This window comes from Leptospira gomenensis (genome assembly GCF_004770155.1).
GTDB lineage: Bacteria > Spirochaetota > Leptospiria > Leptospirales > Leptospiraceae > Leptospira > Leptospira gomenensis.
Window position 1 is genome coordinate 57,672 of sequence record NZ_RQFA01000048.1, and the last position, 57,671, is coordinate 115,342.

Annotated in this window: 57 protein-coding genes, 2 tRNA genes and 2 pseudogenes (2 of these 61 cut by a window edge); 24 read left to right on the forward strand and 37 right to left on the reverse strand. The window is 45.6% G+C overall.

Going from position 1 to position 57,671, the window contains the following annotated elements; all coding sequences use genetic code 11:
- From EHQ17_RS11905 to EHQ17_RS20175, 9 genes and pseudogenes are all read right to left on the reverse strand, one after another.
- Positions 1 to 1,191: the 5' portion of an Lcl C-terminal domain-containing protein gene (locus tag EHQ17_RS11905; protein WP_135594276.1), read on the reverse strand. 219 nt of this gene lie to the left of the window's left edge; only the first 1,191 of its 1,410 coding nucleotides appear in the window; the start codon lies at positions 1,189 to 1,191; the stop codon falls past the left edge of the window.
- Positions 1,192 to 1,327: 136 nt separating this feature from the next.
- Entirely contained in the window at positions 1,328 to 1,834 is a 507-nt protein-coding gene (locus tag EHQ17_RS11910) for a TlpA family protein disulfide reductase (protein ID WP_135594278.1), read from the reverse strand.
- Between the two features lie 215 nt (positions 1,835 to 2,049).
- Complete coding sequence (locus tag EHQ17_RS11915; protein ID WP_135594280.1) at positions 2,050 to 2,949, reverse strand: decaprenyl-phosphate phosphoribosyltransferase; 900 nt, start codon at positions 2,947 to 2,949, stop codon at positions 2,050 to 2,052.
- Positions 2,950 to 3,047: 98 nt separating this feature from the next.
- A complete protein-coding gene (eutC, locus tag EHQ17_RS11920) occupies positions 3,048 to 3,830 on the reverse strand; it encodes an ethanolamine ammonia-lyase subunit EutC (protein WP_135594282.1) in 783 nt (260 codons plus the stop codon).
- A gap of 1 nt (position 3,831) precedes the next feature.
- Positions 3,832 to 5,220 carry an ethanolamine ammonia-lyase subunit EutB gene (locus tag EHQ17_RS11925; RefSeq protein WP_135594284.1) on the reverse strand — a complete coding sequence of 463 codons (1,389 nt, stop codon included), beginning with the start codon at positions 5,218 to 5,220 and terminating at the stop codon, positions 3,832 to 3,834.
- Positions 5,221 to 5,262: 42 nt separating this feature from the next.
- A complete protein-coding gene (locus EHQ17_RS11930) occupies positions 5,263 to 5,655 on the reverse strand; it encodes a type II toxin-antitoxin system VapC family toxin (RefSeq protein ID WP_210414542.1) in 393 nt (130 codons plus the stop codon).
- Positions 5,656 to 5,657: 2 nt separating this feature from the next.
- Complete coding sequence (locus EHQ17_RS11935; protein WP_135594288.1) at positions 5,658 to 5,915, reverse strand: type II toxin-antitoxin system VapB family antitoxin; 258 nt, start codon at positions 5,913 to 5,915, stop codon at positions 5,658 to 5,660.
- A gap of 257 nt (positions 5,916 to 6,172) precedes the next feature.
- Positions 6,173 to 7,789 carry a TrkH family potassium uptake protein gene (locus EHQ17_RS11940; protein ID WP_135594290.1) on the reverse strand — a complete coding sequence of 539 codons (1,617 nt, stop codon included), beginning with the start codon at positions 7,787 to 7,789 and terminating at the stop codon, positions 6,173 to 6,175.
- Positions 7,790 to 7,824: 35 nt separating this feature from the next.
- A pseudogene (locus EHQ17_RS20175) lies at positions 7,825 to 8,015 on the reverse strand (hypothetical protein).
- A gap of 19 nt (positions 8,016 to 8,034) precedes the next feature.
- Here EHQ17_RS20175 and fusA point away from each other — a divergent pair.
- The 7 genes from fusA (at position 8,035) to prmC (ending at position 14,924) form a co-directional block, all read left to right on the forward strand.
- A complete protein-coding gene (fusA, locus tag EHQ17_RS11945) occupies positions 8,035 to 10,155 on the forward strand; it encodes an elongation factor G (protein ID WP_135594292.1) in 2,121 nt (706 codons plus the stop codon).
- A gap of 145 nt (positions 10,156 to 10,300) precedes the next feature.
- Positions 10,301 to 10,972, forward strand: coding sequence for an LIC_10271 family cell wall hydrolase (locus EHQ17_RS11950; protein ID WP_135594294.1), 672 nt, complete (start codon positions 10,301 to 10,303; stop codon positions 10,970 to 10,972).
- 20 nt (positions 10,973 to 10,992) lie between these two features.
- Positions 10,993 to 12,243 carry an amidohydrolase family protein gene (locus EHQ17_RS11955; protein ID WP_135594296.1) on the forward strand — a complete coding sequence of 417 codons (1,251 nt, stop codon included), beginning with the start codon at positions 10,993 to 10,995 and terminating at the stop codon, positions 12,241 to 12,243.
- Positions 12,244 to 12,251: 8 nt separating this feature from the next.
- Positions 12,252 to 13,304, forward strand: a complete 1,053-nt coding sequence (locus EHQ17_RS11960; RefSeq protein ID WP_135594298.1) for a tetratricopeptide repeat protein — start codon at positions 12,252 to 12,254, stop codon at positions 13,302 to 13,304.
- A gap of 1 nt (position 13,305) precedes the next feature.
- Positions 13,306 to 13,971, forward strand: coding sequence for a Crp/Fnr family transcriptional regulator (locus EHQ17_RS11965; protein WP_135594300.1), 666 nt, complete (start codon positions 13,306 to 13,308; stop codon positions 13,969 to 13,971).
- A 2-nt stretch (positions 13,972 to 13,973) separates the two neighbouring features.
- Positions 13,974 to 14,050, forward strand: a tRNA-Arg gene (locus EHQ17_RS11970).
- Positions 14,051 to 14,063: 13 nt separating this feature from the next.
- Positions 14,064 to 14,924, forward strand: a complete 861-nt coding sequence (gene prmC / locus EHQ17_RS11975) for a peptide chain release factor N(5)-glutamine methyltransferase (RefSeq protein WP_135594302.1) — start codon at positions 14,064 to 14,066, stop codon at positions 14,922 to 14,924.
- A gap of 296 nt (positions 14,925 to 15,220) precedes the next feature.
- Here prmC and EHQ17_RS11980 read toward each other — a convergent pair whose 3' ends face one another.
- The 9 genes from EHQ17_RS11980 to rpsT form a co-directional block, all read right to left on the reverse strand.
- Complete coding sequence (locus tag EHQ17_RS11980; protein WP_002619748.1) at positions 15,221 to 15,565, reverse strand: P-II family nitrogen regulator; 345 nt, start codon at positions 15,563 to 15,565, stop codon at positions 15,221 to 15,223.
- 36 nt (positions 15,566 to 15,601) lie between these two features.
- A complete protein-coding gene (locus EHQ17_RS11985) occupies positions 15,602 to 16,900 on the reverse strand; it encodes an ammonium transporter (protein ID WP_135594304.1) in 1,299 nt (432 codons plus the stop codon).
- A 315-nt stretch (positions 16,901 to 17,215) separates the two neighbouring features.
- Entirely contained in the window at positions 17,216 to 18,154 is a 939-nt protein-coding gene (locus tag EHQ17_RS11990) for an LA_0442/LA_0875 N-terminal domain-containing protein (protein ID WP_135594306.1), read from the reverse strand.
- A gap of 58 nt (positions 18,155 to 18,212) precedes the next feature.
- Positions 18,213 to 19,823, reverse strand: a complete 1,611-nt coding sequence (locus EHQ17_RS20180; RefSeq protein ID WP_246057539.1) for a carboxyl transferase domain-containing protein — start codon at positions 19,821 to 19,823, stop codon at positions 18,213 to 18,215.
- A gap of 18 nt (positions 19,824 to 19,841) precedes the next feature.
- A complete protein-coding gene (locus EHQ17_RS20185; RefSeq protein WP_246057540.1) occupies positions 19,842 to 20,888 on the reverse strand; it encodes a GlmU family protein in 1,047 nt (348 codons plus the stop codon).
- Positions 20,889 to 20,892: 4 nt separating this feature from the next.
- The gene (glmS, locus tag EHQ17_RS12000) at positions 20,893 to 22,725 is read right to left on the reverse strand and encodes a glutamine--fructose-6-phosphate transaminase (isomerizing) (protein WP_135594308.1); all 1,833 of its coding nucleotides are present in this window, start codon (positions 22,723 to 22,725) and stop codon (positions 20,893 to 20,895) included.
- Position 22,726: 1 nt separating this feature from the next.
- Positions 22,727 to 24,109 (reverse strand): phosphoglucosamine mutase, encoded by a 1,383-nt coding sequence (gene glmM, locus EHQ17_RS12005; RefSeq protein WP_135594310.1) that lies wholly within the window; start codon positions 24,107 to 24,109, stop codon positions 22,727 to 22,729.
- Positions 24,110 to 24,135: 26 nt separating this feature from the next.
- Positions 24,136 to 24,208, reverse strand: a tRNA-Val gene (locus tag EHQ17_RS12010).
- A 15-nt stretch (positions 24,209 to 24,223) separates the two neighbouring features.
- On the reverse strand, positions 24,224 to 24,496 hold the full coding sequence (gene rpsT / locus EHQ17_RS12015; protein ID WP_135594312.1) for a 30S ribosomal protein S20: 273 nt from the start codon (positions 24,494 to 24,496) through the stop codon (positions 24,224 to 24,226).
- Between the two features lie 145 nt (positions 24,497 to 24,641).
- On the opposite strand from rpsT, the gene EHQ17_RS12020 reads away from it, so the two are divergent.
- Genes EHQ17_RS12020 through EHQ17_RS12030 form a run of 3 tightly spaced genes read left to right on the forward strand, consistent with a single transcriptional unit; the run spans position 24,642 to position 26,869 of the window.
- The gene (locus EHQ17_RS12020) at positions 24,642 to 24,950 is read left to right on the forward strand and encodes a hypothetical protein (RefSeq protein WP_135594314.1); all 309 of its coding nucleotides are present in this window, start codon (positions 24,642 to 24,644) and stop codon (positions 24,948 to 24,950) included.
- Positions 24,950 to 26,059: an LIC_10450 family protein gene (locus EHQ17_RS12025; RefSeq protein WP_425460709.1), complete on the forward strand. Its 1,110-nt coding sequence runs from the start codon at positions 24,950 to 24,952 to the stop codon at positions 26,057 to 26,059. The genes EHQ17_RS12020 and EHQ17_RS12025 overlap by 1 nt, the downstream gene beginning before the upstream one ends.
- Before the next feature lie 12 nt (positions 26,060 to 26,071).
- The gene (locus tag EHQ17_RS12030) at positions 26,072 to 26,869 is read left to right on the forward strand and encodes a hypothetical protein (RefSeq protein ID WP_135594318.1); all 798 of its coding nucleotides are present in this window, start codon (positions 26,072 to 26,074) and stop codon (positions 26,867 to 26,869) included.
- 44 nt (positions 26,870 to 26,913) lie between these two features.
- On the opposite strand, the gene EHQ17_RS12035 is transcribed toward EHQ17_RS12030, so the two are convergent.
- The 12 genes from EHQ17_RS12035 to EHQ17_RS12090 all read right to left on the reverse strand — a co-directional run bounded on the left by EHQ17_RS12035 (position 26,914) and on the right by EHQ17_RS12090 (position 39,289).
- On the reverse strand, positions 26,914 to 27,576 hold the full coding sequence (locus tag EHQ17_RS12035; RefSeq protein ID WP_135594320.1) for an acyltransferase: 663 nt from the start codon (positions 27,574 to 27,576) through the stop codon (positions 26,914 to 26,916).
- Positions 27,577 to 27,591: 15 nt separating this feature from the next.
- Complete coding sequence (locus EHQ17_RS12040; RefSeq protein WP_135594322.1) at positions 27,592 to 28,683, reverse strand: hypothetical protein; 1,092 nt, start codon at positions 28,681 to 28,683, stop codon at positions 27,592 to 27,594.
- 91 nt (positions 28,684 to 28,774) lie between these two features.
- Positions 28,775 to 29,554 (reverse strand): GNAT family N-acetyltransferase, encoded by a 780-nt coding sequence (locus tag EHQ17_RS12045; RefSeq protein ID WP_135594363.1) that lies wholly within the window; start codon positions 29,552 to 29,554, stop codon positions 28,775 to 28,777.
- Between the two features lie 239 nt (positions 29,555 to 29,793).
- Positions 29,794 to 30,138: a PilZ domain-containing protein gene (locus EHQ17_RS12050; RefSeq protein WP_135594324.1), complete on the reverse strand. Its 345-nt coding sequence runs from the start codon at positions 30,136 to 30,138 to the stop codon at positions 29,794 to 29,796.
- Between the two features lie 201 nt (positions 30,139 to 30,339).
- On the reverse strand, positions 30,340 to 31,137 hold the full coding sequence (locus EHQ17_RS12055; protein ID WP_135594326.1) for a histone deacetylase: 798 nt from the start codon (positions 31,135 to 31,137) through the stop codon (positions 30,340 to 30,342).
- A 250-nt stretch (positions 31,138 to 31,387) separates the two neighbouring features.
- Positions 31,388 to 32,239, reverse strand: coding sequence for an alpha/beta fold hydrolase (locus EHQ17_RS12060; protein ID WP_135594330.1), 852 nt, complete (start codon positions 32,237 to 32,239; stop codon positions 31,388 to 31,390).
- A gap of 35 nt (positions 32,240 to 32,274) precedes the next feature.
- Complete coding sequence (locus EHQ17_RS12065; RefSeq protein ID WP_135594332.1) at positions 32,275 to 33,219, reverse strand: aldo/keto reductase; 945 nt, start codon at positions 33,217 to 33,219, stop codon at positions 32,275 to 32,277.
- A gap of 97 nt (positions 33,220 to 33,316) precedes the next feature.
- Positions 33,317 to 34,207 (reverse strand): OmpA family protein, encoded by an 891-nt coding sequence (locus EHQ17_RS12070; RefSeq protein WP_135594334.1) that lies wholly within the window; start codon positions 34,205 to 34,207, stop codon positions 33,317 to 33,319.
- Positions 34,198 to 34,533, reverse strand: a complete 336-nt coding sequence (locus EHQ17_RS12075) for a Bor/Iss family lipoprotein (RefSeq protein ID WP_135594336.1) — start codon at positions 34,531 to 34,533, stop codon at positions 34,198 to 34,200. Before EHQ17_RS12075 ends, EHQ17_RS12070 begins: the two co-directional genes overlap by 10 nt.
- Before the next feature lie 7 nt (positions 34,534 to 34,540).
- Positions 34,541 to 35,311 carry a DUF1554 domain-containing protein gene (locus EHQ17_RS12080; RefSeq protein WP_135594338.1) on the reverse strand — a complete coding sequence of 257 codons (771 nt, stop codon included), beginning with the start codon at positions 35,309 to 35,311 and terminating at the stop codon, positions 34,541 to 34,543.
- 124 nt (positions 35,312 to 35,435) lie between these two features.
- Positions 35,436 to 38,186: a DNA polymerase I gene (polA, locus tag EHQ17_RS12085; RefSeq protein WP_135594340.1), complete on the reverse strand. Its 2,751-nt coding sequence runs from the start codon at positions 38,184 to 38,186 to the stop codon at positions 35,436 to 35,438.
- Positions 38,183 to 39,289: a glycosyltransferase gene (locus EHQ17_RS12090; protein WP_135594365.1), complete on the reverse strand. Its 1,107-nt coding sequence runs from the start codon at positions 39,287 to 39,289 to the stop codon at positions 38,183 to 38,185. The genes polA and EHQ17_RS12090 overlap by 4 nt, the downstream gene beginning before the upstream one ends.
- 170 nt (positions 39,290 to 39,459) lie before the next feature.
- On the opposite strand from EHQ17_RS12090, the pseudogene EHQ17_RS12095 reads away from it, so the two are divergent.
- The 9 genes and pseudogenes from EHQ17_RS12095 to EHQ17_RS12130 form a co-directional block, all read left to right on the forward strand.
- Positions 39,460 to 39,968, forward strand: a pseudogene (locus tag EHQ17_RS12095) (class II glutamine amidotransferase); the annotation flags it as partial.
- A 121-nt stretch (positions 39,969 to 40,089) separates the two neighbouring features.
- Complete coding sequence (locus EHQ17_RS20420; protein WP_425460710.1) at positions 40,090 to 40,161, forward strand: hypothetical protein; 72 nt, start codon at positions 40,090 to 40,092, stop codon at positions 40,159 to 40,161.
- Between the two features lie 110 nt (positions 40,162 to 40,271).
- Positions 40,272 to 41,693: an MDR/zinc-dependent alcohol dehydrogenase-like family protein gene (locus EHQ17_RS12100; RefSeq protein ID WP_135594342.1), complete on the forward strand. Its 1,422-nt coding sequence runs from the start codon at positions 40,272 to 40,274 to the stop codon at positions 41,691 to 41,693.
- Positions 41,686 to 44,145 carry a hypothetical protein gene (locus EHQ17_RS12105; protein WP_135594344.1) on the forward strand — a complete coding sequence of 820 codons (2,460 nt, stop codon included), beginning with the start codon at positions 41,686 to 41,688 and terminating at the stop codon, positions 44,143 to 44,145. Before EHQ17_RS12100 ends, EHQ17_RS12105 begins: the two co-directional genes overlap by 8 nt.
- A gap of 2 nt (positions 44,146 to 44,147) precedes the next feature.
- Positions 44,148 to 44,762 carry a hypothetical protein gene (locus EHQ17_RS12110; RefSeq protein WP_135594346.1) on the forward strand — a complete coding sequence of 205 codons (615 nt, stop codon included), beginning with the start codon at positions 44,148 to 44,150 and terminating at the stop codon, positions 44,760 to 44,762.
- Positions 44,759 to 45,283, forward strand: a complete 525-nt coding sequence (locus tag EHQ17_RS12115) for a hypothetical protein (RefSeq protein WP_135594348.1) — start codon at positions 44,759 to 44,761, stop codon at positions 45,281 to 45,283. The genes EHQ17_RS12110 and EHQ17_RS12115 overlap by 4 nt, the downstream gene beginning before the upstream one ends.
- A complete protein-coding gene (locus EHQ17_RS12120) occupies positions 45,280 to 46,227 on the forward strand; it encodes a CE1 family esterase (protein ID WP_135594351.1) in 948 nt (315 codons plus the stop codon). Before EHQ17_RS12115 ends, EHQ17_RS12120 begins: the two co-directional genes overlap by 4 nt.
- A gap of 81 nt (positions 46,228 to 46,308) precedes the next feature.
- Entirely contained in the window at positions 46,309 to 46,707 is a 399-nt protein-coding gene (locus tag EHQ17_RS12125; RefSeq protein ID WP_135594353.1) for a YfeK family protein, read from the forward strand.
- A 137-nt stretch (positions 46,708 to 46,844) separates the two neighbouring features.
- Positions 46,845 to 48,089, forward strand: coding sequence for a glycosyltransferase family 4 protein (locus tag EHQ17_RS12130; RefSeq protein WP_135594355.1), 1,245 nt, complete (start codon positions 46,845 to 46,847; stop codon positions 48,087 to 48,089).
- Positions 48,090 to 48,092: 3 nt separating this feature from the next.
- On the opposite strand, the gene EHQ17_RS12135 is transcribed toward EHQ17_RS12130, so the two are convergent.
- Entirely contained in the window at positions 48,093 to 48,524 is a 432-nt protein-coding gene (locus EHQ17_RS12135) for a CBS domain-containing protein (protein ID WP_135594357.1), read from the reverse strand.
- 388 nt (positions 48,525 to 48,912) lie between these two features.
- Here EHQ17_RS12135 and EHQ17_RS12140 point away from each other — a divergent pair, with 388 nt between their 5' ends.
- Positions 48,913 to 49,269 (forward strand): DoxX family protein, encoded by a 357-nt coding sequence (locus EHQ17_RS12140; protein WP_135594359.1) that lies wholly within the window; start codon positions 48,913 to 48,915, stop codon positions 49,267 to 49,269.
- A 32-nt stretch (positions 49,270 to 49,301) separates the two neighbouring features.
- On the opposite strand, the gene EHQ17_RS12145 is transcribed toward EHQ17_RS12140, so the two are convergent.
- On the reverse strand, positions 49,302 to 49,979 hold the full coding sequence (locus tag EHQ17_RS12145; protein WP_135736186.1) for an OmpA/MotB family protein: 678 nt from the start codon (positions 49,977 to 49,979) through the stop codon (positions 49,302 to 49,304).
- A gap of 140 nt (positions 49,980 to 50,119) precedes the next feature.
- On the opposite strand from EHQ17_RS12145, the gene EHQ17_RS12150 reads away from it, so the two are divergent.
- The 4 genes from EHQ17_RS12150 (at position 50,120) to EHQ17_RS12165 (ending at position 53,209) form a co-directional block, all read left to right on the forward strand.
- Positions 50,120 to 50,788: a hypothetical protein gene (locus EHQ17_RS12150; protein ID WP_425460711.1), complete on the forward strand. Its 669-nt coding sequence runs from the start codon at positions 50,120 to 50,122 to the stop codon at positions 50,786 to 50,788.
- 92 nt (positions 50,789 to 50,880) lie between these two features.
- Positions 50,881 to 51,474 carry a TetR/AcrR family transcriptional regulator gene (locus EHQ17_RS12155; protein ID WP_135593966.1) on the forward strand — a complete coding sequence of 198 codons (594 nt, stop codon included), beginning with the start codon at positions 50,881 to 50,883 and terminating at the stop codon, positions 51,472 to 51,474.
- Between the two features lie 166 nt (positions 51,475 to 51,640).
- Positions 51,641 to 52,117, forward strand: coding sequence for a DUF1564 family protein (locus EHQ17_RS20425; protein WP_135593968.1), 477 nt, complete (start codon positions 51,641 to 51,643; stop codon positions 52,115 to 52,117).
- 108 nt (positions 52,118 to 52,225) lie between these two features.
- Positions 52,226 to 53,209, forward strand: coding sequence for a sensor domain-containing diguanylate cyclase (locus EHQ17_RS12165; protein ID WP_135593970.1), 984 nt, complete (start codon positions 52,226 to 52,228; stop codon positions 53,207 to 53,209).
- Positions 53,210 to 53,249: 40 nt separating this feature from the next.
- On the opposite strand, the gene murB is transcribed toward EHQ17_RS12165, so the two are convergent.
- The 5 genes from murB to EHQ17_RS12190 form a co-directional block, all read right to left on the reverse strand.
- Complete coding sequence (gene murB / locus EHQ17_RS12170) at positions 53,250 to 54,206, reverse strand: UDP-N-acetylmuramate dehydrogenase (RefSeq protein WP_135593972.1); 957 nt, start codon at positions 54,204 to 54,206, stop codon at positions 53,250 to 53,252.
- A gap of 257 nt (positions 54,207 to 54,463) precedes the next feature.
- Positions 54,464 to 55,147 carry a phosphopantothenoylcysteine decarboxylase domain-containing protein gene (locus EHQ17_RS12175; RefSeq protein ID WP_135593974.1) on the reverse strand — a complete coding sequence of 228 codons (684 nt, stop codon included), beginning with the start codon at positions 55,145 to 55,147 and terminating at the stop codon, positions 54,464 to 54,466.
- Between the two features lie 13 nt (positions 55,148 to 55,160).
- Positions 55,161 to 55,703: a phosphopantothenoylcysteine decarboxylase gene (locus tag EHQ17_RS12180; RefSeq protein WP_135593976.1), complete on the reverse strand. Its 543-nt coding sequence runs from the start codon at positions 55,701 to 55,703 to the stop codon at positions 55,161 to 55,163.
- Positions 55,704 to 55,718: 15 nt separating this feature from the next.
- Complete coding sequence (locus EHQ17_RS12185) at positions 55,719 to 57,050, reverse strand: hemolysin family protein (protein ID WP_135593978.1); 1,332 nt, start codon at positions 57,048 to 57,050, stop codon at positions 55,719 to 55,721.
- A gap of 257 nt (positions 57,051 to 57,307) precedes the next feature.
- Positions 57,308 to 57,671: the final stretch of a tetratricopeptide repeat protein gene (locus EHQ17_RS12190; protein ID WP_167881191.1), read on the reverse strand. It continues 2,234 nt past the right edge of the window; 364 of the gene's 2,598 nt are visible here — the last part of the coding sequence; its start codon lies beyond the right edge, outside the window; the stop codon is at positions 57,308 to 57,310.

The window sequence follows — 57,671 nt, forward strand, 5'->3', positions numbered from 1 at the left end:
TATGGAAGGCAAACGCCAAACTCTTCCGGATTGATTGAGGGAATTACAAGCCAACAAAGCGTTCTGCCAATCCGTAACGGTCGCGGCACCGGTCGTACAACCCGCTCCGCTCAAACCCGCGGGACATTTTACCCAGACCAAACCGGTATTTACGTCCGTTACGGTGGAATCTCCGTTATCCCGAAACAACGGCGTCGGCAATGTAGGACCTCCCACACAACGGGAAGGATTGGGACCGACCGGGCCGGATTTCCCGTTTACCCCTTCCGTAAAAGAATCATACCAATAATCACCCGGAGCTCCAGCGACCGGTGTGGACGTCCAATGACCCACACCGCTTGTATTCGGAAAAAAGGCGGCAAACGTAGCCGGATTCGTACCGTCATACAAAAGAATCGAACCCAATTCCTGCACCGTAGGCAATCTCCAATCGGTTCGATTGGCGTAGGAAATCGTATTCAAATTCGCGCAAGCCGCGCTTCCCGTAGCCCAATCGGTGGAATTCGGGGCGCCGACGCAGGTCGCTCCCGCTTGCCCTTCCGCACAACTTTTCCAAACCAATCCGGTGCGATTGTCTGTCGTCGTATAATCGGTTCCGCTTACCAAAGTCGGTCCCGTAAAACTTCGAATCGATCCGTTTTGCAACTGTCCGTCTTGCCCGGTTCCCGTACAACCGATCGGATTTCCGGCAGGGTCGAAACAAGTCGTTTGTCCTGTCTTCAACGGCAAAGGACCGAGAAAAACCAATTCGACGGAGGCGGAAACGAAACCGGAGGAATTTACCGCAGTTACGGTATAAACCGTATCCGAACCGGCAAAGCCGATGTACGAACCCGAAAGAACTCCCGTGAGAGCGTCGATCGTCGCGCCTGCGGGAAGCGAAGGAAAAACGGAATATCGAAGCCCGCTTCCGATTACGGACGGAGTGATCGAAAAGGGAAGCCCGTTGCCGACGATCGTCGGAGTGGAATACGTTAAATTACGGGGGGCGTCCGGATTTCCCGCGCAATACGGAATCGTGTTTCCGGAACCTAAACTGACAAACACCGATTCCCAATAGGATTTGGATTCCGGATTACACGCGTTATCTAAGGATTTATTCTTACAACCGGCAGAAGCCGTCCAAACGTATAAGAACGAAAACGCACTCACAAGACGAACAACGTGGAAAAAAAAAGGCCGCAGTTTCATAAATAATTTTTCCGTTCCGGACAGATTCCTCAACACTTATATAGATGGAAAAAATCCCGTTTTACAATCAAGATCGGAAATCGCAAAAGGAAAATTTCGAAATTTATTTACCGAAACGAAAAATCGGATCGGGGTTTTAAAGGAAAAGGGACGTGATCCAAATTCTGAAAAAGAAACTGATCGGATTCATCATTCCGGAATCGGCAAAGCGGATTTTTCCGGTACGATCCAAAACGAAAAAAGAAGGATATCCCCCGACTTTCCATTCCCGAAGTAAAGACGCATCGGCGACCAAAACGTCGAACCGAAGATTGCGCTCCTGAACATACCGTTTGAGTTCCTCCGGATTTTCCCCTTCTTCGACGGAAACGAAACGAAAGCGTTGGCTGTCCTCCAGCAAATCCGCATACCACTTCACCAAAGGAAGATTGGTCGAACAAACTCCGCACCAGGTCGCCCAAAAATACACGATCGAAACCTTGTTTTCCGATTCGAATTTTTCTCCCTGATACGGACGCAAAGTTTCCAAGGATAAACCCGGCCGTAAATCCGAAGCCTTAAAGATCGAAAGCGAAATCGTAATTCCCAAAAAAAGAAGAATCCAAACCAGAACACTTCCCGTCTTTTTTAAGATTTCTTGCATATACTTTTCTTCGGATTCGTTCCGAAAACGTTACGCGAAACCGCGTTTCCAATCCGAAAACGTTCCGTTTTTAGAACTCCGCCGTTTCCAGGAAACGGACGACTTTGTAAAACCGAACGATCCTTGCAGGTGAAACAACCGTTTCAACCCGGGAGATTTTGCAAAGCCGAACGATCCTTTCGAAGTCAGCGGACGTCTCGCCGGACGCAAACGAATCACAGATCGAATCGAATTCCCTTACCGAAATCGGAATACATAATTACGATCACCAAAATCACCCAAATCACTCCGGAGACCAATACGTATCCGTCGGAAAGGATCGCTTTGGTGGGATTGTGTCCCATATTTTTGATATAGATGATGTACAAAGAACGAAAGATCGCGTAGACCACGACCGGAATCGTATAAATCATCCGATCGGTTCCCAAGTTGGCGATCGTCGTGGAACTCGTTACGTACAGGACGTAACTCATCAAGGTCATCGTCGCGACGATTCCGAGCATCATATCCAGAAAACTCGTGGAGTATTCGTCGAGGATTTTCCGATGACCTTTCGCGTTTCCTTCCAAAATGATAAGCTCCCCTCTTCGTTTGGAGAATCCCCAAAACAAGGCGAGCATAAACGTACACAACAACATCCAGGAGGAAAACGTCACGTGGATGACGACCGCTCCCGCGATGGCGCGGATCACGAATCCGATACTGATGCTCATTACGTCCAGGATCACCATATGTTTGAGAAACTTACTGTATAAAACGTTAAAGACCAGATAAAACGTCACCAATCCGAAAAAGGAAGGATGTAACAGATAGGATAAAATCAAGGACAAAGGAAGAATGATCGCGGTGATGAATAACGCAAAGGAAGGATCCAGTTTTCCGGACGCGAGAGGTCTGTGTTTTTTTTCGGGATGAAGCGCGTCCTCTTTGCGATCCAGATAATCGTTCACCACATACTGACAACTCGCCACGAGTGAAAAAAGAAAAAACGCGGCCATTACCCTTTGCACGGATTCGAAGTCGGTCAATTTTTTTGCGAAGATAATTCCAGCAAAGAGGATCACGTTTTTGATCCACTGATGAAGCCGGAGCAATTTCAGATACTGGAGGAGCATACTCGGTTACAATCGCCGCCGACCCTCAAATCATCAAGGAAAATCCAAGAGCCCAGTCGAATCCGGAGTAACATCCGGACGCAGACCGAAACGCGACCTTATTCTTCTTTTATAAGATCGAATCGGGAACCGTCCGAAAGCGAGGAAGTTTCCTCGTCCTTCAGATGGATTCCGGAAAGTCGTTTTTGAAGGGCGAGATTCAAAAGATAGGATGCCTTGCGGGAAGCGTCGGCGAACGACATTCCGCCCGGGCGAATATTGGAAATACAATTCCTACGTTCGTCGGTAAGACCGGGAGAAGGTCGATACGTCAGATACAAACCCAGACTATTTTCCGTGGAAAGCCCCGGACGCTCCCCGATCAAAACGATCGAAGTTTTGGCCTTCCAAAAAGCGCCCACCTCGTCGCCGATCGCGACCCTTCCGTTTTTCACGACTGTGATCGGGGCCGTTTTGATCCGCAAACGTTGGAGGGATTTCAAAAAAAATTCCAAAAACGGAAGAAGAGAATCTCGGATCGCACTCGCGGAAAGCCCGTCCGTCACTACGAGACTCAGATCGAATTCCTCCGAAAACTTAGGATCGGATTCCTTGAATTTTTCGAGGGTTTGAAACCCCTGTGCGGAAATTTTTTTCCCGAGATCCGGCCGTGCCAGATATTCCTCCCGAGAAGAAACCTTGGATCGGATTTCTACGAAGCTCAGATTCCGATCCGACAAAAAATCGAATACGTCCCGAAAATCGACCGAGGCCCAAACCGCGTCCCGAGCCCGCGCGTGATCCAAACGAAACCGCAAAACTTCCCGCGTGGGAATCGAAACCCCGCAACGTCCGAGTCCGATGCGAGCCGTGGTCCAACGTTTCCATTCTTCCCAATCCATATCAACCCGCCAAAGTTTCCAAGTCCGGTAGAAGAGCCGTGCGATTTTTCTGATCCGACGGAATCAAACGGGAATCCAGGATTCCCCTTTGCAAAAGCCACGTTTCGAACTCGGGAGCCGGTCGAAGACCGAGCGTTTGACGCAGATACAAAGCGTCGTGGAACGAAGTGCTTTGATAAGAGAGCATAACGTCGTCCGCTCCGGGAATTCCCATGATATAATTACAACCCGCCACACCGAGAAGAGTGAGTAACGTGTCCATATCGTCCCCATCCGCTTCCGCGTGATTGGTGTAACAAACGTCCACTCCCATAGGAAGACCGAGAAGTTTTCCGCAGAAATGATCCTCCAATCCGGCCCGAAGAATTTGTTTTCCGTTGTAAAGATATTCCGGTCCGATAAAACCCACGACCGTATTTACGAGCAACGGGGAAAATTCCCGCGCCACCGCGTAAGCCCTCGTTTCAAGGGTTTGTTGATCCACGTTCCAGTGGGCGTCCGCGGAAAGACCCGCGCCTTGACCGGTTTCGAAATACATCACGTTGTCGCCTAACGTGCCCCGATTCAGGGAAAGCGCGGCTTGTCTCGCTTCGTTTAACAATTTCAAGTCGATTCCGAAACTTTCGTTGAGTTTCTGACTTCCGCCGATGGATTGAAAGACCAGATCCACCGGCGCGCCGCGATCGATCAGTTTCATCGTGGTGGTCACGTGGCTCAAGACGCAACTCTGAGTGGGAATTTCGTATTTCCGAATCAGGGCATCCAAAAGATTCAAAAGAGAATGTACCGAAGGAAGATTATCCGTCGCGGGATTGATTCCGATCACCGCATCCCCGCTTCCTAAAAGAAGACCGTCCAAAATTCCCGCGGAAATCCCTTTGAGATCGTCGGTGGGATGGTTGGGTTGAAGACGAGTCGCCAATCTTCCGGGAAGGCCGATCGTATTTCGAAATTTGGTGACCACGCTACATTTTTTGGAAATCGCGATCATGTCTTGGATCGAACAAAGTTTGGAAACCGCGGCGGCCATTTCCGGAGTGATCCCGGGAGCGATCTTTCGCAAAACCTCGGAATCCGTTTTCTCATTCAATAAGAATTCTCTGAATTCTCCTACGCTCAGTGAAGAAATCGGCGCAAAAGCGATCGGATCGTGACCGTCTAGGATCAAACGAGTGATCTCGTCCTCCTCGTAAGGAATCAATAGTTCTTCTAAAAATAAGGATAAGGGAAGCTCGGCAAGAATCATCTGAGCCGCAACTCGTTCTTCATAACTCAACGCGGCAATACCTGCTAAGATATCTCCGGAGCGAAACGGAGTTGCCTTTGCGAGAACGCCTTTCAGATCCGAAAACTGATAGTGTCGGTTTTGAATTCGAATTTGATAATCCACGGCCAGACGTTCTTCTTTTTAAATCGAACTGCAACCAGAATTTCAATAAGCCTTCGCTCGTTCCACATCCGTATGAAGAAAATCTTCTCCTTTGAATAACAAAGGAGCTTTTTGATCCTTCGCAAGAGCGTAAGCAAAACAATCTCCAAAGTTTAAACCCGCCGGATGTCCGCTTCCTTTTCCAAAATCCTTATAGGCTTCTCGCGCCAATCGAATTTGCTCGACCGTCACCGGCTCTAAGCTGATCTTTAATTTAGCCAGAGCATCGTCCAATAAACGGGAAAGAACCGGATCCTTAAGTCGATCCGTTCGAACCGCGGCTTCCAAATAATTCGCAACGGACATTCGAGAATTCGAGTTAGAAATGATGGCTAAGACGAATTTCTCTTGCTCTTCCTCTTGGAGGAGAATCGCCAGCAAAGCCGAAGTATCCACTATCAATCCGGCAACCCTTCTTCATTGTAGAGTTCGTCCCCATGATCTAAAGAAGAAATCGGTTGTCGGATCCGCTCACGAAAACGACGAGAAATCTCGTTTATCTCATCCAAGGAATAATGTACGTTCAGATTATGTTCCATACGTTCCAACCTCTCCCGCAGTGAATTTGTAATTGCCTCAGTCAAAGTTTCGCCGGTCAAACTGGCCAACTTTCTCGCCAATGAATCGGTTTCCGGATCTTTGATGCTCAATGCCATATATACTTCTTCTCTCTTTGTATATACTTATATACCCCATTCCCCTCTCGTCAACTTTTTTTTCGTCTTTTGCTCCCTTCTTCCAAACCCCGGACCGGAAATCGGATTCTCATTTTGTGAAACGCGAGGGCAAGAACCGTTCTTCAAGATACGTTCTCGGAAAACGAATTCGAATTCGGATGGCGGAAAATTTTCTTCGAAAAAACGAAACTGAAAAGTTGTATTTTGAATTTGAAAAAGGGATTCGTGAAGAATTCTTAACCGACTTGAATCTTAAGACCGTCGTCCTTACTTCCGAGATCACCCAAACCGGAATGTCCCGTAAAAGCGATCAACAACGTGAACGCTCCGATTCTTCCCATAAACATCAACGCGATGTAGAGCAATTTTTCCACGTCGTTGGTATAAGGCGTAAGTCCTAAAGTAAGACCTACGGTACCGAAAGCGGACATCACTTCAAAAAAGACGGATTCAATTCCGTGTTTGTTTCCGTTGGCAAGTCCGATCAAAAACATAAAGATGACGAGCGAAATGGTCGCGAGAAAGTAAATTCGAGTGGAAATTGCGACGGAGTTTTTGGAAACTTCTTCTCCCCAAATCTGAACCCTTGCCTGAGGACTGATTACGTTTTTCAAATATAAGATTAATATAAAGAAGGTTGTGATTTTGATTCCACCCGCGGCGCCCTGAGGACCTCCTCCGATGAACATCAACGAACACAAAAGAACGTACGTCGCACTTCTGATTTCGGTGATATCGAAGGTGTTGAATCCGGCCGTCCTAGAAGAAACCGAAAGAAAAAACGAATTAAAGAGTTTTTCCGTAAAACCCATCTTTCCGATCGTTTCCACGTTGTTGTACTCGATCAGAAGAATCGCAATTCCTCCGATATGGATCAAAAGCAACGATCCCAAAACGATGATCGTCATCTGCATCCTGTTCGCGTCCCCGAACAATTCCTTACGATATACTTCGAGTCTTTCTTCCAGACGTACGGAAGTGGCGATCACGAATATGTACCAAGCGGGAGGATCCTCTCCCAACAACACGGTTCTCCTCATCATAAAGGTTTCGGTCACGGTTTCGATCTTACCCATAAACTTCTGAAAAATTTCCAAAAGGGATTTTTCGATGAAGATGATCACCGGAAATCCGATCCCGCCCATAACGATCAAAAACTGGATCACCAAAAGACAAATCGGATCCTTGGAAAGAAAACTGAGATCGTCCACGATGGAAAAACCAGCGTTGTTGAACGCGGAAACGGAAGTGAACAAACTCAAAAACAGACGGTTCGGAGTTCCCGGCAATCGATCCGTTTCCGGCATCAAAAAATAAAGAAGAGTAGCTCCTACAAATTCGATCGTAAGAGAAATATTAAACAACGAAAGCAACATTCGTCGTACATACGACGCTTCCGCCTCCGTCTTTTTTTTTCCGGAAGGAACCGCTCCCGAATGATTGGAATTCTTTTCCATCATTCTCCTAGCGAAATGAGCGTCCGTGACCTCGTAGACGAAAGAAGCCAATCGAGTGCTCCGGGACAAACCTCGCACGACCAACACTCCGATCAAAACGGTAAAGGTGATGATTCCCAATCCTCCGATCTGGATCAGAAACATCATGATCCACTGTGTGGACCGGTGGAGTTCCGACAATAAAACCGGGGAAAGTCCGGTGACACAAATCGAAGAGGTGGCGAGATACAAGGAAACGGTGTAGGACAAACGACCGGATTCGGAGATATAAATGGCGAAAGAGCCGATCACGATAGCGACCGCAAAACCCAAGCAGAGGGTCCGCGCCACCGATAACAAAAGAAACGCCTTCGCAATCCTATTAACGTTTCGTTTGATGAGTTTGAGCGGATGCATTCGATTTCCACTCGAAAGCGACGTTTACCAACTTCCTAAAAAACGCCGACTTCGAGACGCAAAAGATCATAATTTTTCAAAATCATTCCCGGGCAAATGAAAAATGCTGCCTTACTCGGCTGAATGGCCGATTTGAGTTTACAAAACCGCTCTTTTTTGGAATCTGGTAAATTGAGGGACTTTCTCCAAAGCTCCCCGTCGGTGATTTCACCGGAAAATTTGCAATCTTTTATAAGAGGATGGCCATGAGCACTGCTGTAGCCGAATTCAAACCGAGCGAAAAACTTCTGAAAACCAGAAACATCGGGATTTCCGCCCATATCGATTCTGGAAAAACGACCCTTACCGAAAGAATTCTGTTTTATACAAACCGAATTCACGCCATTCACGAAGTTCGTGGAAAGGACGGAGTCGGTGCGAAGATGGACAGCATGGACCTCGAAAGAGAAAGAGGAATCACCATCCAGTCCGCTGCGACCTATTGCCAGTGGAAAGATCATACGATCAACATCATCGATACTCCAGGTCACGTTGACTTCACGGTAGAAGTGGAACGTTCCCTCCGCGTATTGGATTCTGCGATTCTCGTTCTTTGCGGGGTTGCGGGAGTTCAATCTCAATCGATCACGGTTGACCGTCAGATGAGACGGTACAACGTTCCTCGCGTTGCTTTTATCAACAAACTCGACAGAACGGGCGCAAACCCTTTCCGCGTGATCGATCAGCTCAAAGAAAAGCTGAAACACAACGCGGTTCCGGTTCAAATTCCGATCGGTTTGGAAAACGACCTAAAAGGGATCGTGGATCTCGTCAAAATGAAAGCCTTCTACTTTGAAGGAAAAGACGGAATGGACATCCAGGAAAGAGAAATTCCGGATGATCTCAAAGAACTCGCACAAAAGAAACACGAAGAACTTTTGGACGCGGCTTCCATGTTCTCCGACGAATTGACCGAAGCCCTTCTCGAAGGAACTCCTACCGAAGAGATGATCAAAAAGGCGATCCGTACCGGTACGATCGAACTCAAAATGACTCCGGTTTTCATGGGTTCTGCCTTCAAAAACAAAGGAGTTCAAAAACTTCTGGACGGAGTTTTGGATTACCTCGCCAGCCCTGTGGACGTTAAGAACAAGGCGCTGGATCAAGCAAACAACGAAGAAATGATCGTTCTCGAATCCAATTTCGAGAAACCACTCGTTTGCCTCGCGTTCAAACTCGAAGACGGACGTTACGGTCAGCTCACTTACGTGCGCGTCTACCAAGGAAAACTTTCCAAAGGTATGACCATCTACAACATGTCGAATAATAAGAAGCACAACGTAGGCCGACTCTGTCGAATGCACTCCGATGAAATGGAAGATATCGACTACGCGGAAGCGGGGGATATCATCGCTCTTTTCGGAATCGATTGCGCTTCCGGGGACACGTTCACCGACGGAAAACTCAAGGTTTCTATGGAATCCATGTTCGTTCCCGCTCCGGTAATTTCCCTTACCATCGAAGCCAAAGAATCGAAACACTTAAACAACCTCGCGAAAGCGTTGAACCGTTTTACCAAGGAAGACCCGACGTTCCAAACCCACGTGGATCCGGAATCCGGACAAACCATCATCAAAGGGATGGGAGAACTTCACCTCGAAGTATATATCGAGCGTATGAAACGCGAATACGGAGTGGAACTGATCACGGGGGCTCCTCAGGTCGCCTACCGTGAAACGATCACTTCCAAAGCGGATTTCGATTATACCCACAAAAAGCAAACCGGTGGTCAGGGACAGTTCGGTCGTGTTGCGGGTTATATGGAACCGATCCCGCTCGAAGAAACCCTAAATTACGATTTCGTAAACAAGGTCGTGGGTGGAGCGATTCCGAGGGAATACATACAGTCCGTGGACAAAGGATTCAAAAGCTGTTTGGAGCGGGGATCTCTCATCGGCTTCCCGATCATCGGAGTTCGTTGTGTGATCAACGACGGTGCGTACCATGACGTGGATTCTTCCGATATGGCGTTCCAAATCGCGGGTCGTTACGCGTTCCGCCAAGGATTCAATAAGGCGAATCCTCAGATTCTCGAGCCGATCATGAAAGTGGAAGTGGACGGACCTTCCGAGTTTCAAGGAGCGATCCTCGGATCTCTGAACCAAAGACGCGGTATGATTCTGAACACGACCGAAGAGGACGCTTACTGTAAAACGGAAGCGGAAGTTCCTCTCGCGGACATGTTCGGATACTCCACCGTGTTACGTTCTTCAACACAAGGAAAGGCGGAATTCTCGATGGAATTCTCCCGATACGCTCCGGTTCCAAGAAACGTAGCGGAAGAGTTGATGAAAAAATACAAGGTCAACAACAAAGACGAAGATTGAGTTTCAAACGAAAATTCTTTCCTCGAACAAAGGAGCCGAAAGGCTCCTTTGTTATTTTTGGACCGTCTCCGAATCCGATTCTTTTTTTTATTTTCAAATCGTTCCGAACTTCCCGTTTTCCCTGTTGTTGCCGATATTCAAAGAGATGGACCGCCTACTGATCCGGATCCCGATCCTACTATTTTTTTTCCTGTTTCCGTTTCGAATCTTCGGCGCGGGTTCGCAGAATCCTTCGATTTACTCCGTCCAAAAGGGGGATACGTATTATTCCTTGGGGAAAAAATTCGGCGTGGATTATCGAAAGATCATGGAATGGAGCGGTAAAAAAAACGGAGAACCTTTGATACCCGGAGAAAATTTGAAAATTTTTAAAAAGACAAAGGAGAATCCGGCCAAACTCTCGAATACGAACTTCTCGAAACGAACCCAAATTTCGGAGGGAAACTCGGATCCGAATCGACCGCGTCTTCGATTTCCCTTAAAAACCAGAGCCCCTCTCGAAACGCCCTACAACCGACTCAGTTTCGCTCCCCACAAAGGAATTCTTTTTAAAGCGACAAGACACAACCAAGTCAGGCCGGCCTCCGCGGGAAAGGTCGCGGTGATCGATCAAATGGACGGATATAAAAAATATGTCATCGTGGAACATAAGGACGGTTATTCGAGCGTCTACGCCAACCTCAAAAGTGTATCGGTGACGGAAGGGGAAACCGTCGATTCGGAGAAAATCATCGGCGTATTGGAATCCGGAAAAGGATTGTATTTCCAACTCAACCGGGGTTCGACGGCGGTAGAACCCGAACTAAATATCCGGTAAAATCAAAACATAAGAATATTATGGAATACGAAATCGTAAACGCCTGTATCGTCGCGGAAAACCGCACGATTCCCAACGGAAGTATCGTCGTAAAAGACGGAATCATATCCTCGGTAAACGCGGGCGGACCTCCTCCGGGAAAAAGGATCCGTCTGAATCTCAACGGGCTTTACGTATATCCCGGCCTCATCAACGGACACGATCACCTTTTGAGTTCCTATCTGCCTAGGGTGGCTCCGAACAAACCGTATCTAAATTGGCTTCCTTGGGACAACGACCTAAAATCATCGATCGTCTTTTCCGAACGGCAACAACTCGACCCCGAACAACTGTATCTTCTCGGCGCCTACAAGAACATCGTATCCGGCGCCACTTCCGTACAGGACCATATACCTCACTTCGTGCAGGATCCTTTCGTCGCGTCGTCTCCCGTACGAATCCTAAACCGTTACTCTCTTTCCCACAGCATCTGCACGTATTCCTTAAATTGGGGAGAAGGCCCGAAGGAAGAATATGCCAAAGCACTTCAGGAAAACATTCCGTACATCACGCGTATCGCGGAAGGATTCGATTCCGAATCCAGGAATTCTCTCAAAATTCTCGATCAAATGGGGTGTTTGGGCGAACATACCGTTCTCGTACACGGAGTCGTTTTGTCCGAATCCGACATCGAATTGATCGCCCGGAAACGCGCGCATTTGGTCTGGTGTCCGGAAGCGAATTTGTATTTGTACGAACGAACGGTGGACATTCGGGACGTTTTAAAAAAAGGAATCAACGTCAGCCTCGGAACGGATTCGAACATCTGCGGATCTCTCAATCTTTTGGAGGAAATTCGAGCCGCGAGAAATTTTTACCAAAGTGAATACGGAGAGGATCTTTCTCCGAGAACCCTTTTCGAAATGGTTACGTCCAATCCCGCAAAGGCCTTTCGAGTGAATGAGGAATTGGGTTCCATCGCGGAAGGAAAAAAGGCCGATTTGGTCGTGATCAGCCGCAATTCCGAAGAGCCGTTCCTCAACCTTTGCGAATCGGATTGGAATAGCATCCGTTTGGTTGTAAAGGACGGCGTTCCCGTATACGGAGACGCTGGCTTACAATCCTTTTTCGAAGAGTCCGGAGCTCCCGTGGAAGAAATTAAAATCGACGGAATCGACAAATATCTGATCGGAACTCCCGCCGCACTTTTGGAATCGCTCGTCTTATCGCTTGGCTATAAAAAGGATTTGGCATTTTTCCCCGCGCAGAAAGAATTTGATAACTTTGAGTAGGTATTCCATTGGCCGGTCCGATCATCAGAAATTATAAAGGCGGATCCATCATTTATTTCGAAAAGGACAAAGCCGAGGATATCTACGTCCTCAGAAACGGCAGGGTCATTCTTACGTTTCCGGCCGTCGATACGGGACAAGAAGTCAAAGAAGACGTTCGGATCGGAGAATTTTTCGGAGTAAAATCCGCGTTAGGAAAGTATCCTCGGGAAGAGACCGCTCAAGTGATCGGAAGCGCTACGGTTCTTGTCTTTAAACCCAACGAATTCGAACAATTCGTCGCGGAAAAAACACATCTCATTCTCAAGATGATGAAGGTGTTTTCCAGCCAACTCCGCCAGGTTCATAAGAAGTTAAAGGAAATCCTAGGACAATCGGACACGAGAAATCCGGCCTTCGAACTCATGAACGTCGCGGAAGTTTTTTATAAAAACAACAACCTTCCGCACGCAGTCTATGCGTTCGAAAAATATCTCCAACACTATCCCGGAAGCACGTACACGGGCCGAGCCACGGAACTTCTCGAATTGGCGAGAAGGGGAAGTCCGTATCCTCTCAACATGCCCCCTCTCGTCTACGAAGGCGGCAACAGAGTATCGCAGGAGACCCTGCAAAATATCATGAAACCTGCGGTGGAAAAATCCGCGATCACTCAAGGCGTGGATAACTCGATCACTTCGCTTTACAATCGTGCGCACACATTGGTCAACGTCGGAAAACACAACGAGGCAATGGTCATCTACAAGGATCTTCTCAATCGCACCGACTTTAAATTCGACTCCGAAAAAAAGTTGGTGGAAAACGCTCTGTTTCAGCTCGGAGGTTGTTTTCTAAAACAGAACGAATTGGACAATGCGAACTCCTCGTTTTCGACCTACATCAAAAAATATCCTTCGGGAGAATCGATCAAAGAATCCCTCTTTCATCTCGCGGAAATCGCGGAATTGCAGGGCGATCGTCAAAGGGCGAGAATGTTGTACGGAAAAGTCGCTTTGTTACCTCCCGAAAAGGACAGCATTTCCCAAAAATCCAGGCTAAAAGCGAAGGAGATGAGCACCTAATATGGATATGATGCTCGAATCCATGTTCTCCAAATTCGGTCAGACATACGAACCGAATCAGATCGTCTTCTGCGAAAACGAACCCGGAAATAATTTTTATCTGATTCAATCGGGAAAGGTAAAGATCGTAAAGACGGTTCCGAATCCGACAAAAAAAGAGGACTATCTCATCAAAACCCTCGATATCCTCGAACAGGGGGATATCTTCGGCGAAATGGCGATCTTAGAAGAACAACCGCGATCCGCCACGGCCATCGCAATCTCCGAAGTGAAGGTTCTCAACTTCAACCGCGCCAACTTCGAATTATTGATGACCAAAAATCCTATGCTCGCTTTGAAAATTCTCACGATCTTTTCCGTAAGAATCAACGATGCAAAACGAAGATTGTTGATCCTATTGATGGACGATATTCAGGGCAAGGTTGCGGACGTGTTCCTGATGCTCTATGAAAAGATGCACGCTCATTCCGACTTTAAGGAAATAGTTCTCAACGTATCGCAACACGACGTCGCGGAATGGTGCGCTCAACCGGTCGGCGAGGTGCAAAAGGTTCTCAATACCCTTTCCAAAAGCGGAAAAATCGAACTCTACGAAGATAAAATTGTTATACACAATATCGCCGACTTCCAGAGAATAGTCTCACAAAAAAGGAAACCGAATTCTTAAAAGCTCCCGTAGCTCAGGTGGACAGAGCAGAAGTTTCCTAAACTTTTGGTCGGAGGTTCGAATCCTCTCGGGGGCACCAACTCCGAACTTCAATGCAGCATCCAGATTCCATTCTTACACTGTTAAAAAAATCGGAGGAATTTCTCAAAAAGAAGGAAATACCGAGCGCGCGTCTGGACGCGGAACTTCTCTTAGCGGATCTACTCGGATTACAAAGAGTCAAACTCTACGTCAATTTCGAGAGGTTGCTCACCGAAACCGAAAAGAACGCGTATCGCGAACGGATCGTGGAACGCTCTAAAAATAAACCGACCGCTTACATTACCGGACAAAAATCGTTTTACAATTCCGTGTTTTTCGTAAATGAGAAAGTTCTAATACCGAGACCGGAAACCGAAGAACTCGTGGAAAAAGTTTTGAACGATTTAAAGGAAAATTCCGAAACGATCGAGGTTTTAGATCTTTGTTCCGGAAGCGGGTGCATCGGAATCAGCCTCAAACTCGCCAAAAAAAATTGGAACGTTTTGTTAAGCGACATCTCGGAGGATGCACTTTCCGTGGCGCGGGAAAACGCCTCTAAAATTTTGGGGAAGGAACTCGCGGTCGAATTTCTGCAAAGCGATCTCCTTACTTCGTTTCCTCCTCAATCGAAATTTGATCTGATCGTGACTAATCCGCCGTATATCCCCGTATCGGATAAACCGGAGATGATGAAGGACGTGGTCGATTACGAACCGCATCTGGCTCTTTTTCGGGAAAATCCGGAAACCTTTTCGATCGAGTTGATCTCTCAGTGTTACGAACGTCTCATCGACGGAGGAAGATTGTATATGGAAACCCTTCCTTCCATCTCGGAATCCTTGGTTTCTAAGTCTTTAAAGGAAGGCTGGAAAGAGGGAACGGTGGGAAAGGATCTTTCCGGAAAGGAACGTTTCGTCGTTTTGACTAAGTAAAATCGAAACGATCGAAATCAAAAACTCGTTTAATACGAAATCGGCAAAACATATATGCCAACTTAGATCGGAAACCGTCGGAAAACGGAACTCCAACGACGACCGAAGTGAGTCAAAAAACTCAAAGTTAAAGGTGCGGACGCCTCGAGCCGAACGCCGATAAAAACTCCGAAATCTTTAAAACCGTCGAAGCCGAAGTTCTACCGGGCGAATTGCGAAATTTAAGAAACTACAAAAAATAAAGCCGGGCGCAAACGGCCCGGCCTCATTTTTCCCAACCACAAAAAGGAGAACCTTTAAATCGCGGAACTTCCTCTTTCTCCGGTTCTGATCCGGATCACGTCTTCGAGAGGTGTTATAAAAATCTTTCCGTCTCCGATCTTTCCGTCGCCGGTTTTCGCCGCTTTGAGAATCGCGTCCACCGTCGGTTTAACGAACTCGTCGTTGACGGCGATTTCGAGACGGACCTTTCTCAAGAGGTTCACCTGGTATTCGTGACCCCGGAAAACTTCGGTTTTCCCTTTTTGTTGACCGTATCCCTGAACATCGCTCACGGTAAGTCTGTAAATTTCATTCTTTGTCAATTCCGCCTTTACCTCTTCCAGTTTATGCGGTTGAATGATGGCAACGATTAATTTCATATAATCTCCTTATTAAAATTCTTCAGCTAACGTAAATTAAAGGATATATCCTTTTTCCCCGTGGATTTCGGAATCCAAACCGGTGATTTCCTTTTCCTCCGAGATACGGAATCCGATCGTTTTGTCGATCAGGAACACGAGGATCACGGAAACGACGAAGGAATACGCTCCGGTCGCGACGACGCTGATCACCTGAACGAGAATCTGATCGCCTTTGGTGGCCACTCCGGCTCCGAGGGAAAGAGTGAACACGCCCGTAAGAACGGCGCCTAACGCACCTCCTACGCCGTGGATCCCGAACGCGTCCAAACTGTCGTCGTAACCGAGTTTACCTTTTAGAAGAATCGCTCCGTAACAAACCGGACTTACGAGAAGACCCATGATGATCGCCCCCTGAACTCCCACGAAACCGGACGCGGGGGTGATGACGACCAGACCCGCGACGATACCGGAAGCCGCTCCGAGTGCGGTCGCTTTTTTTGTGTGAACGTACTCGATCACGAGCCACGCGACGCCTGCCGCTGCGGGAGCGATCAAAGTAACGAGAAACGCTCTGGCTGCGAGACCGTTGATGGCCAAACCGGAGCCCGCGTTAAAACCGAACCAACCGAACCAAAGTAAACCGGCACCGATCAAAGTATAAGTAAGATTGTTCGGAGCGATCAACGCAGGACCTTCTCCTTTTCTTTTACCGAGAACGATCGCGGCCGCAAGACCTGCAATACCGGAAAGCAAGTGAACCACGGTTCCGCCTGCAAAATCTAAAGCGCTCATTTTAAAGAGCCAACCGTCTGCGGCCCAAACCCAGTGAGCGACGGGATCATACACGAGCGTAGACCAAAGGAAGATAAAAACGACGTAACCGCCGAGTTTCACACGTTCCGCGATCGCTCCGGAAATCAGAGCGGGGGTGATCAACGCGAACATTCCTTGAAATAAAAAGTGCACGTATTTCGGGATCGTGGCTTCCAACGTGTTTTCATCGATTCCGTTCAAAAAAGCGAGATCGAAATTCCCGAAATACGGATTGGTTCCGGAAAACGCAAAACTGTACCCGAAAATCGTCCACTGAAGCGTCAAAACGAGGATTGCCACAAAACTATGCATCATCGTAGACAGAACGTTTTTGGATCTGACAAGACCGCCGTAAAACAACGCCAGTCCGGGAATCATAAAAAACACGAGCGCAGAGGCGACAACCATCCACACAGTGTCCGCTTTATCCGCAACCGGCGCTGCGGGAGCCGCTTCAGCAGGAGCGGTAGCTTCTTGTCCAAATAAAACCATTGGAAGAAGCAGAGTGAGCAATAAGAGTAATCTCTTGGTCCAATTCATAAACATTCTCATCCCAAATCAATTTGATTACCTTATTGCAAAATTGGTACCAGACCTAAAAATATTTACGAATTCTAAACTTGAAAGAAAGAACCCAAGGATCCCCCCGCAAAGGATAAGAAAATCGCCTTTAAATCCGGGATTTTTCCGTTTCAAACAAAAATTTTACGAAAAAGTGGAAACAAGAAGAATGTTACGAAGCCAAACTCCGAAAACGAAACAGAAAAAAGTACTCCAACTTGCCCAGAAAATAAGCAGATTCGAGCATTTTGCTTTTTCTCTACATTAGTTGCCCTGAAAATCCAAAAACTGCTGCTATTCTAAAGAGAAGCGAAGTCCGAGTTTCCACTGTCCTTCGACGGAAGCGGACGGGGAACCGAAAGCGGTGCCGGATTCGAGCCGTGCCATTGGATTGTAATCAAAGATCAAGGAGGAAGAGGCGGTTTTCGCAAACCTCGGATGAAACCAATACGCGTCCAAGAGATTGAGCAGATAAATCGTCAAAGCGGCCCCGATGGACAACTGAAGATTTTGATAATTCTGATTCACCTTTTCCCTTTGTTCTTCGAAAGGTTTACTGTAAAGATACAAGGCGATCGGGTCCGAAAACGAGGGAATCGGAAGATACGTTTCATACGGATTATTTTTATGATTGAGGTCGCGCACCGAATTGATATAAATCTGATTCTCCCGATATACGAGATACAAGGAACTTACGAACAACGCGGAATAAACTACTGCGGGAATTTTCCGTTCGTCGGTCCATTGTCCCCAGCCGGGAAGCACCGCGGATCTCCAGGTCACACTCCAAGGACCCAAACCTCTTTGTTGAATGCGGGCCAAACGTTCCTTTTCATTCAGAGCTGCTTCCGCCTTTTTCGTTTCGGCGTCGATGAGGTCCTGTTTTTGTTTTTCCGCTTTGGCTTTTTGAGCGGCTTCTTCTTCGTTTTTTTTCTGCTCTGCCTGCTCTTTTCTTTTTAACTCTTGTTCGGCGAGTTTGGTCTCTTCTTCTTTTTTAATCCGAAGCGCCTCTTCGTTGGAAACGTCCTTATAAACGATTTTAAGAATTCTGAGCTTGCTGATTTCCTGAACTTTTCCGTCTTGCCCGCGTACGGTTACGGTATGCGCGTTTTGTGAAGAAACCCTCCCCTTAAAAACGGTGCCGTCCTTAAAAATGATCGACTCGGAAAAAAGAAGAGAAGGAAACAAGAACAGAAATGGAATAAAAACGCGGAAATAATTTTTTGAAAACATGCATCTCTCGTGTAACCAAACAGATAACTATCAATATATAATTTGAAAGCAATTTTTTCTACATCCTGAAAATTCCATACTTCGGAGATTCCGGTCTTTGTGAATGATCGGCGTACATCGTAATTCCTAAAATCTCCCTCGTCTTAGCGGGATCGATCACGCCGTCGTCCCAAAGTCTCGCGGAAGAATAAATGCAGGAAGAACGAGTTTCGTAATCTTCCAAAATGGGTTTGCGAAAGTTGAATTGTTCGGTTTCGGACAAGGCCTTTCCTTCTTTTTCCAACTGTTCCATCTTAACGGTCAGAAGCACGTTAGCGGCTTGTTCCCCTCCCATCACGGAAATCCTGGAATTCGGCCACATCCATAAGAAACGCGGGTTAAAGGCCCGTCCGCACATTCCGTAATTTCCGGCTCCGTAGGATCCTCCGATCACGACGGAATATTTGGGGACGATAGAAGTGGAAACCGCGTTGACCATCTTGGCTCCGTCCTTTGCGATTCCGGAATTCTCGTATTTTTTCCCGACCATAAATCCGGTGATGTTTTGTAAAAACAAAAGAGGAACTCCTCGTTGATTACACAACTCGATAAAATGCGCCGCCTTCAAAGCGCTTTCTCCGAAAAGAACTCCGTTGTTTGCGATAACGCCGGCAATCTTTCCGTAAATTTTCGCGAAACCGGTTACGAGCGTGGTTCCATAATACTTTTTGAATTCTTGAAAACGGGAACCGTCCACGATACGCGCGATGATCTCCCGAACGTCATACGTCTTCCGTATGTCTTTTTGAATGATTCCGTAAATTTCTTCCGCGGGATACAAAGGTTCTTCCCAGGAAATTCCGGCGCGTCGATTTCCGTTTCCGGCTTCGTGCAACGTGCTTACGATATTTCTCGTAATCTCGATCGCGTGCGCGTCGTCCTCCGCATAATGATCGGTGACACCGGAGATCGTACTGTGAACGAGGGCTCCGCCCAATTCTTCCGGAGTAACGATTTCACCCGTGGCCGCCTTAACGAGAGGAGGTCCTCCCAAAAAGATGGTTCCGTTTCCTTTTACGATCACCGATTCGTCGGACATCGCAGGAATATAAGCGCCTCCCGCCGTACAACTTCCCATCACGACCGAAATCTGAGGAATCTTTAACGCGGATAAGTTGGCTTGATTGTAAAATATTTTCCCGAAGTGATCCTTATCCGGAAAAACCTCGTCCTGCATCGGAAGAAAAGCCCCTCCGGAATCCACGAGATAAATACAAGGAAGATGATTTTGCAGCCCGATTTCCTGCGCGCGAAGATGTTTTTTCACCGTAAGAGGATAATACGTTCCTCCTTTTACGGTGGCGTCGTTGGCAACGATGACACAGTCGGTACCGCAGATCCTTCCGATGCCGGTTAAAATTCCCGCAGAAGGAACGACGTCGGGATAAACTCCCTCCGCAGCCAAAGGAGAAAATTCCAAAAAGGAAGTTCCCGGATCGATCAACGCGATAATTCTCTCTCTCGCCGTCAACTTCCCTCTTCCCTTATGACGTTGAATCGCCTTTTCTCCTCCGCCTAACTCGATTTTACGAACGAGTCCGCGGATCGATTCCACTTTCGATTTTAGATCTTCAAAATTCTCTTTATACTCCGCTGAGGACGTACGTATTTTGGATTCTATAATTTCCATAGAGAACCCTCCGGATTTTTATTTTTTTACTTTTGATTCGTATAGAATTCGGATCAATTCGGTTTCGGATAACGTGAGTTCTCGGTTTCGCCTCGCCATTATCTTGCGTGCATCCCGCAAAAATAAATCGAGAATATACGGTTGCCCGGATTCCGCCCAAGTAAAAGGAGCCAGATATCCGCTCACTCTCGAAGAAACCACGTTACATCCGAAGTCCACGACGGTTCCGGTATTCAGCATAACCCCGATCGCAACTTTGGAATAATCCGCGATCAAGGAACCGAACTTGATGGAACCGGTGATACATTCGTCGTTTTCTTCCCGGATCTTAACAACCCCATAATTGTTTTTCAGATCCGAAGTCGTCGCAAGAGCTCCGATATTGACCCAACTTCCTAAAATCGAATGTCCTATAAAACCTTCGTGGTGTTTGTTCGTAAAGTCTCCGACGAGGGAAGTTCCGACTTCTCCGCCGATTCTACAAGTGGAACCGATCGTAGTCGCGCCGGTGATTCTCGCGTTATCGATATGGGAATTCGGTCCTATATAAACCGGACCTTCTACAAAGGAAAACGAAGTGATCTTAACGTCCTTATCGATCACGATCGGACCCGAGGTTGTGTCGAACACGACTCCCGGATATACGTTCGCAGTAGGATGAACGTGCAGATGTTTGGACTTACCGACCACGTGAAAACTTTTGGATTTCACTTTGAGTTTTCGAATCCACTTGTGCAGTTCTCCGCTGAGTTCCAGATCCGACTCGATATTCTTTGCAGTACCGTTGATCAGATTCCACGGAAGACAGGATTCCGGTTGGAGAACTAGATCCACGTCCTTATCGTCGTACGGAAGAAGTTTAGGATTTCGTTCCAAAAAAGCCTGCTGAAACGCGGGATTGGAATGCACGTAATAAATCTTAGCTTCGGAATGTTGTCCTTTGATCCTTTCGATCGAATTGAAAATTCCGTTTCGAATTTCCGAAAAGGAACGGATCCGCGTTAGGGAACGTAAACCGGCAGGAACCTCTCTTTCATCGATGAGAATTCTCTGAACCTTCGGCATAGGATTACTCTACGGTTACGGACTTGGCGAGGTTTCTCGGTTGATCCGGAGGACAACCTCTTGCGATCGCGGAATAATAAGCGAGCAATTGCAAAGGGATCACGTTCAGGATCGGACTCAATATTTCGGAACATTCGGGAATTTCAAAACAATAATCGGAAAGCGATTTCGCTTCCACGTCGCCTTCCGTAACGATGGAAATGATGATTCCCTTTCTCGCTTTGATCTCCTGAATGTTGGAAACCATTTTGGTATAAATCTCCGATTTAGGAGCGATACAAACCACCGGAACTTCGTTCGTAATCAAAGCGATCGGTCCGTGTTTGAATTCTCCGCCCGCATAACCGGACGCGTGGATGTAGGAAATTTCCTTCAGCTTCAACGCGCCTTCCATCGCCACCGGGTGATTGTAGGTTCTTCCTAAAAATACGAAATCTTTCGTGTTCGTAAAATGAGAAGACAACTCTTCGATTTGCGAAGCCTGCGCGAGAATACGATCGATCTTAGCGGGAAGAAGACGGATTTCCTCTATTAGGATTTTCTTATCCTCTTCGCTGATCAGCCATTTGAGGTTGGCCATATAAATGGAAAACAAAAGAAGGTTGAGAACCTGGGCGGTGAACGCCTTCGTACTCGCGACTCCGATCTCCGGACCTGCGTCGGTTCTGATATAAGAATCCGATTCCCTTGCGATGGTGGAATTTACGTTGTTAACGAGGGAAATTACTTTGATGAATTTCGCTTTCGCTTCATGAATGGAAGCTAACGTGTCGGCGGTTTCTCCGGATTGGGAAATTCCCATAATGAGCGTGTCGCCTTCGACCACGGGATTACGGTATCGAAATTCGGAGGAAGCCTCGGTATCGGTTTGAATCTTTGCAAAATTTTCGAGATAATGTTTGCCGATCATTCCGGCGTAGTAACTCGTTCCGGCCGCTTGGATGATGATCCGATTGACCCTGGAAAGAACGTCCTTGTTGAGTTTAATTTCCGGAAAAACAATATCGCCGTTTTCTAATATTCTTTCCTGAATGATCTTGCGGAAAATACCGGCTTGTTCGTGGATTTCCTTGATCATGTAGTGCGGATAACCGCCCTTATCGAGATCTTCCCAGCGTAATTCCTGTTTTTTGAATACTGGAGTCAGTTCCTTTCCGGAAAAATCGAAGAGTTTGAATTCGTTCTGAGAGAAATAACCCCATTCACCGGCGTTCACGTAATAAACTTCGTCGCAGTTGCGGGTCAAAGGGGAAATATCGGAAGCGAGAAAATATTCCGCTTTTCCTTTTCCGATCAATAGAGGCGCTCCGTCCTGCGCGAAGTAAACCCGATCCGGTTCGGTTTCAAAAACGGAGGAAACCGCCCATTTACCGTGGATCTTTCCGAAGAGTTCCAAAAACGCGTCCCGATTGGATTTCCCGCTTTTTTTACTTTCTTCCAAAAGATGAGGAATCACTTCCGTGTCGGTTAAACTCTGAAAGACGTGCCCTTTTTTCTTCAGTTCGTTTTTGAGTTCGAGATAATTTTCGATGATTCCGTTGTGAACGACGGCCACGGTGGAATTCGTGTCCGTATGAGGATGCGCGTTGATTTGATTGGGTTCGCCGTGAGTCGCCCAACGAGTATGTCCGATTCCTACGTTTCCGGGAGCCGGAAATTCCCGAAGATGCGCTTCCAGATCCTTGATTTTTCCTTTTGCTTTGCGAACCAAGATGTCGCCTTGATCCAAAACAGCGATTCCCGCAGAATCGTAACCTCTGTATTCGAGGCAAATCAAACCGACTACGAGAACGGATTCCGCGTTTTTTCTACCGGCATAACCGACAATTCCACACATATCAGACATTCTCCATGAGGCTCGCCGCACGGTCGAGCAGAGAATTGAGGTCTTTTTTGGACTTTGCCTCGCCTATGACACGAACGATCGGTTCCGTATTGGAAGGACGAATGTGAACCCAAGCGCTTTCCGAAGATAAACGAAGACCGTCCCGAGTATCTTCCGCAAAGGAGGAAAATTCGCCGCGAAACTGAGAATAAATTTCCTGAAGATTTTTTCCGGCGATCCGGAAGCTGGTTTTTTTCATATGAATCGGAGGAAGTTCGTCCACGATCGAATCGATCTTTTGTCCGCCGGCCGCCATATAATTCAAAATGTGAGCGATTCCGGAAAGGGAATCCCTTCCAAAGGAAGCCACCGCCGGATCGATCACTCCCCCGTTTCCCTCACCGCCAAACACCGATTTGAGTCGGAGCATTTCCGAAACCACGTTCGCTTCTCCGACTTTTGCGCGTGAAACGGCAACTCCGTAACGATCCCCTACGTGTTCGTTGATAAAACTTGTGGAAAGATTTACGACTTGATTGGCTTTTTTAGGAAGTGAATCGAGAGTTAAAGAAAGAAAACTAAGCGGAAGCGTGTATTCTTCCGAAATCGCGCCTTTTTTTGGAGTAAGAACCACAAGCCGATCCGCATCCGGATCTAAAGCGAACCCGATATCCGCACCGGAAGATTTCATCTTGCGCGAAGTTTGTTTGAGGGCTTCCGGAGTCGGTTCCGGAGGTCGAGGAAAGGTTCCGTCCGGACTACAATGAAGTAGGATGGGTTTACAACCCAAACGTTCCAGAAGTTCGGGAACGATAGAACTTCCCGCTCCGTTGACCGCATCCAAAAGAACCTTATATTTTTTCTTTCGAATCGCGGGAACATCGACCCTCTTGAGCACGGATTCGATATGACGTTCAGACCATTCCTTTCCGGAAACGATCTTTGCGGAAGGTTTGTATTGAATCGGTCGAAAAGAATGATTGCGAACGATTTCTAAAATCTGTTCCAGATCCGCAGCGCCCGTAAAAAAACCGCCCGGGCCTACGAACTTAAATGCGTTCCAAACGATAGGATTGTGGGAGGCGCTAATCATAATTCCACCACCCGCTTTGGAAAGTTGAACCACTGCTTTTACCGTCGGAGTGGGAACGATTCCCAAAGGAAGCACGTCTTTTCCCATTGCCTGCATCAAACCCAAAGCGATATTTTCGATAAACGGTCCGGAAGGACGGGAATCCCTACCAAGCACGATTTTAGAACCCGAAACCCAAGTTCCAAAAGCACGAAGCGCATCAAAGATCACTTCCGGAGAAAGACCCGTGGGTATGATTCCCCGAATTCCGGAAACAGAAACCATCAGATCTGGATGATTGAATACCGGAGTGTTTGTATTCATGGTGTTGTTTTGGAAAGAAAAAGGATTGGGCGATGACAGGATCGAACTGCCGACATCCTGCTTGTAAGGCAGGCGCTCTACCAGCTGAGCTAATCGCCCTTTATGATTCCGTTCTTATGCTGTAGCAGTTACCGCATTCAGGCGTTTTGCCATTCTGCTTTTTTTTCTATCTGCGTTTTTAGAGTGGATCAGGTTTGTTTTTGCGGCTTTGTCCAGAAGAGAGGTATACTCTACGAATAGAGCAGACGCTGCCTGCTGATTTTTTTCTTTGATGGCTTTCAGAACTTTTTTCGCCTGAGTTCTGAGCCTGGACCGATTCTGAGAATTCGCAGCATTTCTGCGTTTTGTTCTCCGAATGTCCTTTTCTGAAGACTTAATATTAGCCAAGGCTTACACTTCCTATCGAATCAGTGTTTCCAGAGTTTCCGTACCCTTCCCCCTGTCAAATGAATTCTCAGAAAATTCCTTCCTTTCCTTCTTCTTTTACGATCTTCGAAGACGACAGGGAACCGTCGTTTTCGGAGGCAAGGATATGAGACAGAATCGGTTCGACAGAAGGTTTCTTACGGTTCCGGTGGAATCTTCTTTTTTGTTTCGACTTAGGGAAGAGAGGGTGAATCTTTCCGAACTCGCGGAATTGGGGATTCATCTTTTGTTACATTTCGAGGACGAAAGAAGTTGTTTTTTGAGCGCCGAAACGGAAAGAATTTCCGTATCTTTTTTCATTCAGGAAACTTCTTATTTACAAATCTGTAGTTATTGCCTACGTTACTCTCGTCCAATTTATTCCGTAATGGAAGAAGTTTTACAAAACGCATACCTGGAATCGTATCATTTATGATCCACAAACGTTCCGAATACATCGTAGTCGATTCCATTTCCTCCGTGGATCCGAACGCTCTTTCTTTGGATCAACTGGATCAGAAGTTCATCGACAAACAGGGAAACCGTTTCGGACTTCGATTCAACCGCACCACGAGAAGAGCGGAAATCGTTCGTATCACTCTCGAATCTCCGACCAAAGGTGCGACACAGATTCACAAACAACATCCTCCTCTTCCTTCCCCGCATCCTGCCCCTCAGATTTCCAAAAAAAAGACGGCTCAGTCCGGAGTTCCGACCACGACCAAACTAACGCTTCAGGAAATCATCGCTAAAACGCAGGCTTCTGCCGCCTCTTCGAAAGTTCCGCAACAAACCGATTCTTTGAACGTCAACGAAGGCGCCGTACAACAAAACATATTTCAGGAACCCGCGTGGGATCGAAAATCCAAGGACAATTCCGCATTGGATTTGGGAAGAATGGATCTGAACATCATGGATTCCTCCGTGTCCACACCCAGACGGGAACGAGATATGAGCGATGTTACCGGTAGAATGGACTACGGTTCCGGTCCTTCTTCGTCCGGCGAATCCAACCTCATCGAAAAAAGGATTTCCGAACTTACAAAGATCAAGGACCGGATTCATTCCGTGTTGAACAATCTTTCGAATTCTAAAATTTTCGAGATCACGGGCGATCCTTCCGAAAATAAAAACATCATCGGAAATTTGAACCGTGAGTTCGACATCGAGTTCTTTCAAAAGCTGGATAAAATCCTAAACTACCACAAGGAACTCACGACCTATCCTCGATCGGTCAACTATTACACCGCTAAATACGAATCGTCCAGAAAACAGATTCTGCAATCGAAAACTTCAGATTCGGAAAAGTTGAAACTGGTCACACTTTGGGAAATGCAGGAGATGTCGTTGGGTTTGGTTCAAAAACTAAAAAAGATGGTTTTGAATACGCTGAACGTCCTAAACACCAAAAACGACAACCATATCAAACAACTTCCTTACAACCAACAGCAGATGTTCCGGGATTCCAGAACCGCACTTCTTTACTGTTCCGAAGACATATCTTCTTTGCTCATTTCTTTGGAACGATGGGTCGATACTGAATAGGAGAGATCTCCTATGGAACCCTTACAAAGCACCGAAATCAACGCCGTCCTCGAAAAACTCAGGGCGGAATATTCCGAAAACGCCAAAAAAAATCCGAAACTTTTCGATCTGAAAGCCTTCGAGTCGAGACTGATGTTGGTCCTCCAACAAAAGGGAAGTCTGACCAATTTTCTCAAGGAAGAAATAAAATTCATAGACGCACTCAAAGCCAAACACAAAGAGTTGGAGGACAAAAAGCAGGCCGCCAAAGGGGACACGATCAACAAAATCCTGGAAGAACAGGAAGCGAGACTGAAAAAATACCAAAGAATCGATTTTCATCCCCTGGCAAAACCCGAAATCCGATATTTTTACGGCGCCATTCTTTCCTTTGCGGAAACGGAACTTCCTGCGTTGATCTACGTGTTCAAGGGAACACCGGAATATTCCGCGTTCAAAGATACGATTCCCATCCTAGAAAGAATGGGGATCAGCCGAAGGGGATTACCCTCCATCCGAATCAACGAACACGTCAAAGCGTTGTTAGACGCCAATGGAAATCAAAGCGCGATGGAAAAGGACGGACAAGCCGTATTAAAAGAGGTTTGTATCGCGCTTAAGGGAATCGTCACATCCGTGCGGGAATGTATGGAGAAAAACAGGGTTTCGCAGACCCTTTCGGTCAAACTCGACGAAAGGGAATTCCCGAAAGCCGCGGAATCGTATCAAAACCTCGTATTCGGAGTCGCCCTGGAAAAGATCGTACTCCGTGCGGAAACGATTATACGCGATTTCAGAATGGCGGAGATCACCGGATTGGGACAAGGTTAAAATTAAAACATAAAAATAGAATATTCAAATATTCTAAAAATCTTTCAAGGCTCCCAAATCACGTTCGACTTTATTTTTTTCGCCGGATTTCCCGCGTAAACGGAACGTTCGTCTTCCAATTTGGAAACGACCGTAGAACCCGCGCCGATGATCGCACCGGCCGGGACCGAAGCGCCCTTTAGGATCGTACTTCTGCAACCGACCCAAACACGATCTCCGAAAACGATCGGCCTCGGGAAATTTACGATTTCTCCGCGTTCGTTTTTGATCTTATGGATGTCGTCGTCCATCACCAAAACTTCCCAGGAAAGCAGGCAATCGTCCCCGAACTCCACGCGATTGGAGACGAAAATCGAAGTTTCCGCGGAAATTCCGAAATTTTTCCCGAAACGCAAAACTCCGTTCGCCCCTACGACGATTTTAGATCCGTGTCCTATGTGAACGTTTCCCCGGAATATTACGGTTCCGTAAACTTCCCAAATGGTTTTGGAGACGTCCCGATCGAAAAGACCGATGTCGCCGAATCCGATCCGAACCAGCCCGGATCGTATCGGACATTCGAATATTACGTTTCCGGAAAGTTTGCGGAGTTTCGTTTTTCCGGAAACCAAAACCGGAAACAACAACGCCTGTTTCCAAGGAAGATATCGGAAATTAAAATACAACGTATTGAAGTTGATTCTTCGTAAAAGACCGAAAATTCTCATCGCAAAAACCGGGGTTTATCTCGTAAATCCGGAGGCGTTTTCCGGATAAATCTGGGAAGCCAAAATGAAGATAAAAATACTCACCGCGATTCCGATGGAAGCGAGCAGTACGTCCTTCCCCACTTTCCGGAACGTTTCCAAATACGGTAAATCGCGATACGTCATAAAGTTGAGAATGATTTCGCGCCCGGCCAACATTCCCAAAAAAACCCAAGTTGTGGACATGGGCATCCTGCTCCATTGATGGAATACGATCAAAATGGTTCCGTAGACCAGATCCACGATCGTGGCGGCCTTGGACCATTGTATGTCCGATTTTTCAGTAACGATTTCCTGGATGGTTCCCCCGTTCGTATAAAGGATGATACCCAAAGCGAGAACGAGCATACCGACGGCCAGAACGAATTCCAAAGCGGATAATTGTCTCGGAAGATAAACCACGATATTCGCCGCGTCCTGACGAAGCCATGCGATCCATAGATAAATCGTGGAGATCCATTGAAAGAATGCCCAACGTTTTTCGCTTCTCGGATCGGGTACGTGATCTTCGGTGTATTCTTTCGGATCGAGTTTGACGAGAATTCCCCAAACCAAAATCGCCACGCCGAAAGCGATCCCGTAACCGAAGAAGGATTTGGTGAGCATCTTTTCGATATTACTTCCTCCGAAAAGACCGAGGATCAAAAACGTGGTGGAGATCGGAGACTTTAAACGAGTAATCACCACTAAAATCAACGGGGCCAATAGTTGAATCAGATTGAATTCCCGCGTTTCCGGAAAACTTTCCAGACGTCCGAAGTGAACCTCGGAACCCCCGGTGAACCACGCGAAAAGAAAAACGAGAACGACCGCACCGCCCAAAACGGCGAGTTTGGGAATCCAGTGAATCGTCTTTTTACTTTCGATGAACGTTCCCACGGTTTGCACCGCGTCGTTGCCCGCGACGGAAAACGCGCTGATCAAAAACGCGAACCAACCCAGATAATAGGAAGGGGAACCCAGTTTGTAGGCGACTATCATAAGAATTCCCGCTAATACGACAAAAGAATAAAATCGTATCTGATCCCGGATGCTGGGATGCTGGAAATCAATCTCGTTTTGTTTCATCGGGAAAAATATCTTTCGGCAAAGCCAAAAAAGATACTATTAAATCGCCGGAACTCCCGTCAAGGGCCTTCCGACGATCAAGAGAAGGGTTTTAGTCCAGAAAACGTTTGCCGTATTTGGATTCTATATCGCGGATATCGAAAAGAATAAAGAAATCGATCGTTCCGAAAACCTGATCCCAGGCCGGAATTCCGCAAATCTGGGAACCCGCACGGATATAACCTTTGATCAGAGCCGGAATTCTTTTCTGAACGACTTTCATATCCTCCACTGTGTAGTTCGGGTCGAAACCGGGAACTTCGAAACCCGGAAGAGGAACTACGTCGAAATCCTTTCCTGCCAATACGTTTTTGTCCTTTAGAAAAGCGTAAACTTCATTGGCGGATTGGGCGTCCGTCTGATGGATCGAACCGCACCCGAAAAGGTATCTAACGTTGTGCTTCTGCATATACATTCCTAAACCGGCCCAGAGCATGGAGATCACGGAACCGTCTCTGTATTCGGGATGAACACAACTTCTGCCGATCTCCGCGGTTTCCGCGTCCAGATCGTAGATTTTGGCGATATCGAATTCGTTATCGGAATAAAAACCAATGTTTTGTTTTGCTACGGATCTACGAAGAATTCTATACGTCCCGACGATCTTATCGTCCTGATTTTTATCGACCACGATCAGGTGATCGCAGAAGAGATCGTACTCGTCCCTGTCCTTGCGCGTAGCCGCGGATTGGGGAAGACCTTCTCCCAATTCCAGATTGAACACATCGTAACGAAGAGCCAGAGTTCTTTCGATTTCCAATTGGTTTTCAGCGATGCGAACCTCTAACTTTCTTTCCGTCTTCAGCTTGTTATCTACGAAACCTGTTCCCATAGAGTCATCCTTCGGTTTTAGATTGTCCTCCATCTTATTCGTTCCCGTTACGGATAGATTACATAGGAAATAAAATCCGGTGACTCTACGGGCGGAAAAACGCTCGTTTTTCACGGCCTCAGAAGGATAAAAAAAAGGATTTAAAAGTAAATTCTAATATTACTGCAAATTCGAAAAAAAGCGAAAACGGTTGGAAACAGTTGGGAAAAAAGAAATTTCCGAACGAAGAGACGTTCTCTTTAGGAGGCCATCTGCATCCGCGATTGAATGTAGGACTCGATCAGATATTTCGCCTTGGGTTCCAAGGCTCCGAATTCCACACCGAACAAAGAGGCTTCCGGCCCGGAGATTTTGCGTTTTACTTTGCCGGAAAGTTTGATCGGATTTTTTCCGGGCAAGGTCAAAATCATCTGAATGGGAGAATGGAGGTCGCAGCCTTCGAATAAGTGGGGAACTTCCACAGCGACACCGCCGATGCTGATATCCTTTGCATTTAGGATATCGATGAAATTAACACCCATCAATTGGATTTCGATGACCTCGTTCCGCGCAGGTACGACTCTCGGAAATTTTCTCTGTTCCATGTGATTTCCATCCTTTCGTAGAATTCGACGAACTCAGATTTTGAAATCAACAGTTTGGAAAAACAAGTTCTTTTTAGAGCTTTTTATAAAACAATATTATCTCTTTTATCGAAAGAATACTCGATAATTCTACGTACTACGGGTTAGTGTGGGAACTCCTAACGAAAATCGAACGGAAAAAACGCGGAACGACGAAGAAATTCAGGATTCGGCAAGACTCAATTTCATCGAATCCAAAAGTTTGTTCACCTTTTTATCGAATTTCTTATTGAATACGAACGGTTTGAGCGTTTTTTCCAAAAACAGAATCATCTCGACCGCTTTCCACTGTATTACAGTTTTATGATCTTTGATTTTTCCGGAATGAAGGTATGTGGAAATTCCCCGGATCGATTCGTGTTTAAAATCCCTCAACAACGCGCAAAACAACGCTTGTGCTTCGGGCGTTAAAAAATGGAATTTTTTGGAAAATAAAACCGCGTCATGAAAATATTCCGGACGGATCACGGCGCCGTTCAATCGAAGAGATAAAATCAGAAACCCTATAAAATCCGCAATCTGATGGAAAATCCCCAACCCGGGAACGTCTTGGCCCGGATAAAGACGGCTTTTATCCATGGATTGCGATTTCGGATGACGTGTCTGAAGCCAGTTGATGATGAGATATTTTTCCTTAAAGAAGTAGTCGTTGATCTCCAATCTATATTCCTGAACGCTTAAACGTAGATGCAGGAGAATTTCCTTTTCCGAAGTCAAAACCAGTCTTTGAAAATCCTGACCCAAACCGGAAATTTCAAGATGAATGTTTTGATATCCTTTCTTAACGATCTCGGGAAGAATCCCGGTTATTTCAAGAAGTTCTAAAATGTTTTCCTTAGTAAGCGAATGAAAAAGAATTCCTTCCTGAAAGGAAGCGGAGGGATCGTCTACGGCCGCGGATAAAAATTCATCGTAAACGAAATCGAAAAACCTTGGATTATTATAACTCGACTTAGACATGAAACAAAAATCGGAAACGACGATATGCGGTCGTATTTTTTCGCAATTCCATCATGATCTTGAAATACCGGTTTTTTTCAAGGACAATCCCCGATCCAAGACGGAATCGATCTATAAAGAAAAACGGATCGGATCGATCGCTTGTGTCGAATTCATTCTTTGCAAAATCGATCCAGAGTCGTAAATCGGATCGTAAAACCGAAAAACCCGGCTCTAATCACTATGAAAATAAATTTTTGACAAAACTTTTTCAAGGAATCGCCTTCAAAACTTCGGAAGGGGCCTCCACTTGCGGATAATGACCGATACCTTTCAATTCGACGATGTCCGCGTTCGGTACAAGCTGTTTGTAACGAGTGACGAGATGGGCGCCGCTAACCGGATCGTCAACACCGTTGATCATCCTGATCGGAACCGGAGAGTTCAACAAAGCGCCCACCCAACGTTCCCGATTCGTTTTTCTTTCGGCGATGTATCGGATCAATCGATGCGAAATTTTTGTTCCTTCGTCCGAAGAAACCAAATTCCAAAAATCCTCGAGTTCTGCGGAGGAAGGTTTGGTGTTTTCCCCGAAAACCGCGGAAAAACTTTTTTGAAACGAACCTCGGTTGATCAATCTGGACAAAACCCATCCCAGAGGACTATGCAATAATTTCTGAATCAATCTCGGCCGGTGCGATTCCGGAAAAATACCTCCGTTAAGGAGAATCATCCTTTGGATTTTAAATCCGGAAACTCCCGATTTTTTACGATCGATAAAACGAGCCAACAATTCCTGAGCCACCGTATCCCCTAAATCGTGGGCCAACACCGTCGCTTCTTCGAGCCCTAATTCGTTTAACAATTTTTCGATGATATCGGCCTGAAGAAAAATGCTGTAGTCGATGGAAGGTTTCGAGGAAAATCCGAATCCGAGCATATCTAACGCGATCAACCTGTATTTTTTCGACAGCGGTTCCCAAATTTTTTCCCAATCCCACGACGCCGTCGGAAACCCGTGGATCAAAACGAGGTTTTTTCCGCTTCCTTCAACTTTATGGAATATTCTCCAATTTTGATATTGAAGGTATTTGCCGGATCGTTTCCATTCTTCAAGTTTCATATTTACCAACTAATGATTATTATATTCGAAAAAAATCAAAGTTCCTGCAAAAGACGTTTTTTAAATTCCTCACGATCCCTACCCGTAGGCAGCTTTCCGAAACCAGCCTTTAGATTGTCCCGAAGATGCGATAGTTTGGAAGTTGCGGGAATCGCGCATGTGACAGCCGAATGTGAAAGTATGAATTTTAAAAAAGCCTGACCGAAACTTTCGCAATCCCATTCGCGAAAAAAATCGGGAAGTACTTTTCCTTTTACGCGTCGAAACAACTGACCTTCTTCGAAAGGACGATTGATCAAAACTGAAATACCGTTCGATTCGGCAAAAGGAAGAATTCTAGTTTCCGCCTCACGCGTAACGATCGAATACGGAATCTGTAAAAATTCCACTTTTTCTTTTTTGGCGATCCCCTCCATTTCCGAAAACGCGGACGAAACGTAGTGAGTCAAACCGACGTATCGAATACTACCCTTCTCTTGGAGAGTTTTGAGATATTTCAAATGAATATGAGCATCTACTAAATTATGAATTTGGAATATATCGATCTTATCGACGCCGAATCTTCGAAACGAGGAGTCGATCTGGGTCTTACCGGCCGTTTCACCGCGAATCCAGACTTTGGTCGCGAAAAAGATTCTTTTTTTATCGATCGGGGACAACCCGGAAGACAATAAACCGACGATCTCCTCGGATCGCCCGTACATCGGGGAAGAATCGACCACACCTCCGCCGGAACGGATGAACTCGTTCCATACTTCCATAAGCGTCGTCAACGAGGAAGAATCGGAGGATACGTCCATCGTTTGCCAGGTTCCCAATCCTATCGCGGGAATTTTTTCTCCGGAACTACGAACGGTCCTGTGCAACATTCCGTTGTTCTCCTTTCCCAAAGAATCGGAAAACGAATTTATATACCCGCTTAAAAACGCAAGAAGCGTTGCGGAATCCCTTAAAAATCGACCGCGAGATATCTGTTTCATTCCGATAACTTCTTAAATAAGGATCCCATTTTAGGACGAAGCGGTCGAAATCGGAAGTAAAAAACGAACCGTCAGCGCATTCGATCAAAAAATCGTATCAATTGGATTTCCATCTATATTCAACCTTTTTAATACTTCGTTTTGAAAGTACTTTCACTTTTCCGTCCCTCTCCAGATGGATTTCGGTTTCATTTTGTTGGGTTATATTACCGAATTCGTATGTTCCGTTTTTCAAGGTAACGCGAATCAGCCCGCTGGTTTCGGAGTCTTCGGGAAAATCGGTGTTTTTATCGTGATCTTTAAGAAATTGTATTTCGATACGTCGATTTAATACGGAGGCGTTGTCGTCCAGAGAGCGTACGATGGGACGACGCGATCCGAATCCGAGAGTTTCGATCCGACCCGATCCGATCCCTTTGGAAACAAGATATTTCTTAGTTGCGGAAGCCCTCTTTTCCGAAAGTTCCTCGTTGGCGCGTTTATCGCCCGTTAAATCCGTATGTCCCGATATCAGAATTCGGGTGAATTTTCGTTTCGCAAGATAATTGGCCAATCCGTCCAAAACGGGAAAGGATTCGGGTCGGATCTGATCCGAATTCAATCGGAAATGTACACCTTTTAAGACCATAGAATCGGCGTTTCGGACAAAATCCGATTTAGGTTTGATACAATTCACTTCCACGCTTCTAGTATTAAACAGACCTCCGATAACTACGTGGACGAACAAGTCACCTAACCCTCGTTTGATGCTAATATTCTCGATTCCCTCTGCGCACTCCGCCCGTTCATGTCCTCCTTCGAAATATCCGAGAATGTAACTTTTCGAAATATGTCTGACGTCCTCGCTGGAGTCGCCGATTCTCTGAAGTTTAGAAGGTATAATCACTGTTTGATGACAACCGCACAAGGAATACGTAAGATAGATAAGAACCGGAAGTAAAAAACGTTTCCTTTGAAAACGGATCGTTTCGCAAAAATTCAATGGCATGATATTTCTATGGACCTAGGGGAATAGATTCCGAGCGTAAGTTGTTCGCAGACGCCGTTCCAAAGCGTCGAATACTGATGTATTTCCTTGATCCCCCGACTAGGACACAACGAAGATTCGTCGTATTGAATCTTTCTCGGAAACAAACCCATCAGATAGTAATCCTGTTTAAACGTGATCGTTTTTCCCTGCGTTTCGCTGCCTTCTTTCGTTTTTTTTGTCTTTACGGTCGGAGCCAATTCGACTCTGGCATGTTGACAATTCCATAAATTAGCGATTATGAATATGGATAATAGCGGAGTTTTTCTAAGAATAAACGAGATCATACGATCGTTACCTTTGTACGCAGTATATATTGATCGCCTGATTACACGCATAAAAGCCGCCGTTGTCTATATAACCGGCCGCTACGTGCGAAACTCCGACCATGGCGAAGTTGGGATTGGGCGCGCCCGTCGTCCAGGAAGTACAAGTCCCTCCCGCAGTGGGGGCCCAATTCGGTAGGATGGTTATCCCCGTATACATTGCGATCAATCCGGGATCGGGAGCGTTGTCGTAATTCGCGGGTAATTCCGCGGAAGCGTTCGTAACGCCGAGTTGTAGATTGAAATTGTTAAGCGAATAATAACGCGTATTCGGATAAAGCACCCAATCTATGGTAAGGCTTCTGCTCACGACTTCATCCATTAGAAGAGCCTTATATTCGGAGCCCGTGGCGACGCCGGGTGCGTTTAAGCCGATCGCCGCGGTTTGGCAAGTGGAATCCGCACCGCTCACTCCTCCTAGATTTCCGTTGGGAACCGCTTGCATAAAAACCGCGCAACCGGAAGCGGAAGAAAAACAAGGAACGACGGTCGGAGTACTTGGATCGCCCGGGCCGCTCGGATTTCCGGGATTTCCTTCGCCCGCCGCAAGTAACAAAGGCGCCAAGGACAAAGCGGAATTCGAAGCCTTTGAATCTTCCTTCGCCAGTGCGGTAAGTCCGGGCCATGCCGTACAAGAGAATAAATACGACGCGCAGAAAAGACTGCAAAAAATTGACAGGATCCTCGGCCGAAATCCATGAGCCTCGCCGAGAAGAAACGATTTTAGAATAGGGGTCATTCGGTTAACCGGAAACGTTAGAGTTCCTCAATAAGAAGTAACCTTTCAGACCCTAAAATTAACCGGAATTTGGGAAATTTTTTATATCCCTATACTATGAAATTATAATATCGAATCAATTGTTTCAATGTGCCTCGTCCCAGTTGATCCCGAATTTTCCTTCCACGAGAATCGGAAGATCCAAAGGCATGGCGACTTCCATATGTTTTTTCATCGCCGCCTTAAATTCGTCCCTTTCTTTCTTATGCACCTCGAACACCAACTCGTCGTGAACCTGAAGAAGCATTCTGGACTTATATTTTTTTCTTTCTATCTCTTCGTGGATTTTGATCATAGCGATCTTGATCATATCCGCGCTCGTCCCTTGGATAGGGCTATTGATCGCGATTCGTTTCGCCGCCTCCTTTGCGGATTTATGCGTGCTATGAATGTCCGTAATCGGACGACGACGACCGGTTAACGTTTGGACGTATCCGTTTTTTTCGGCGAACGCGACCGTTTCGTCCATATACGCTTTTACTCCCGTATATTGAGTCATATAACGCTCGATAAACGACTTCGCTTCTTCTCGGGGAATTCTTAGATTTCGGCTGAGCCCGTACGGAGTGACCCCGTAAATCACGGAGAAGTTGACGACCTTTGCCTTGTCCCTCATTTCGGGAGTGACTTCTTTTTCGGAAACACCGAATAACGCGGCGGCCGTCCGTTTATGAATATCCAATCCGTGATTGTACGCATCCAACATCGCAGCGTCCTTGGACACGTGCGCCATAATTCTCAACTCGATCTGGGAATAATCCAAACTCAAAATTTCGAATTCGTCGGAACCGGCGACAAAACCTTTGCGAAGAAGACGACCCTCCCTATCTCGGATCGGAATATTCTGAAGGTTGGGATCGGTCGAAGACAATCTTCCCGTTGCGGCGATTGTCTGATTGTAACTCGTGTGGATTCTTCCGGTCTTGGGATTGACCATCCTGGGAAGCGCGTCCACATACGTGGATTTGAGCTTCGTGTATTTCCTGTAATCCAGAAGTTTTTCGATGATGGGGTGTTCTCCGAGAAGTTCCTCCAAAACCTCGTGATCCGTCGAATAACCGGTCTGCGTTTTTTTAACGACCCGAAGTTTTAGATCGTCGAAAAGAATTCGTTGAAGCTCTTTCGTAGAAGCGATGTTAAACGGTCCATTCGCTTGTTTGTGAATTTCGTTTTCCAAATGACGGATTTCACGATCGAAATCGCGGGCAAGTTCTTCGAAATAAGGAACGTCCAAAGCGATCCCGGTTTTTTCCATTTTGGCAAGAACGGGAATCAGAGGTTGTTCCATATCCTTCAAAACCGGTTCTACTCCGGATTCCTTGATGGACTTTCTCAGAATTTGATACAATCGGAAAGTGATATCCGCGTCTTCCGCGGCGTATTCCGCGACTTGTTCCGGATCGATATCCGTCAGCTCTTTCTTTTTTTTACCGGTTCCGACTAACTCGTCATAGGTGATCGTATCGTAATTGAGGAGATCCTTGGCGAGGGCGTCCATGTTGTGCCTTCTTCCTTCCGGTTGAAGCACATAGGAAGCAAGCATCGTATCGAACTGAATATTGTTAAGCGACAAACCGTGGTTTTCCAATACGATCAGATCGTATTTTATGTTCTGACCGACCTTGGGAATTTCGCTCGCGAGAATAGGTCCTAGATGTTCCTTTACTTCCTCTAAACTTAAGGATTTATCCTGGAACAATGAAGCGTTGTTTTTCACGGAAACGTAAAACCCGGTTTTTTCCTGGTTGGAAAAAGAAATCCCCAAAAGTTCCGCCATAACGGGGTTAGGCGAAGTTGTCTCCGTATCCACCGCGAGAACTCTGGACTTCATCAATCCCCGGCAGATTTTAGCAAGTTCCTCCGCGGAAGTGATCAACTTATACGTTCCTTTTTCACCGGCCGGAACCGATTTGGTTTCGTTCGTTTCCGTAGGCTCCGGATCTTTCGGTGCTTCTTTACCCGCGGACTTGGCCAAGTCTTTGGAAAGAACGTTGTAACCTTGGGATTTAAAGTACAGGATCGCTTGATCGGATTTGTAATCGGGGGTCTCGATGTCCTTTTCGGTTATTCCAAGTTGCAGATCGCGTCGTATCGTAGCCAACGCTTTCGAAAGATAAGCGTTCTCCTTCTGCTCCGAAAGTTTGGTTTTCATCGAAGGATTTTTGATCTTTTCGAGGTTCTTATAAATTCCGTCGAGGGTTTTGTATTCCTGAAGAAGTTTGGAGGCTCCCTTGTCTCCGATCCCCTTCACTCCGGGAATATTATCCGAAGTGTCCCCGACGATTCCCATATAATCCGGAACCTGCTTTACGTCGATGCCCAACTCCTCCTTAACCCAAGCCGAATCGATTTCCACGAATTCGGTGACTCCCTTTTTTCCGCGGAGCATTTTTATATTCTTCTTTTCTAATAGTTGATAGAGGTCTTTGTCTCCCGAAAAGATGAGGATCTCTTTAGCTGAGGATCGATATATTTCGCATAACGTTCCTATGATGTCGTCCGCCTCGTGACCGGCCATTTTCAAAACGCGAAAACCGATCTTTTCCAGGATTTCCATAACCTCTCCGATCTGGGGTCGCAGGTCCTCCGGCATCGGTTTTCGGTTGGCTTTGTATTCCTCGAAGGTTTTGCCGCGCTCCAACGGTCCTCCGGGATCGAAAGTCATGGCGACGTGCGTCGGGGAATAATCCTGAAGCAGTTTAAAAAGCATTTTAAAAAAACCGAACGTTGCTCCGCTCGGTTTTCCCGTTTTGGAATTGGTAAGGTTGGAGGCTCCGAACGCGAAATAGGCCCGAAATACGAAAGCGTGTCCGTCTATGATCAAGAGGCGTTTCATTCTTTTTCTCCGAAAAGTTCTTCACCCAAAAACGAATAATAAGCGAGTTCCGTTTTACGGATCGTGTTTTTGATCGAAAACCGTTTGACGGCTTCCCTGTTGAATATCCCGAAGGTTTTTCGGAGTTTCGCATCATCAATTAGAATTTCATAATATTTTGAAAGAGCATCGACGTCGCCGACCTCCGCCAAAAAAGCCCCGCTTTCGTGGGTCAACATTTCGCCGATTCCTCCGCCCTTGGTGGCGACTACTGGAAGTCCGACGGCCATCGCGTCGAGAACGGACGTTCCCAAACCTTCCTCTTTGGAGGTCAGCGTAAAAATATCGAAAACGGAAAGAATATCGGGAACGTCCTCGCGGTAACCCGTAAAGACGACCTTATCGGAAATTCCCAACGTTGCGGACAAATCCTCCAATTCTTTTCTGAGTTCGCCTTCGCCCACGACGAGAAGTTTGAAATTTTTAGAAGGATCCAATGCGGAAAGCGCCTTCAAAAGGGTTTTTTGATCCTTATGATCGACGAGGGCCGCGACGTTTCCGATCACGATCGTATCTTTTTTGATTGAGAATTCCTTTTTATACCGCGCCGGATCGGGTAATTTTTTGGCGAAGGAAAAATCGATTCCGCTATGAACCGTGACGGTTTTGGCCGGATCGACTCCGTCCCGCAGAAGGATTTCCCGGATTTTATTCGAAACCGTCAGAAAGAGATCGTTGCGTTTGGACTTATATTTCCAGATAGAAAATAAATTCTTACGAATGCTAAAATCCACTCTTCTGGAAACGACGAGTTTGATCTGCGGAAGTTTGGATTTTGCAAAGAGGGCCAATGTATGCGCCTTTGCCGTATGAGTATGAATCAACCGGATTTTTTTTTCCCGAACGAGGGAACGAATCGCCTTCACCGAGGCGAGGTCCCATTCCCCCCGCATCTCCAAAGCGTAAAACGGAAGGTTATGGTCGGAACACCGTTTCTCCAAGGCGGATCCTGGTTTGCCGAGGACGAGTTGCGGAATCTTTTTTTTCTTTAAACCTTCCGCCAAAAGGAGAAGTTGTCGCTCTCCTCCTCTCCAGCCGGTTTCGGTATCAATATGCAAAATCACCCGCTCAGTTTTCAACGGAAGGTCCATTTCTGCAAGGAATCCTTAAAAAAATCGTGGAACAGACGCATTTCCTTATAACAGAAATAATTCCAATATAATAAAATCATCTTCTATAAGGAAACAAATCTGTGGGAACTCCTCGAAATAATTGCGAATGAACCGACCGCTATTTGCTTCAGCCTAACCGTTTCGTCCAACGGGGTGGAAAAACGGTCCGCACAGGGACGACTGGGGAATCGGATTTTAGGAAGGAAAGGAAAAAGGGGCTCCGTATCTTTCACGATCCGAAACCGGGAATCGAATCGAAAATCGCCGAATTCGTCCGAAAACTTCCGATCAAAAGCGAAATCGTAATCAGTCATATTCGTAAAGCGAATCGAGGCAAAGTGGAATTAAGAAACACACTCCCTTTTGTCCGGGAAATCTAGGGTTCCTACCGAGCCTTCGCGCACAACGGTCCGTTCAAAAAAATCCAATCCGAACCTCTGGCAGAATTTATTCTGGTCGGAACTACGGACTCAAAACACGCGTTTTGTTGGCTACTCGGCAAACTCAAAAAGAAACTTCCTCATCCTCCCCCCTCCGACAAGGAACTTTTCCAAGCTGTGGGAACCTCCTGTGGGAACTCCAGCAAAAAGGAGTTTCCAATATTCTTCTCAGCGATTCCAAAAATCTCTCCGCGTACTGTTTCGCCAAACTTTCCTGGATTACGAGACAATCTCCGTTCGGCAAAGCCGCCTCGAGGACGCGGACCTCTCATCGACTTCCGCAAAGTAACGACAAAGGGCGATCAGGTGACCGTGATCGCAACCGAGCCCTTGACCTCCAACGAACAATGGAACCGTTTTCAACCGGGACAATTCAGGTTTTGAGAAAGGGAAGAATCGTATTCTCCGAACGGTAAGAAGGGTTTGTCGGAATTCCTGCAAGTTCTACACTGACCGTAATTCTAAAATCCATTGTCTAAATCAAAGGCGAACGTATGAAAATCCAATTTGCGGCCATGGACTATCGTTCCGACGATTCGTTCGAAACGGCGGAGTATCAATTCGAAGGAAGTTTGGAAACCGGCTGGGATATTTCCAGAAACGGAAAGGAATACCTACATCTCGGACCCGGATACAAACTGCTCAAATCGAAACTCTGCGGAGTTTGTTCCACGGATTTAGCCCGCCGTTTTTTGCCCTTCCCATTACCGCAAGTGATCGGGCACGAGGTGATCGCGGAAGATCCGGAACCGATCGACGGAGTCAAACAAACCTATGTAGTCGAAATCAACGATACCTTTGAAGCGCGCGGGCAAAAACCTTCGGACGAATTTTGTGAGGAAGGAATTCCGACCCACAGTCCGGAACGGAAAGTTCTCGGAATCGACAGGCTACCCGGCGGATTCGGTCCATACATTTTGGCTCCGCAGAATGCGGCGATACCATATACGGGGCTTCCCGACAAAACCGCGGTTTTGATCGAACCGTTTGCCGCTTCCTTACAGGCGGTCGTAGCATCTCCTCCCAAACCGGGAGATCAAGTCGCCGTATTGGGACCGAGACGATTGGGAAGTCTCGTCATAGCAGCGTTAGCCGCTTATCGAGCTTCCTCGAAAATCGACTTCAAAATTTTCGCCCTTGCGAGGCACGATCAACTACTGAAACTTGCGCTCAACCTGGGAGCCGACGAAAGTATCGATCTTAGAAAACGGAACGTCGAATCTTTGGCGGAGCGTTTTTCGATCGTTTACGACACGACCAGCACCGTCTCTGGATTCGAAAGTGCATTAAAACTTTCTAATAGAGAATTGCATCTAAAAACGACGAACGGCCAGGAGGTTTCGGGTGTAAAAAAACTCACCGAATTGGTCGTGGACGAAATGTCTCTGATGAAATTCGACGAAAAAAACCTTCGCTACGGCTGGAAAAACGAAGACCGCACAAACCGCACTGTATACGTCGCGCCGAGCGTGGGAAAATTGGAACTCCCGGAAGGATTCAAAGCATATTACGGAAGTATAATGGATGCTGAAACGACCCTCGCTTCTCCGGAATTCAAGGGACACGTTCCGCGTTTCGATCTTGGAATCGCGGGAACTGCGGAGGAAATCGATCTTCTTATCCGCCCCAATCCTTCCCACGAAAACTCGCTAATCCGTCCAAGAAGCGCGATTCTTTTTAAAGGCCGATCCTCTGGAAATGATCTATTAGAATTTTTGAATGCAGGAAAATCCGTTCACACGTCTCGTTGCGGAGACTTTCATCTTGCAATCAAACTGCTGCAGGAAAATCCGACCGTCACCGAAGCCCTCGAACGAAACATGGTGACACATTCCTATTCTCCGGAAAATCTCCCCGAAGCCTTTGAAAAAGCGCACACTCCCGAAGCCGTCAAAGTAATCATTACACATGCTTAAAACCGGAAAACTCAGGGCAGTAGAGACTTCGCTCGGATCCGTTCTTACGGAAAAAGAGGACGGGATCTGGGAATTGGATCTGCAGTCGTTGCGGATCTTTACCGGCCTTTCCATTCTATCGAGGACCCTCGGAGAGGAAGTGATCGAACAGGTTCAAAACGGAATCGGCGATGTTACGATATTCCACAAGATCAATCCGAACATCAACAGGGAACTTTTGGATATGCACATCGGGTATATTCAAATTTATGCACGTGCCGGCGTGTTAAAGGACGTATTACTTTTTAAAGAGGAATTCCAGGATCACCTTAGAACCGTATTCGGCACGTTTCAAAGACAGGTTTGGGCGAAAAAGATTCATCCCGAGTTTTACGGAGAAAATCCGAAAACCTCCGGAATTTTCGCGCTCGTATTTCCGTTTCACCATACTAGCCCGAATGAAAACATCGATTATCAATTCATCCTCGAACGGGTTCCCAATCAAAAAGAAATCGGAGAATTTTTCTTCCGCTTGACGGTGGAGAATTTCGATCGAGCCAACATAGACTTGACCGCGGTGCCTCACACGATAGTGGACGACATCGGCTCTCGGATATTCATCGCAGGAAGTACGAAAATCGCCGAGGCGATCAACAACGGAATTCTCAGCGCGGCGCAAAGGGGAGAACGCTCCTACGTGGAGGAAAATCGTTCCTTTTCCAGGGTATTCGAACAAATAGAAAAAACCGCTCTCGGGAAATTGGACCAGATCAGCCTTTTTTGGGACAAGGGTTTTTCGGAGTCGATCGTAAAAACCGACCCTCTGGAAGCACTTCCTTTATTTAAAAAGATTTTTCTAATATTAGAAGATCATGAAATAACTAGACACCTAAAGGAAGGATTCACCGTAAAAGTACGTTTAAACGAGAATCATTGCGTCTATATCGACCTATCCAGGCTCGATCGGGTATTAAATTTCAGCTTCAACGCAAAACGAACGACTCTAGATATGAATCACTATCTGAAACGGATGCCCATTCTGGAAAAAATCGCGAACCGGGAAAAACATTCCCTAGATCTTTCCGGATTCAACGTTTTTCTAATACATCATATCACTTCCGAAATCGTCGCATTGATCGAAACGTTCAGACGTTTACGATGCGGACAACTTACCGTAGCGTTCGTAAAATACGGAGGGGTCGTTCCTCCTGCGTATTTGGACGTATTACTGGACGTACCGACGGATCGTTTTTTTATGTCCGGGTTACAATTGAAAGTAGGACCCAAAAATAAGATCTACTATTCCGTATCTCCGATCTACAGCGAAACCTCCGGATTAAAATCCTTATACGATCGACTTGAGGAGGAAAAACTCGGTTTTTTCGAGGCGATGAAATTACTTTCAGGAAATTTATTTCTGAAAGACCTTTTGGATTCGTACCGAAAAAAGGAAAAGACCATCCTCGTGGAAGACGGGGGATACGTTGCGCCTTTTTTTAACGAATATGCCCTTTCCGGAAGAAACCTCGCTTCAGTGTGCGAAGAATATTCGGTAAACGAAGCCGTTCCCGAACTTTCTTTCGCCCGCTTTTTGTCCGAAACGTTAGTCGGAACCGTAGAGCATACAAGAAACGGATACGATCGACTAAACTTCGTCCTGGATAAAAACGGTAAACTTTTTTTACCTTCGTATTCGATCGCGATTTCGGAGCAAAAAGTCCGGGAAGAATCGAAAGAAGTCGCGTATTCCATTCTCAACGCGATCGAGGCGATCTTAAACGGACAAGGGATGATTCTTTCCTCGCGAAAACTTCTCATTTTAGGTGCAAAAGGTAATATCGGAACTTTTCTCTGCAAATATCTCGAATCCAGACTTCACGAAACGGACCCCGGCCCGATCCAAGTGGACCTCAAGGTTTCCGATCCGGGAAACCGACAATATACGAAGATGGACGAAATTCCTAAGGAGGAATTTTACTCCAGAGATTTGATCTTAGGAGTGATCGGAAATTCTATATTAAAAAAATCTCATATTGAAGATTTGATTATTAACGGAAATAAATCGAAGGTTCTGATCGCTTCCGGCTCCACCAAAACGGCAGAATATACGGATCTTATAGACTGGCTAAACGAACTTTCCTTTTCCGAAGACAAAAAAATCGGCGGTTTTCCGGTCAAACTGGAATTCGATCGGATTCTGGATCCTCAATCGGGAATCGATCAGGGTGGCAAGGTCACTTTCTTTGTGGAAAAGGACGGTTTAGAAATCGAAAAGACCTTCTTTTTGTTAAGCGACTTGAGTCCGATTAATTTTCTATTCTACGGAGTTCCGACCGAAGGAATGGACGCGATCATCGGACAACTCGCTTCCTGTGCGTTGGGAATCGCGGACCGATCCGCCAGCGGAAAACTTCCCGCACCCGGTCTGTATGCTGTCGATCACCAGATAGACGCGTGGGGAAATCCTCTGTAACAATGAGAATCGATCCTCGAACGATCGCCTGTTTTCTATTTTTCCAAAGTTGTTCCGTATTCGTGAAGACCGACTTTCCTACGTTTGCGCAAAAAGGGGCGGTTATCGACGAACGTAAAATATCGTATGAATTGATCGGCTGGCAGGAAGATTCGGATAGAAGGAACGTTTCCGAAATATTAAAAACTTTGCATATTTCCGGAGCTTTTTCCGAAATCAGCGTCCATACCAAATCGAAAAATCGAATAAAGATACAGATCATACTCGAAAAATCATCCGGCTATTCGTTGTTATTCGGAGAGCAGACTCGACCTGTTTCGTGGATGATCGAACAGGAACCCGGAAGGTTTTCTCTTTACCTTCTCAATCGAATTTTTTCGGTTCAAACGTTCTTACTCGTACCCATACGACAAAAATACGAGGACCGAATCCTTTTCAAAGTATGGAAAAAAAACGAGAAGTTGCGCGAGTACTCGTATCCTATTACGAAAACGCAATACATAGGCTGGGTTTCTCTGGGGTTAAGATTTTTCGACGATCGGGAGGAAATTCCGAAACTTTATTCCGACCTTACCAAGGACTTCATTAGAAACGTCACGGAAGCGGCGCCGTTATGAAACTGAAATCGAGGTTACTCTGGATCATCTGCGTATCGCTCTTATTCGGGTGCGCTGCCTTCGTCAATTCTCCGGAGACAAGGGAAAAATCGGGATCGATTCCTCCCAAAGGAAAGTTTAGAATCGAATTTACAGGATTCGAATATTATAAAAACGAAATGCAACTTTTGCGAATCGGATTGTGGAAAAAGGGATACGAAGAGGATCCTCGATCCGATTCCGTGTTGGAAATAGTATTGGAGGAGCTACAGCCTGAATACGCATATCCTATGATCCACCGTTTAAATTTTTTTCTCACCCTATTCACCCTCGGAATCGCCCCCTACCATGTCAGATCCGATCATAGGATCGTATATAGATTTTTTACCGAAAACGGAATCTTACACGAATCGATCTACGACCTTTCTTTAGATCAGTGGAGAGGATGGTTAACGATTCCTATCATGCCCGTATTTTGGCCCTCTTCCTCTTTTGAAAAATCCGTTTTGCATTCGCTCGATCTATTGGAAGAAAATCGATGAAACGAATACGTATCATTCATATTATCGCGGTTCAAATCGTATCGATATTTCTTCATTCGGATTGTACGCGAATCTGGAGGAAAAATTCATCCTCGATAGAGGAAGCGCAAAAACAAAATATAACCGTGGAAAACACTACGAGAACTTTTTTAATCCATACACCTATAAACGAAAGCAGAATCGCAAAACGCCCGTTAGTCATTATTCTCCACGGACGTCTCGGAAACGGTAGAATTATCATGCAGGATTCAGGATTTAATTCGATCGCGGATCGGGAAAATTTCATCGCCGTTTATCCGGAGGGATTACAAAGGAGTTGGGCGGACGGACGCGGTGCCACTCCTTCCGACCGGGAAAACGTGGACGACGTACGATTTATCGAAACGCTTATCGACCATCTCGTAGAAAAATTTTCCGCATCCCGAGAGAATGTTTTCATCGTAGGTCATTCGAACGGCGGTTTTATGACTCAGAGAATACTGATCGAAATGCCGAAACGGTTCCGCGCGGGAGCGAGCGTCGCATCCCAAATTTCGGAATACGTTTTGAAAAATTTCCGTCCCGATTCTCCGGTTTCAGTCGCCTTCCTTAACGGCACCGAAGATCCGATCGTTCCGTATTACGGCGGTTATGTGAGAGACGGAGGCGAAATTCTAAGCGTGGATGAATCGGTCAGCAGATGGCTTGAATGGAATTCCTGTAAAAATTCCGCCGCGTTAAAAATCAAAGACGAAACGGACGACGATACACGTCTTGAAATGCGCTCCTACGGTGATTGCGCCGAAAATACGGAAGTACGTCAATATCGGATCGTCGGTGCGGGACACAATTGGCCTGGAACAAATAGAAAAATTCCTTTTGTTAACATGGGGAAACCCACTCGCGAATTAAACACCGCCGAGGAGATCTGGTCTTTTTTCAAAACGAAATTAAAAACGGAATAAACGAAAAAGAATTATTTCGTTTTATTCGATCGGTAAATTTCTTTCTCGAAACGTATGATGTATAACTATATTTAGGAGAATATGATGAAAAAAATCTTTTCAGTCGTCACTTTTCTTTTTTACTCCGTTCTCTTCTCCGTTTTTTCCGAAGACGGTTCCGTTTTTCAAAACGATCTAAATTCACTGATGAATTCTTTGGAGGTATGCCAGTGCAAATTCATCCGAAACGGATCCGAGCACGATCCCAAGGAAGCGAGGGAACACATGGAACGAAAGCTCAAAGCGGCAGAAGGTAGAATCGGAAATATCTCCGACTTTATCGAACATATCGCCTCGAAGTCCAGTATTTCCGGAAAACCTTATCTGGTTCGTTTGAAAGACGGCAAAACCGTGGAGGCGAAACTATGGCTTACGGAAAAATGGAAAGAAATTTCGGAAGCGAAAAATCCTTCCAAAAAACCGGAAAAAAGGAAAAAATAATTTTCGATTTAATATTCCATTTTTCTAAAATTAAAGTTTAAGGTCTGTTCCGATCTAAATCCAGAGAATCGACCCTGTAATGAAAATTTAATATTCTCTTAATTGAATCCTTACCTTCATTCGGGTATTCTACCGATATGAGATCCCGTTTCGAATTCGAATCCTCGATTCCGTCGAAAGAAAAAAGATTTTTCCGAATCATCGTGGTAACGGAAACGTATTTTCCCGAGATAAACGGGGTCGCCAAAACGTTATATCGTATGGTAAACGATCTCGTAGATGAAGGAAACGAAGTCATACTTTTTCGTCCTAAACAAGGCTTAAAGGATTACGCGCGTAGCCGAAGCGGATATAAGGAAATCCTTATGTCGGGATGTAGAATTCCCATGTATTCGGACATGCGTTTCGGATTTCCGGCCAGGCAGACTTTAAAGCGACATTTCGAGCGCGAAAAACCGGACATCATTCACGTAATTACGGAAGGACCGCTCGGTTGGTCGGCGGTTTGCGCGGCTCGAGATTCGGGAATTCCAGTGGTCAGCGATTTCAGAACGAACTTCCATTCGTATACAAATTATTATCGATTGGGTTTCGCCCGTATTTTGGTGGAAAATTATTTAAAACGACTTCACAATCGCACCGCGATAACGCTCACTCCATCCCAGGATGTAGCGGATCTCCTTTCCAAAAAAGGGTACGGTAACGTTAGACGCGTTTCAAGAGGAATCGACACGGAATTATTCCATCCTGCCAAAAGAGACCGGCAACTTAGAAAAAGTTGGGGGATTTCGGACGAACAATTAACCGTAATCTACGTCGGCAGAATCGCAGCGGAAAAAAACGTAACCCTCGCCGTAAGAACTTTCCGCAAAATCCAGGAATCGCATCCCGAAGCAAAGATGATTCTCGTCGGCGATGGGCCTAAAAAAAATACATTAGAAAAATCGAATTCAGATTTGATTTTTGTCGGATTAAAAACGGGCGAAGAGCTTGCAAAACATTACGCGTCCGGAGACCTGTTCCTATTTCCCAGTATGACGGAAACTTTCGGAAACGTAGTGTTAGAAGCTATGGCTAGCGGATTACCCGTGGTGGCCTACGATTACGCAGCCGCCGGCTGTTACGTCCAACACGGAATTTCCGGTTTTTTACCCGGCTTCGGAAATGATCAGGAATTCGTCGATATGTCCTGTGTTCTCGCCGGAAACTCCGTTCTTAGAAAAAGGATACGCGACAAGGCGAGAAGAATCGCTATGAATTGCACATGGGAAAAGGTGACCTGCGCTCTGCGGGATATTTACGGGGAATTCTCTCTTCCTATTAACGGAAATACTAAAGCGAAACAAATCGTTTTTCCTGCGTTGCGAATCGCTGAAACCTGACTACTATAGATCCGCAGGGACTGCAAGAATCTCCTTTAACAGATCTTTCGAAGTCACGATCCCCGCTATCTCTCCGTTATCGTGCATCACTGGAAGACAGGATATTTTATAACGAAGCATCAACTCGGCAGCATGACGAACGCTTTGATCTTCTTTGACAGTAATCAGAAACGAACTCATAATTTGGGATGCTGTTTTGGAAAGTATCAATTCGTCCTGAACACGTTCCATTCTCGTTCCGATAAACGGGCTGACGAATTTCAGATAATCGCGATCGGAAAGAACTCCGACTAATCGTTTTTGATCGTCTATCACTAAAAGATGATGGAATTCCAGCTTATCAAAAATGTTTCCCACTCGCGCAATGGAATCTTTTTCGTTTACGGTGAAGATTCGTTTAGTCATAAGTTGTTTAAGAGGTTTATTCGTTTCCATTAAAATCGAAACTGTTTCCCCTCCCGTCACCGAAAAGAAAAATTTGCAACGTCGTTATATCCTGAGTAACGAATCGAAAAAAAAATCGGACGAGACTTTTTTTTCTTGTACTTTATCAGCTCTTTCTATAATGACTGGGCAATTCCAAGGCAAGGAGAAGATTGCCTATGAATTTATCCTCGAATCGATTTTTGCGGAAAAAGGACTTTTTTAGAAGGGAAGAGCTCCGTCAAAAACGGATCAGTTCCCTTCGTATTTCAGGCTTTCAATGTAAAGTCCGAAAATACGCCAGAAGGAATCGAGGAAGGGAAAAGAGAATTCTCTGACTTTTTAAAACGAAGGAGTTTTCCTTCGTATCATCTCGAAATCCGAATAAGGAATTAAGAACATGTCCGAATCGATCATCGTCAGTCTTTATTTTATGGCGACACTCTACGTTCTCGCAGGAATCCTTCACTTCGTTTTGCCGAAGTTTTATCTTAGGATAATACCTCCTTATATTCCGTATCCAAAGTTCGTAGTTTATCTGAGCGGCTTGATCGAAATCATTTTGGGGGCGGCGTTACTTTTTCCTGAAACGAGAAGATTGGGCGCTTGGGGAATCATCCTGCTTTTGATCGCGGTTTTTCCTGCAAACATATATCATTTTCAATCCAGAAGAAAAAAAGATCCCCCGAAATGGGTCTTATTGTTAAGGCTTCCCTTGCAATTCGCCCTTATATACTGGGCATACTTATTCGTATGATTTAGAGTTATTTAATATTCTATTTTACTCATTCAGTTCGAATACTTTCTTAATTCTTCCATACCAGGGAGATTGGAAAGGTCCGGCACGATTACGATTTCGATACGGCGGTTAGCGGCCCTATTTTCTGGAGAATTGTTCGGAACCGCAGGTCTGGAAGCTCCCATACTAGCCGCGCTGATCCTTCCCTCCGGCATTCCCGCTTTGACCATGGTGTGCAACACGTTAAGCGCCCTTGAAGACGCTAATTCCCAGTTGGTATAACCTTTGATTCCGGTCGGAGTGTCGTCCGTATGACCTTCGATCTGAAAACGTTTTCCTTCCAACGACGCGAGTAAAACGGTAACTTCCCGGATCGCGGCAACACCAGCAGGAGAAAGAAATGCGGAACCTACAGGAAAAAGAATATCGGAGGAAAGGACTACTACCATTCTCCCATCTATGATTTTGATCTTAAGTTTTCCCGAATCAATCATCGATCGAAACGCGTCCATCAATCCCTTATAATCTCGAATTCTTTGCTCCGATTCTTCCTGAATGCGTTTTAATTCCTCCAAAGATCGGGAGAGTCCCTCTTTTTCGCTAAGAATTCTTAAGTTATCCAGTTTGGAATCTTCGTAAGCCTTAAGTAGAGAATCGTATTTCGAATTCGATACACAATTATCGAAGAGAAGAAAAATAAAAATGATAAAAGCGATCTTTGATTTCATCGGGTTCCGCCAAAATAGGTTGTTACTTTAAATGTCGGCTTTCGAGAAAAAAACAAAAGAGTCGGAATCGAGAATAAAAAAATCTTTTCATCAAGTAAATCCTCGAGTACATTAGATGGAAAGAGAACAAAATGAAATCTATGCCCTCTAAAATACGCAAAATTCCGGTCTTATTCGTCCTTTTTTCGATTTTTCAAATTGGCGTTCCGATTACGTCGCAGGAAAAAACGCCAGCGGGAACTTCGTTTTCCGGAAAAGGTGTCGAAGAAAAAAAAGAACTGAAAGCCTATTTGGAAGAAGTAAGAAGAAACCTTCGCGACTCGGGATACAGCGTCGAAAAAAAACATCAGTTCAACGGTGCGGTCTTTAAAGGTAACTCGGTCATTTATAAAATTCATCTACCTTCGATTTCGGAAGAAGGAACTCAAAAATACAAACTGGGAATCGGTCTCGCGCACGACGATGCGGCTCATGCCTTTTTAGTCCAAATTTATAAGAGTGATAAGAAGGACCGCAAAGTAGCCCCACTTTTTTCGGCGTATGCGGATCCGGTGTTCTTTTATGAATTCGATTATACCAGTTCGGGAAATCATTTTTTAGTGGAAGTGACCTTGGAGGATTCTTCGTTAAACGTCGCCAACTTTGAACTTTTGTTTAGCACTTTAGTCACTTTTCAGGAGAATAAGAATAGGAAAGAGAATAAAGGTCAGTATAATCCGAATCAAAACAACCCTGGCTTCGGTCCGTCTCCCTCGATACTTCCCAACGATACTAGAAATTATTTCGAGGTTTTTAAAAAAGAATTTTGACGTTTGAACGATAGAATATTAAGATATTTGAAAAAATAAAGCCTTAGGACCGAACCGACCCATAAAAAGGTCTTAGGGCCGGAGCCAAGCAAGTGTTAAGAAAAGACGGAAGTCCCCTGTATCCTCTGAACAGGGAATATAAAAATTCTCGTGAAAGAATTTTAGAAGGGGCTGCGATCGCGTTTTCTAGAAAAGGATTTCACGGAACATCGTTGAGAGAAATTAGCAAAGAATGCGGGTTAGAACAACCGAGCATTTATCACCATTTCCAGTCCAAGGAAAATCTGTTTAGAAAAGCGCTCGTCGCAACTCATCTTCTTATTTTAAACGAAATTAGAAGAAGGATTGTACGCGATCAAGGCCTAAACGTGGAGGTCGTTTCCATCTTTAAAGCCGTCGCCACAACCGCGAAGGAATATCCGGATAAGGCGCGACTTCCTTTCAGTTTGATTTATTCCGCACCGGTAAATCTGCAAAACGAATATACGGAGCGTTACGGAAGCCAATATAGGAGATTGCTCGAAGTGGCTTTCGAACGTAACGGTTCTATTATCCGCCAAGAGGAAAAACTTTCTCTTTGTGTGGATCTACTCCACAGCCTCGTTTTGGCCTGCTCCGTGGAAGCCCTGTATTTGGATCGGGTCCAAGGTTTAGAGAATCGAGTCGGTTTGATTTTGGGGATTTAGGTCGGAACTCCGGAGTAACCCAATTCGACGGAACAAATTCAGTCGTTTTTTCGTCGTATTGGGTTACTCCGGATTCGTCGGTGAAAGTCGTGTTGTGGTCGGAGCTCCGCACAAAAAAAATTCCGTTTTATGATCCGCCGGAACGTGTCCGAGAACCGATTTCGGTATGAACCAAAAAAGAAAATTCACCCACGAACGGCAATTTCGAAAAAAACGTTTCACGGCCGATCTGTATATTCCGAAAGAACTTTATTCATATGCGATTGTCAAAATTAAGAAGAACAAAAATCTGACGACCTATCTCAGTCTTCTTCTTAAAAATTATAAAACAACAACGCTAAGAACGCAAAAACCGCATAAAAGCGATAGAACCCTTTATCAAAAAGGGTCTCAATCATTGATTCGATTTTCATTTCGTCCGGAAAATTTGGATTGGGCTGAATTACGGGCCATAGCGCGTTATCTTGGAATTTCAATGTGTAAGACATTCATTTTACTTATGGAAACCGAAAAACAAGAGGGTACGAAAAAACGAAATCCTTTGGGAAAGCAATACCGAAATAGAATTCGAATCGTGAGTCTTGTCCAAAAATTCTTCGTGAAAGGAAATCGAATCGATTTTGAACTAATCTCGGATTGGTGAACAAAAAAATCGAAAGAAAGGTAAATATGTTGATAAAAACCATTTTTACATTTTAAAATAAGAATTCGAATCATAAAATAAAAACCAGTTTAACAAAGTAGCGGAACTATGGCCTCGAAAGAAACCCAACCGGAAGTAATAAAATTATATTCTTCAATAGGAAAAATCATCACCTCGTCTTTGGAGCAACAGGAAGTTTTAAATGCGGTTATGGAAGAAGTAAGATTATTCTTCAGTCCGGAAAATTGGAGCCTAATGAGATTTGATGAGAACACAGGTGAATTATTTTTTCTCATCGCGGAGGGTCTGGAACTCGATAGAATTCAAAACATTCGTCTTAAATTGGGAGAGGGAATTGCAGGTTCCGTTGTAGAAACTAAAACTCCTATCTTCGTCGAAAACGCAAGAAACGATCCTCGTTTTTCACGCAAAGTGGACGAAAGAACCGGATTCGAAACCGAAACCGTGATTGCAGTTCCTATGATTTTTAGAGGCCAAGTTCACGGAGTAATCGAACTCGTAAATCGTTTTGATGGAAGTTCGTTTAGTCCCGAAGATCTTGTGATTCTACAAACGATCGCTGATTTTACCGCTATATCACTCGCGCATTCCAACCAATACGAAGAAACAAAAACTCTGGCGTTTCGAGACGCTTTGACAGGCTTATTCAATCGAAATAAATTGAACCATCTTAAGGAAGAGTGGTCCGGAAGAAGAACAGAGGACCACATGGCTCTCGTCGCGCTTTTAGACTTGAACGATTTTAAGAATATCAACGACAACTACGGACATAAAACAGGAGATCAGGTTTTATGTCATTTTGCGAATATTCTAAGTTACGTAATACGGGGAACGGATCAAATCTTTAGGATCGGCGGTGATGAGTTTTTAGTCTTAGTACAACACGAAAACAAAGAGAAAATCGCTCAGACGCAAAGTAGATTTCACGAAGCCATGGAAATTTTAAGCGGGAAATGTAAGGAAAACGATCCTCCCTTCCGTTTTACTTGGGGAATGGCAACTGGCTCTCTTCAAAAACTGGAAGAGTTGATTCATGAAGCGGACCTCTCTATGTACGCTTCAAAAGAGTAGATAAAACCGTGGAAGTCATGGTCGGAACTCCGGAAAACAATCACGGAATGTCCCCAAAATACTCGACTTCCCGATTAAGGAGAATGCCTGATTTTTTATAAACTTCTTCCAAAACGAGCTGAACCAAATAATCCACATCGGCCGCCGTTGCAGTTCCTACATTCACGATAAAATTGCAGTGTTCTGGTGAAATTTGGGCACCTCCTTTCCTTTTTCCGCGTAAACCGGCCTGATCGATCAATTCCCAGGCTTTCCATTCTTTTCCATTTTCGTCGAAAATTTTTGGGTTCTTAAAAACCGAACCCGCACTTTTTTTATTTTCCGGTTGGGAAGAATTCCTTTTGTTTCTTTTGTCGTTCAAAGAATATTCGATTTCCTCTAAATTTCCTTCCTTCAGCTGAATTTCGATCCCGAGAATGATCGAATTTTTATACTCTAAAAACTCGGTAAAACGGTATCCGTGTTTGATTTCGCCCGGTCTGCGAATTAAAATTTCGTCGTCTCTCAAAAATTGAACCGTATGGATCAGATCAAACAACTCTCCACCATAACAGCCCGCATTTTGAATCACAGCGCCTCCCGTCCATCCGGGAATCGTACTTAAAAATTCCGCGCCGGTAAAACCCTTTTGAGATATTTGGCGAAACGTCGGCGTGGTATTCGTTGCAGCCCCGATTTTAAACCTACCGTGGTCCAAAAATTCGTAATTTTTGAATTCTCCGGACAAACGCAAGGTAACGAAATTATCCGGATGATCGGAAATCAAAAGATTAGAACCCCCTCCTAAAATCTTCCACGGAGTTTCCGTTTTACGAAAAATCGAAAGCGCTTCCAAAACCTGTTCGGGAGTTTCCGGTTCTATTACCAAAGGGCAAACCCCCCCGATTTTAAACGATGATAGAACCGAAAGCCGGACTTCCGACCTAAATGGAATTTTAGAAGACTCCAAATCTTGTACAAGATTTCGAATCCTTAATTCGGAAAGCGGAGGGGACATATTCTACTTACTAAAGACCTTTTCCCGGTATCTTCTGCAAGAAAAAGAACTCAAGGAATTTCCAAGTTTCTATCGATCTTAATAGAAAGAGGTAAGCCATGTTCTTCCTATTGCTCGAGTCCATTTACTTAGATTTTGCTTCGGGACGCACCGATTGGGAAACATATTGCGAATCAGTCATCCTCCTGGCTCAAGACCAGGAAAAATTAGCCGGTCTAGTTTAAAATTCGATTCTTGGCTCTGCCAAGAATGGAATTTTATCCGGAGTTCCGACCACCACCTGACTTTTTCAGAAAATCTACGATTTTCGAGGCGATTTCTTGTTTCGAAAGAGGACCAAACTCTGAGACTTTCCCCGACGAAGAATACAAAACGACGCTCGTGTCCGCTTCGCCGAACCCTTTCTCGTTTTTGCCGACATAGTTTCCAACGATAAAGTCGAGGTTTTTACTTTTCAGTTTCCCGAGAGCGAATTCCTCCAGAGAATTCGTCTCCGCCGCAAACCCGACCAAACAACAACCTTGAATTTTTTCTCCGGCAATTTTCGAACTCACGGTCTTAAGAATGTCAGGGTTTTTCACGAACTCCAAAACCAAGGTCTCGCTCCCTTCCTCTTTTTTGATTTTGGAATCCTCGCTCCGAAATGGTCGGAAGTCCGCAGGAGCCGCCGCCATAATCAACAGAGTATCCTCTCCGATTTCGGACAAAACGGCGGCACACATCTCCGAGGTAGTTTCGACGGAAATCCGTCTCGAAGTATTCGGATTTTTATATTCATCCTGAACCAAACCTCGAATATAAACCGTCTCCGGAATCCAACGCGCAACCTCTTCCGCGATATGAAAACCCATCTTCCCCGAAGAAGCGTTGGATATATAACGAACCGGATCGATCCATTCCCGAGTTGGTCCCGAGGTAATAATCGCTTTCGAAAATCCCACTTTTTTTACTCGGTTATAAATTTTTACGAAATGCGTTAACGATCAAAGTTTGAATCGAGGAGACATCGGCCAACTTACCGTATCCTTCATCCCCGCAGATCACAACTCCCGCGGAAGGATCTGCCAGAATCACTCCGTCTTCCGCAAGTCGTTTTAAATTTCTTTGAACGGAAGGATGTGCGTACATAAACGGATTCATCGCAGGCGCTACGATCACCGGACAATTCGCGGCGAGATACGTCGAGGTTACAAGGTCGTCCGCAATTCCGTTCGCCATTTTACCGATGATGTTCGCAGTGGCCGGAACTACGGCCATCACAGCGGCTGAATTTTTCGCGTCGATATGAGCCATCCCTTCCTCATATTCGTCCACTCTCACTTTTTTTCCGGTTAACGCCTCAAAGGTGATCGGACCGATAAACTCGGTCGCGTTGCGAGTCATAATCACTCTTACGGGATATCCTTCTTTGGTTAAAGCACGGACCAACTCGCAGGCTTTATACGCAGCGATACTACCCGAAACCGCAATCAAAATCTGTTTGTCTGAATTGGACATAAAAACCGTCCGTAATCATTTAGACTGAGCCTTATTGCTCAGACTTCCTCTCGTAAACCGTACGGAAAGAATTTTATTACCGTCCATTTTTTCCACGGTTAAGGTTCCGGATTGAAGAACGATGGTGGAACCTTCTTGAGGCATATCCTCCAAACGACCGAGGATAAAACCGGCGATCGTACGGATGTCCTGAATTTCTTCGTCTTCCACTCCCGTAAGAATTTCCTTTAGGTCGTCGAGTTCCGCTTCCCCGTCTATCGTAAAACTGTCCGAATGTTGCGCCGGATAAGGATCGGTTTCGTGATCGTCGGTTTCGTCCCGAATCTGACCGAAAATTTCCTCGATGATGTCTTCCAAAGTCAATAAACCCGAAACGCCTCCGTATTCGTCGATTACGATGGCCATATGTTGTTTATTTTCCCGCAGCTTTTGCATCACCTTTTCGATCGAAAGACCTTCCGGAACGAAGATCGGAGGCTGCATAATAGCGGTGACTTTTTCCTTTCTACCCTTTTTGGAATTGGACAACCAAGTCAGATACGTTTGAACGTGAATGATTCCGATGATTTTATCCGTGTTTCCTTCGTAGATCGGATATCTCGAAAAATGATGTTCCGCAATGATCGATATCAAAGCGTCCATCGTCGTATCGTGCGGAATTCCGATTATACTCAATCGATGAGTCATCACGTCCTTGGCCTGATGTTCTGAAAATTGAAACGTGTTCTGAATGATCTGGAATTCTTCTTGATCGATCTTTCCTTGTTTGTTCTGTTCTTCGATGATGATCATCAACTCTTCCGGAGAATGCATCATTCTGCTTTTGTTCTCCTGAATGCCCATGAGCTTGAGAAGAAAGGAAGTGAGTTCGTTCAGAAAGAAGGTGATCGGATAAAATATATAATAAAAGAAGAATAAAGGAATGCTGATAAAAAGCGCGATCTTCTCCGTATTCTGGATCGCGACCGTTTTCGGCAGCAATTCGCCCAAAAGAATATGCAAAAAGGTGATGATTGTAAACGAAAAGGTGATCGCCAAACCGTGGATCGTCGCCTCGTTCGTGGAATAACCGAACCATTCCAAAAGAAACGTAAGCCATCTGGATACGTAACCTTCACCGACCCAACCTAACAAAAGACTGGCGATCGTGATCCCTACCTGACATACGGACAACATATCGTTCAACTTTTGGGCCGCGCGTTTCGTAACGAGTGCGAGAGGTTTGTTCTCTTTGATCAATTCCTCCAAGCGGGAAGGACGAATCGAAACCAAAGCGAACTCCGCGGAAACGAAAAATCCGTTCGCAAATATGAGCAAAATAATGATGAAAAATCCGATGAATTCCATATTTGGAGAATGCGAGTTACGGTAAGTTTAGAATCGGGCCTTGCGAGTTGAATCCGGATTGAATCCGAGAAGAACGGAAAGTCTTGAATGTAGGAATGTAGAACTGACTACCTTCGGGGTCCATGTGAGTTTACTGGATAGGGTCCTCAAATTGGGGAAAAATGTCGATCGTTTAAAAGAAAAAAAACCGTGGATTTTATCGAATCAACGTTTTGAAAAAACGCTCGCTCGAAGTACCGATTCGAAATTGGGAAGAATCATTCGATATGTTTGCGGATTCGAATTCCTCGAAACGAAGGCTCCGGATCGTTCGTTTCCTGCGAAAGTTTTTCCAAAAGGTTTATGTCCGATTCTGAATTTAGATCCAACGACTTGGTGTAATACATACGTTGCACTCCCGAATTGATCCAAAAGGAAACCCAATCCAGAAAATCCTCCGATCGTCCTTTCCATCCATTGCCGCTCAACGAATCCCGCGTAAAAATCAGACGTTCCGGAGTATTTCTAAAATCGTAACGCCGATGCAATCTCGAAAAGCGGATCGTATCTTCTCCGCAACTCCACGAATATTCGTTGAGATTCGCAGGTGAATTGTCCTCCACCTTGAGATTCCAAACCAAA

Excerpts from the sequence above, each read along its gene's own strand:
- EHQ17_RS11965 (WP_135594300.1), top strand. The coding sequence starts at position 13,306 with ATGGATATGATGCTCGAATCCATGTTCTCCAAATTCGGTCAGACATAC.
- EHQ17_RS12020 (WP_135594314.1), top strand. The coding sequence starts at position 24,642 with ATGAGACAGAATCGGTTCGACAGAAGGTTTCTTACGGTTCCGGTGGAA.
- EHQ17_RS12110 (WP_135594346.1), top strand. The coding sequence starts at position 44,148 with ATGAGAATCGATCCTCGAACGATCGCCTGTTTTCTATTTTTCCAAAGT.
- EHQ17_RS12120 (WP_135594351.1), top strand. The coding sequence starts at position 45,280 with ATGAAACGAATACGTATCATTCATATTATCGCGGTTCAAATCGTATCG.
- EHQ17_RS12165 (WP_135593970.1), top strand. The coding sequence starts at position 52,226 with ATGGCCTCGAAAGAAACCCAACCGGAAGTAATAAAATTATATTCTTCA.
- EHQ17_RS12080 (WP_135594338.1), bottom strand. The coding sequence starts at position 35,311 with ATGACCCCTATTCTAAAATCGTTTCTTCTCGGCGAGGCTCATGGATTT.
- EHQ17_RS12180 (WP_135593976.1), bottom strand. The coding sequence starts at position 55,703 with ATGTCCAATTCAGACAAACAGATTTTGATTGCGGTTTCGGGTAGTATC.
- EHQ17_RS12050 (WP_135594324.1), bottom strand. The coding sequence starts at position 30,138 with ATGGAACAGAGAAAATTTCCGAGAGTCGTACCTGCGCGGAACGAGGTC.
- EHQ17_RS12070 (WP_135594334.1), bottom strand. The coding sequence starts at position 34,207 with ATGCCATTGAATTTTTGCGAAACGATCCGTTTTCAAAGGAAACGTTTT.
- EHQ17_RS11940 (WP_135594290.1), bottom strand. The coding sequence starts at position 7,789 with ATGCATCCGCTCAAACTCATCAAACGAAACGTTAATAGGATTGCGAAG.
- EHQ17_RS12150 (WP_425460711.1), top strand. The coding sequence starts at position 50,120 with ATGCCCTCTAAAATACGCAAAATTCCGGTCTTATTCGTCCTTTTTTCG.
- murB (WP_135593972.1), bottom strand. The coding sequence starts at position 54,206 with ATGTCCCCTCCGCTTTCCGAATTAAGGATTCGAAATCTTGTACAAGAT.
- EHQ17_RS12105 (WP_135594344.1), top strand. The coding sequence starts at position 41,686 with ATGCTTAAAACCGGAAAACTCAGGGCAGTAGAGACTTCGCTCGGATCC.
- eutC (WP_135594282.1), bottom strand. The coding sequence starts at position 3,830 with ATGGATTGGGAAGAATGGAAACGTTGGACCACGGCTCGCATCGGACTC.
- EHQ17_RS12115 (WP_135594348.1), top strand. The coding sequence starts at position 44,759 with ATGAAACTGAAATCGAGGTTACTCTGGATCATCTGCGTATCGCTCTTA.
- EHQ17_RS12185 (WP_135593978.1), bottom strand. The coding sequence starts at position 57,050 with ATGGAATTCATCGGATTTTTCATCATTATTTTGCTCATATTTGCGAAC.
- EHQ17_RS12040 (WP_135594322.1), bottom strand. The coding sequence starts at position 28,683 with ATGAAACAAAACGAGATTGATTTCCAGCATCCCAGCATCCGGGATCAG.
- EHQ17_RS12125 (WP_135594353.1), top strand. The coding sequence starts at position 46,309 with ATGATGAAAAAAATCTTTTCAGTCGTCACTTTTCTTTTTTACTCCGTT.
- glmS (WP_135594308.1), bottom strand. The coding sequence starts at position 22,725 with ATGTGTGGAATTGTCGGTTATGCCGGTAGAAAAAACGCGGAATCCGTT.
- EHQ17_RS12135 (WP_135594357.1), bottom strand. The coding sequence starts at position 48,524 with ATGGAAACGAATAAACCTCTTAAACAACTTATGACTAAACGAATCTTC.
- EHQ17_RS11955 (WP_135594296.1), top strand. The coding sequence starts at position 10,993 with ATGGAATACGAAATCGTAAACGCCTGTATCGTCGCGGAAAACCGCACG.
- EHQ17_RS12035 (WP_135594320.1), bottom strand. The coding sequence starts at position 27,576 with ATGAGAATTTTCGGTCTTTTACGAAGAATCAACTTCAATACGTTGTAT.
- polA (WP_135594340.1), bottom strand. The coding sequence starts at position 38,186 with ATGAAACGCCTCTTGATCATAGACGGACACGCTTTCGTATTTCGGGCC.
- EHQ17_RS12130 (WP_135594355.1), top strand. The coding sequence starts at position 46,845 with ATGAGATCCCGTTTCGAATTCGAATCCTCGATTCCGTCGAAAGAAAAA.
- EHQ17_RS12030 (WP_135594318.1), top strand. The coding sequence starts at position 26,072 with ATGGAACCCTTACAAAGCACCGAAATCAACGCCGTCCTCGAAAAACTC.
- EHQ17_RS20185 (WP_246057540.1), bottom strand. The coding sequence starts at position 20,888 with ATGCCGAAGGTTCAGAGAATTCTCATCGATGAAAGAGAGGTTCCTGCC.
- EHQ17_RS11980 (WP_002619748.1), bottom strand. The coding sequence starts at position 15,565 with ATGAAATTAATCGTTGCCATCATTCAACCGCATAAACTGGAAGAGGTA.
- EHQ17_RS11910 (WP_135594278.1), bottom strand. The coding sequence starts at position 1,834 with ATGCAAGAAATCTTAAAAAAGACGGGAAGTGTTCTGGTTTGGATTCTT.
- EHQ17_RS11985 (WP_135594304.1), bottom strand. The coding sequence starts at position 16,900 with ATGAATTGGACCAAGAGATTACTCTTATTGCTCACTCTGCTTCTTCCA.
- prmC (WP_135594302.1), top strand. The coding sequence starts at position 14,064 with ATGCAGCATCCAGATTCCATTCTTACACTGTTAAAAAAATCGGAGGAA.
- EHQ17_RS12140 (WP_135594359.1), top strand. The coding sequence starts at position 48,913 with ATGTCCGAATCGATCATCGTCAGTCTTTATTTTATGGCGACACTCTAC.
- EHQ17_RS12045 (WP_135594363.1), bottom strand. The coding sequence starts at position 29,554 with ATGGGAACAGGTTTCGTAGATAACAAGCTGAAGACGGAAAGAAAGTTA.
- EHQ17_RS12060 (WP_135594330.1), bottom strand. The coding sequence starts at position 32,239 with ATGAAACTTGAAGAATGGAAACGATCCGGCAAATACCTTCAATATCAA.
- EHQ17_RS12100 (WP_135594342.1), top strand. The coding sequence starts at position 40,272 with ATGAAAATCCAATTTGCGGCCATGGACTATCGTTCCGACGATTCGTTC.
- EHQ17_RS12075 (WP_135594336.1), bottom strand. The coding sequence starts at position 34,533 with ATGATCTCGTTTATTCTTAGAAAAACTCCGCTATTATCCATATTCATA.
- EHQ17_RS11915 (WP_135594280.1), bottom strand. The coding sequence starts at position 2,949 with ATGCTCCTCCAGTATCTGAAATTGCTCCGGCTTCATCAGTGGATCAAA.
- glmM (WP_135594310.1), bottom strand. The coding sequence starts at position 24,109 with ATGAATACAAACACTCCGGTATTCAATCATCCAGATCTGATGGTTTCT.
- EHQ17_RS20180 (WP_246057539.1), bottom strand. The coding sequence starts at position 19,823 with ATGGAAATTATAGAATCCAAAATACGTACGTCCTCAGCGGAGTATAAA.
- EHQ17_RS12145 (WP_135736186.1), bottom strand. The coding sequence starts at position 49,979 with ATGAAATCAAAGATCGCTTTTATCATTTTTATTTTTCTTCTCTTCGAT.
- fusA (WP_135594292.1), top strand. The coding sequence starts at position 8,035 with ATGAGCACTGCTGTAGCCGAATTCAAACCGAGCGAAAAACTTCTGAAA.
- EHQ17_RS11950 (WP_135594294.1), top strand. The coding sequence starts at position 10,301 with ATGGACCGCCTACTGATCCGGATCCCGATCCTACTATTTTTTTTCCTG.
- EHQ17_RS11990 (WP_135594306.1), bottom strand. The coding sequence starts at position 18,154 with ATGTTTTCAAAAAATTATTTCCGCGTTTTTATTCCATTTCTGTTCTTG.
- EHQ17_RS12055 (WP_135594326.1), bottom strand. The coding sequence starts at position 31,137 with ATGTCTAAGTCGAGTTATAATAATCCAAGGTTTTTCGATTTCGTTTAC.
- EHQ17_RS11935 (WP_135594288.1), bottom strand. The coding sequence starts at position 5,915 with ATGGCATTGAGCATCAAAGATCCGGAAACCGATTCATTGGCGAGAAAG.
- EHQ17_RS12065 (WP_135594332.1), bottom strand. The coding sequence starts at position 33,219 with ATGAAACAGATATCTCGCGGTCGATTTTTAAGGGATTCCGCAACGCTT.
- EHQ17_RS20425 (WP_135593968.1), top strand. The coding sequence starts at position 51,641 with ATGAACCAAAAAAGAAAATTCACCCACGAACGGCAATTTCGAAAAAAA.